The sequence below is a fragment of the Arthrobacter oryzae genome, from assembly GCF_003634095.1.
Lineage (GTDB): Bacteria > Actinomycetota > Actinomycetes > Actinomycetales > Micrococcaceae > Arthrobacter > Arthrobacter oryzae.
Genome location: NZ_RBIR01000009.1, coordinates 1 through 55,720, shown reverse-complemented (window position 1 = coordinate 55,720; position 55,720 = coordinate 1). Strand labels below are relative to the sequence as shown.

Genomic DNA, 55,720 nt, shown 5'->3' with positions numbered 1-55,720 from the left:
CCGCCTACAAAGGCCAGACCATCACCCTCTGGTTCAACACCCACCTCGACGGAGCCTCACCGGCAGATGACACCTGGATGTACCTCGACGACGCCACCCTCACCAACAGCTGATGAATATTCCGCCGGGACTGTGCAATTAACGATGTGTCCGGCTCGACACACCAGATGAGTAAGTCAACTTGATTCAGGACCACTGAGACTGGGCGATTCAGGACGTCCGTTTAATGGTGGATCCACCGTTATTCAGACACTCCCGCATCGACGGAAGATGGCAACGATCTAGGGGCTGCCCAATTCGCGTGCAATCGTCTGTACGGGGGGGCAGGTCAGTAGCCGATTCCCCAGTTATTGGTATGCCCGAGACCGTCCTTTTTGTGTCTGATGGGACGGGTTGCCCTTCGCGAATCCTTGAGGCTTAGAATCTCCCCTATGGGGGACGAGTGCTTCCTCGTGATTGTTTATTTTTTTGGGGGGCGAGTTGGGGTTCCGTTACCGCAAGTCGAAGAGTTTCGGGCCTGTGAGAATCACGGCGTCGAAGCGCGGGGTGAGTGCGAGCTTTGGGGCAGGCCCGTTCCGGGTTACGAAGTCCACGACCGGCCGCACCACGAGCACAGTCAGGGTCCCTGGAACGGGCGCCTCGTACGTGACCACCCGCTCTGGGCGCCGGTCGACACAGAGGCCTGCTACCCTGGGGTCCCAACCGGCTCGCCCGCAGGTTGCGCGTCAGACCATCGGCGACGAGACATGGCGGAAACTCCTCGCTGCCGATGGGACAGCCCCGGCGTCGGAGTTCCAGCGTAACTTCGTCCGTGCGGCCGTCGCACGAGGAACGGGCAAGCGCCCGAGCCTGATGCACCTGACTTTGGGACAGTCGGCGCGCGTCCTGGAGTATGTGGGTTAGAGCCCGGCTAAGCTGAACGCCGGCGGTCGTGGCGTGCCGAGCTTAGAGAAGGCCGGGACGTTTGCCAAGTGGACCATGTTCGGGGTGCTGCTGCTGATTGTGACGGTATCCTCACCTACCGGATTCCTGCTGGCGGCGGGGATTGTCGGGCTGATGTTCCTGTTGCGGAAGCGACGCCGTGACCGGCAGGCCTGGGAGGACGAGGCTTGGGCGGTGGGTCCAGTCAGCGGCGTGCAAGGAACCGCGGTTCACGATGTCCAGATGAAGGCCCCGGCGGATCACACCGCCCCAAAGCGGGTCGCATCTGAGGCTCAGGCGCCAATTTCGCCAGTCACTCGCCCCTTTTCCTTAAGCCTGGGGCTGTATCGCGTGTCGCTCGGCCGGTCGGATTGGCCGAACGTCGAAGTCGTGGGCGAGCACGCGTACAGACAGGCGATCAAAGCCGCGCTGCGTGGCGGTTACTACGGCTCGCATCTGGGCATACGACGGCGGCGATCGGCTCCAAGCCCGAGTCACAGTCGCACTGCCTGATCCGGAGTTGATCGCGCCGCTCAACGAAGCCCCGGCGGGCGCCACCACTCTTGTACCGTGGGGTTCGGCGATTCAAGTCCTCAAGGAGGAGGACCATTTCGACATTCTTTTCAACTACGTGCCACCGGGAGGGGTCGGTCTCCTGATCGTCAGTCTGCACAAGGCGATCCGCACACTTAAGCACGGTGCCGAGCGTCCCTTTGTCGAAGTCCGGCTTGAAGGTGAACGCGTCGGTGAGCTTAGCAACGTCACCTCGGTGCATCTGCTGCCGCTTCTCGAGCACACCGAAACCATCGGGGAAACAGCCCTCGCTTACGCAAAAATCACGGGCTCAGCCCTCGCTGCCCAGCTCGTACTGCGGGCCGCCAAGGCCTCCGAGATCAGCAACGACTGGCTATCCGGCGGTCCGCACCCGGCCCCAAAGATACTTCCATGGGCCACGGAATATGAGGTCCCGCCCGCTTACGCGACATAGGAGACACCCCGGACAGCTCCGATCAAATTGACCGGGCCAAGACGACTGGTGAGAAAATGTCAGTCGCTGCCCGCGGGCGTTCCTGTGAATTCCACAGCTTTACCTGTGAATAGTTCTCTGCTTCTTGCGCCCAAGTGGTTGCCCGGGGCAATCTGTTGCTCAAATGGTGAATAGGTCGCGGACGGCGAGACCGCCGGTCAAGACCGCTGTATCTCGCCATTATTGTGAGGCACAAGCCCGCGGATCGGGAGGGCACACAGAAATGAAACGGGCAGAATCCAGACCGGCCAGGCTACGCGCCATCGGAATATACTCGCTGATTGCCCTGATCGTCGTCGTTGGACTAGCGCTGATTCTCAGGTCCCGTTCGACCCTCACACCTGATTCGGCCCCGACGCCGCCTATCCCGGGGACCGGTGCGCCGACACCGACCTCGGGAGCGTCAGGGCTTCCTGCGAATAATCCAACAGTGTCCGGGCGCGCGACCTACCAGCAGGTCCCGAATCAGGTCCTGTTTGCACTTGATAGCGCCGGCAAACCCAATATCTCTGGGGACCTGACGAACATCGCGCAGGGCGACACGGGCGATTGCTATTTCCTGGCAGCGCTGATGACGGTGGCCGCCCGATCGCCTGAAACCGTATTGAAAATGGTTCACGATAACGGCAACGGCACTTACACGATCTCATTCCACAGCAGATACGACGGCGTACCCAACCCCGTGACGGTGACCGTCAACGGTGACCTTCCGTACGACCGCGACAAACCGCTCGAAAACGGAATAGAAAATATCGACGGCAAAAACGTTTCATGGGCTGCGATTATCGAGAAGGGGTGGGCGGCGGCAAACGGTAACAGCTATGACGGCATCGAAGGCACCGACCTCAGCAACGCCCAGGACCACGATGTGCATAATGGGCTCTATGCCATCACCGGCGAGGCTGGCATCGACCGGAACCCCGGCGGTCCCATGACGGACGTGAGCTTTGCTCAGATCGCGGAGGATTTCGCGAATGGCCTCATTACATTGGGGACCTCGAATTCCGACGGCCAGTTGGAGTCCGACCATTCCTACGCGTTGCTGGGCGTGAATTCCTCCGACCAAAGCGTCATCGTAGGGGATCCGCTGGGCGGCCAAAAGACGCTGTCGTTTGACACCTTCCAGTCCACTAATATCAACCAATACATCGCGATACCGGCTTTTCCCTAACCCCGCACGGTCGGCCTCGCACCTGTAGCGGTGAGGCGGAGCAGCTGCAAGTCGTCCATGGTCGGTCTCCGGAAGCCGTCCACGGCTCGCGGTCTACGCCTGCCCGGCTGGGAATACGTCGGCGGGGCCCGCTCATGTTCCCGTCATGTGCGCCTGATAGTCTCCGCGCATGATCACCATTCTTCAGGCCGCGATTCTCGGTCTCATTCAGGGCGTCACCGAACTCTTTCCCATCTCCAGCCTGGGCCACAGCGTCATTTTGCCGGCGTTGTTCGGTTGGGGGCTGGACCAGAACAACCCGGCCTTTTTGACCTTCCTCATCGCCACCCATCTTGCGACGGCGATCGTCCTGTTCGTTTTCTTCCTCAAAGACTGGATTGAGATCTTCAAAGGCCTTGGCCGGTCCGTCCGGGACCGGAGGATCTCCGCCGGTGACACGTACGCGAAGCTTGGCTGGCTGCTTATCGCCGGAACGATTCCAGCCGGGGTCCTGGGACTGGTCCTTGAAAAGCCCATCAGGAGCCTTTTCGCGTCTCCGCTGCTTGCCGCCGGGTTCCTGGTGGTGAACGGTCTGGTGCTTTTCGCCGCCGAGGCACTCCGCCGGCGCAAGGCAACGCCCGCGCCGGTATCCGCCCCGGCCGCCGCAAGGCACGGTTCCGGGCTCGGCTCTTCCGCCCAGGAACTGGCCACACCGGACCCGCATGTCACCGCATCCGTCGAGAGCGCTGACATGGCTGACTCCCGCCTGGCCGGGCTGTCATGGAAACAGGCGTTCGGTATCGGCTCCGCCCAGGCCGCGGCCCTGCTGCCGGGGATTTCCAGGTCCGGCTCCTCGATGGTCGGCGGGCTGCTCTCCGGGTTGTCTCATGAGCACGCCGCGCGGTTCAGCTTCCTGCTCGCCACCCCCATCATCGGTGCCGCGGCGGTCCTGAAACTTCCGGAGGTGTTCAACCCCTCCATGGCAGATGAACGGGGAGCGTTTCTGGTCGGGGCCGTGTGTGCCGCAGCGGCAGCGTGGTTCTCGACGAAATTCCTCCTCCGGTTCTTCGAAACCAAAAGCTTGACCCCGTTCGCCGCCTACAGCGTTATTGGCGGAGGCATCTACTTCACCGCACTCCTGCTGATGGGCTGACACGCCCAGCCAACTGCGTGGTGCCGTTATGCGGGGCAGAGGGCAAGACATGGACCGCCGAGGGCCGATGAGGGCTCATCGCGAGATGCTGGGGCAGCACCGGGGCCTTATGGAACGCTGTCCTGATGCAACGCCATGTTCAGGTAACTGTAGGGACCGCGGGGCACAATTGCGGGATGACAAATTCCCGACAGCAGGACATTTCACGAACCGGCGGCTCGTCTGCCGTTTTGGAGCCGGGCGCCCAGGCCCGGAGACTGGCTCCCGCACGCCGGGCCGGGGCCAAGGTCCCGGAAATCACGGCTTGGTTCTGGGCGGCCAAGGTACTGACGACCGGGATGGGCGAGACGACGTCGGACTTCATGGTCCATCACATGGACCCAGCCGTGGCTTTAGGCCTGGGCGGGTGCGGCCTGGCCGCTTCCCTTGTTCTGCAGTTCGGGATCCGCCGTTACGTCCCTTGGGTCTACTGGCTGGCAGTGGTTATGGTCAGTGTCTTCGGGACCATGGCTGCCGATGCGGTGCACGTCGTGCTTGGCGTGCCATATCTGTTGTCGGCGGTGTTCTTCCTCATCGCCCTGTCGGTCGTTTTCCTCCTCTGGTATCGGTCCGAGAGGACCCTGTCGATCCACAGTGTGGACACGCGGCGCCGCGAAACTTTCTACTGGACCGTCGTGCTGGCAACGTTTGCCCTTGGCACGGCGACGGGCGACCTGACCGCTTACAGCCTGGACCTCGGATATCTTGCCTCGGGCGTCGTGTTCGCCGCGGTGATCGCGGGGGCGGGCCTCTGGTACTGGCGTGGTGGGCTTGCGGCGATACCTTCGTTCTGGTTCGTGTACATCCTCACCCGGCCGCTCGGGGCATCCTTCGCCGACTGGACAGCCGCTTCCTCCGAGCGGGGCGGTCTCGGCTGGGGGACCGGGCCGGTCAGCCTTGGCCTCGCCGCGGGCATGGCAGCCCTGGTCACCTACCTGTCAATCGCGGGTAAGAGGAACGCTCCCCGCCACTTCAGCTAAAAGAATGCACACAGCCCGTCCCGGAGGCCGAAGAGCGCCGGGGCCGGGCCGTCCCTCGAATACTGCCGACACGGCGGTGGACGGACGGGATATCCGGGGCACGGGGTCAGGGTTTGTTGGTGAGAACGTCGGTGCCGAAGGGTTTCAGGTTGGGGGCCCCGGCGTAGCCGAGGCGGGGCAGGGAGAAGGTGTCCTCGATGCTGGCGAGCAGGCTGTAGTGGTTGTAGGGGGTGTTCGAGGTAGTTCCGGCTTTCGTGAAGGGCGAGAGCACAAGGGCGCCGACCTTTCCGCCGGCCGTGCCCCCTGGCAGCAGCCCGTCGGGTCCGGTGGTGCCGCCCTCGGATTCGTCGAAAGTGATGACGAGCATGCCGTCCTGTTTGTAGGCAGGGGAGTCCAGGATCGTGGGGACCTGCTGGCGGAGCCACGCATCGGCGCTGGTCAGTCCGCCCGGGCTGCCGTCCACGCAGGGACTGTCGTGACCGTCGTTGCAGAGGTTGGGGGTGAGGTAGGACAGGTTCGGCGTCGTGTCGACGGACTTCAGGTCCTCGGCCAGATGGGAGAAGGCCACCACGTTGCGCTGGCACTCCGGGGAGGAGGTGATCGACTCGAAGTACACGAAGGGATTGTGGCGGGTGGCGTACTGGTCGCCCGCCGCGGCGCTCTGGTGGTCGTCCTCGGCCCCGAGCTGGGGGTGCTGGCAGGGAGTCTGCATGTCCTCCATGTAGCCCTTCCAGCTCTTCCCGGCAGCGCTGAGCTGACCCGCAACGGTGGGAACCGAGCCCGGATAGACACAGCCGTCCCCCTGCACCTGGCCCGGCGTGGCGGTCCCGGTCTGCTCGAACGGGGTGTAGGTCGGGCAGTCGTCCCGGGTCGAGGCGTTCGATGCCTGGCCGGATATCTGGGCCAGGTAGTTCGGGTTCGAATTGTGGGCAATGCCGTAGTACTCAGAGAGCAAGACTCCCTGTGCGCGCAGGGTCTTGGACAGGTACTGCGCTTCCGAGTCGGCGCCCCAGACCTTGTAATAGCCCTTGTTCTCGAGATTGATCACGAACACATGTCCCGGGACCCCAGCGGCCGTCTTGGTCCCGGTGGAGGGGGCGGGAGCGGGCGACTGGCAACCGGCCGTCGAAATGGCGAGGGCTGCGGCAAGAATGAACCACGGGGCCCGGCTCGTGCGCTTCCGGGAACGTGCTGGGGTGGGATTCCGGCGCATCATTTCCGGCTTTCTCTCGAAACGGACCGGGCAGTCAGCGGTGAGCGGCCGCCGGGACGGGAACACCCGGGCCGGTTAGCGGTACGATCCCGACGGGTCTACTCCCGGCTTAGATACCACCTGGTTCCAGAACTGTTCCACAGCGGACGCGGGATTGCCATGAAGAAACCTTGGGAATTCCTTGTGAAGTCACCCCGCGCAACGCTCAGCGTATCCGCTGTCCCCATCGATTCGAGATCAATGCTCTGTCGCCTGCCAACGCCGGAAGGCTCCCGCGGGAGCGCTCCGGCGTTGGCCGGGAGGGCGGGTCAGCGCTGGGGCAGGGCTTGGGTTCCCTCGATCTGCACTGCCTGGAGTTTGTGCGGGTTCAGGCCGAGGGTCTTGAGGATTGTCGGGGCGATCTGTGTGGTTTCGACGGCGCGGGTCACGGTGCGCGCCTTCTGATCGTTGCCGCCGGAGATGACGAGGGGCACGTTCCGGTCGTCGGTGGAGGCGCCGCCGTGTTCGGCGATTTTGGACTTGCCGCCGGTATAGACGACGCCGGTCTGTGCGATGCCCAGGATGTCGGGGTAACGTGCGTCGCCGCTCTTGGTGCCGAAGTAGCCGGCGACCTCGCTGCCTGCGTAGATCTTGCTGAGCCCCGAGGTTGGGAGAGTTCTGGGGGCACTGTTGATGTCGCTACCGGCGGCCGGGTGGGCTGCGAGGTAGTCCTTGGCGAACTGCGAGGCGGCCTGGGAATGGTCGGCGAGCCAGAGTTGCATGATGTCGTCGTCGGTCGAGAACGTCACCAGGTCCGCGGAACCCGGGCGGGCGGCCTTCCAGGCGGCATTGAGCCCGTCGATGATCGCGCCGTCGGGAACCCTGGTGAGTTGGTTCGGATCCATCGGTGACTGCCCGTGCTTCGCCGAGAGGATGACGGTCGTGTCCTTGGCGTGCCCGGATGCGGACAACGCCGATTCCAGCGTCCCGACGGAGGTGTCGATGTAGTCCAGGGCTTTGCTCAGCAGGGGTCCCGGCACAGCGCCGCCCGGGAGATAGCCTCCGGGGAGGCCGTCCGACGTCGGGAGCTTCTGGGCGGTGGAGACGGACTGGAAGTTCATGCCGAAGATGGCCGGCACGGCCGCGGCCCGGGTGCCGGAGTGGTCCTTCCCGCCGATTTCGTTCAGGACCGCCTGGACCTTGTAGCCGTCATATTGCTGGGTTGCGGCGTTGTCCTTTGTCCAGTCACCGGTGTACGGGGCGGGTGCCTGGCTGTTGATCTCGGGCGTGAAGAGATCATCCACGCCCTTGCCGGAGGGACCGTTGAGGATTTCATACGCGGGGTGCTTGTCCGCCCACGCGGTACTCAGACCCGCGCTCTTGGCGACTTCGAAGACCGTATTGACCTTCAGATACTGGTGCGGGTAAACGGGCTTGCAGGTGGCTGGGTCCACGGGCAGAGCAGCCGGATTGAGCAGGGACCCGGGCTGGCCGGTCATGGTCATGATGCCCGAGGGCAGCCCGGTCACGCCCTGTCCGGCGTCAAGCGCGTTCGGGTCCTTGTCCGCGGCCTCGGTCAGTGCCACCTCGGTCCCGGGGACCGTGTTTTTGCAGTCGGTGGTGCCGGCGGGAAGGAGCGCCCGGTTGAAGGTGTCGTCGTAGTAGATTCCGGTCGTTCCGGGGTTGCCGCCGGTGAATTGCCCGACCATGCCAGGGAAGGAATCGGAAGGCACGGGAGTTTGTGCGTGGGTGTAGCTTGTGCCGTGCTTCACCAGCGCGGCCAGCGCCGATTGCGGATGAGCCGCGACATACCAGTCGAGGTCCTTTTGATGGAGGCCGTCCACGGACAACACCAGGACGTGTTTGGTGTCCGTGCCGTCCGGGCGATCCCGCTGGCCGGAACGGTGATCCTGGGCACCGCGGTTCTCGTGCCCGCCGGCGTCGGCCATGGAGGGTGCTACGGCCGTACCGGCCAGCAGAGCGGCCCCTAGGAGAGCGGCAGCGGTTACGGCTGTGGTTCTTGCTGAAGTCATGGGATGAGACCTTTCGGCGCAACTGCGCCCGCGTTGGGATTCGTCCCCCCGATTCTTGGCCATGGGGCAGGCAGTGCGAGCGAATATGTGGCTTTCGTGGAGAGGGTTCGCGAATCGTTCACGGGCCGGTCGCCGAATTCAAAGGAACTTCCCAGATTCCCGGCTAGCACTGTCCCTTCGCCGGGACCCGGGGGCCGTGCAACCTCGTTGAGCCGTCAACCGCCATTTGAGACTTCTCCCTACACCGTTGTCCGGCCGTGGCCGTAGTGGCCGAGGGCGGCTGCCAGTAATTTCTAGTCGCTTATTTAAAGGATCACAGTCTGCTCACAGCGGCCCGACAGAGCGTCGACAGCGAAGGCTTTGAGGATAGGGACATGGCTTCGAAGTTCTCGAGGTGAACAAGGTTTGGGTTCCCGCGAGCTCCCGTTCGTAACAACAGATGAATGCTGACCTTAGGGATTGTTCGCCGCAATAGGCGGAGGGGCAACTTGGACAGCAACGACGAGATCAGGATGAATGATGAACGAACACGAGTTTCGCGCCCACAACCCAGGACCCGGGGCGGAGGCGGTCGTTGCCCGCCCGGCAGGAGCCATAGCGCCAGCCGGCGTAACTGGCCCGAAGCCCCGCAGGCGCGTTGGCACCGGAGTATTTGTTGCGTGCCTCCTGGGTGCGGGCGCCTTGGGCGGGGCCGGCGCTGCAGGGCTGATGTCGATGTGGAACACGTCGGCCGCGGCATCCGGCACCCTTCAAACAACCCACTACACGCCCGTGGTCATCAACAATCCCGACAGCGTCAACCCGGTGACGGCGGCTGCGCAGAAGGCCTCGCCCAGTGTGGTGACGATCGGCGCCAGCTCCGGCACCGCCGGCGGCACCGGGTCCGGGATCGTTTTGGATGCTTCCGGCCATATTCTGACCAACACTCATGTGGTCACCCTGGACGGACAGGCCGCAAACGCGGCCATCGAAGTTCGGACGAGCGACGGCAAGGTCTATCCGGGGACAATTACCGGAACTGATCCTCTCTCCGACCTGGCCATCGTCCAGATCACGGCCCCGGGACTGGTCCCTGCCTCTCTCGGCGACTCCGGCAACGTCAAAGTCGGCGACACCGCCATTGCCATCGGAGCACCGCTGGGATTGAGCGGGACTGTTACGGACGGCATCGTCTCGGCGGCGAACCGTACTATTGAAACCTCGTCCTCGGCCGCATCCGGCTCGCAGGCAGGGTCAGCCAGCGACGCGCAGGGATCCATCAGTATCAACGTCATCCAAACAGATGCGGCTATCAACCCGGGAAACTCCGGAGGCCCTCTGCTGAACGCGAACGGTGAGGTCATCGGCGTCAACGTGGCCATCGCGTCGGCCGGAGCCACGTCCTCCTCCTCAGCCCAGTCTGGGAACATCGGCGTCGGCTTCTCCATTCCGGTTAATGATGCGAAACGCGTCGCCCGGGAACTCATCGCCTCGGGCGCGGCCACACACGGGCAACTGGGCCTCTCGGTCCAGGACAAGGCGTCGGGAACCTCGGAGTTCACGGCCGGTGCAGAGGTCGCCGCGGTGACACCGGACTCGGCGGCGGACAGGGCCGGTTTGAAATCCGGAGATGTCATCACCAACCTGGGCAGCCGCAGTGTGACGGATTCTTCCGAGCTCACTGCCGCCGCGCGGGAACAGGCAGCCGGCGCCACCGTCAAAGTCAGCTTCATCCGCGCAGGCCAGGTGCACAGCACCGACATCACACTCGGCGCGGCCACCACCGGTTGAGCGGGCAGCCCGCGGAGGGTCGTCCATTGGAACTGGAACCAGCGGTGCGGGGAACCTGTCCTCAGGGCAGTGTTTTCTAGATCCAGTCGCGTTTCTTGAAGGCCAGGTACAAGAACAGTGATCCGCCGGCCATCAGCGCGCTGGAGAGCCAGAGGCCGTAGTCGCTCTGGAAGCCGAAGAACGGCACGTTTTGCCCGAAGAAGCCTGTGACGGCGGTGGGTACGGCGATGATCGCGGCCCAGCTGGTGACCTTTTTCATGACCAGGTTCATCTGGTTCCCCTGGATGCTGATGTGGGTTTCCAGGATGGTGGTCACCAGGTCACGGAGTGATTCGGTCCACTCCGCGGCGCGCAGCACGTGGTCGTATACGTCTTGGAGGAAGGGCTGCATCGCCGGGCTGCAGCCGACCAGATCATCCCGGCGCAGAAGAGTGTTGAGGACTTCTCGCATGGGCAGCACCACGCGGCGGAGCCGGACCAGGTTCTTGCGCAGTTCGAAGGTCTTCCGTTGCAGGTCGTGGTCGGGGGAGTGGTCATCGAACAGGGATTCTTCGAGCGCGTCGATGTAGCCGTCGAGTTCCTGGACGGCGTCGAAGTGTCCGTCGACGATCAGGTCCAGCAGGCCCCAGAAGAGGAAGGGAACCCCGTGGACGGTCAGGTCAGTCTCGGCGTCCCAGTGTGCCATCAGTTTGTCGGTGTCGAAGTCGGGCCCGTGGACGGTGACGAGGGCGTTTCGGGTCACGAATGCGGAGATCTCGGCGACGGCCAGTTCACCGGTGCCGGGCCGCAGGTGGGCTTCGTAGGCCGAGAGGAACAGGTGGTTCGGGTAGCGGTCCAGTTTGGGCCGCTGGAAGTCGTGGACGGCGTCCTCGACGGCGAGCCGGTGCAGCCCGTACACCGTCTCGACGCCGAGAAGGTCATCCGCGGTCGGATCCGTGAAGTCGATCCAGAGCACGACGTCGTCCTGGCGGGCCAGGGCCTCGATCTCGTGGGCGCCGACGTCGTCGCGTTCGAGTTTGCCTTCGCGGTACATCCTGATGAACACCATCCGGCCCATGGTACGGGAGCTATCTCCGGGCTTGCCTGGGGTGCACCATGCGGGGGCGATAAAACTCTTCAGGGCGGGCGTCCATGCGCCCCGGGGCGGTCAGGCCGGCCGGGAGCGGGCCCGTTGCGTCGGGGCGGCGGGCGGCATCGCTGATGCGCAGAAGCAGGGCAACGATGATCCAGTTTGCCAGCAGGGAGGATCCTCCTGCGGAGAGGAATGGGGTCGTTAGGCCGGTGAGCGGGATAAGGCGGGTGACGCCGCCCATGATGATGAAGCATTGCAAGGCCATGGCGAAGGACAGGCCGCAGGCGAGCAGTTTCCCGAACGGGTCCCGAGTCCCGAGGGCGGCCCGGAACCCGCGCGTGAAGAGCAGCAGGTACATCGCCACAATGGCGAATAAACCGACTAAGCCCAGTTCTTCCCCGAGGGAGGCAATGATCATGTCGCTGTTGGCGAACGGCACCAGGTCCGGGCGGCCGAGGCCGAGTCCGTTTCCGAGCAGCCCGCCGTCGGCCATCCCGAACAGGCCCTCGACTATCTGGGCGCTTCCGCCGGGGAATCGGACGAAGACCTTCGGGTCAAAGGCGTTGACCCAGGCGTCGATGCGGAGACGGACATGGGGGAAGATGGTGGCCGTGGCGTATCCGCCGAAGGCCATGAGGACCAGTCCCAGCAGCATCCAGCTGGCCCGGCTGGTCGCGACGTAGATCATGACCATGAACAGGCCGAAAAAGAGGATGGACATGCCCAGGTCGTGCTGGAAGATGAGCACGCCGACGCTGACGGCCCACGCGGTCACCATCGGACCCATGTCCTTGACGCGGGGGAGTTGCAGGGGCCCGATTTTCCTGCCCGCCAGCAGGATCAGGTCCCGGTTGTCGGACAGATATCCGGCGAAGAAGACAGCCAACGTGATTTTGACGATTTCTCCGGGCTGGAACTGCAGGGGGCCCAGCCGGATCCAGACGCTGGCACCGTTGATGTCCCCGGCGGAAATGCCCGGGACCAGCGGCAGCATGAGCAGCACGGCGCTGATGGCCAGGGAAATGAACGTGTATCGGCGCAGTACGCGGTGATCCGTCAGGAACCACAGGACGGCGGCGGCGATCAGGACGGACACAGCCGTCCACTTGAGCTGGTTGCCTCCCGCGTCCGTCCCGGTGGCCGCATCCAGGCTGTGGATCATGGCGATGCCGATGCCGTTCAAGGACACGACGATGGGAAGGATGACGGGGTCCGCGTAGCTTGCCCGCATCCTCAACACCACATGGAACACCACAGCCAGGCCGGTCAGAGCTCCAGCCTGGGACCAGAACCCGCCCCCCAGAACCTCATGCCTGTCCAGGCTCACCATCGCGCTGGCGCCCAGCCCGAGGGCCAAGGCCAGCAGCAGCAGGAGTGCCTCGAGATTCCGGCGCGGCTTCACGACGTCATGCTGCTGCCTCATGTACGGCCTCTTTCCGGGCGGGAACGCTCGTCGGGCCCCGGTGGCCCGGCGGTTAGCCGGACGGAAGGAGCCGGGCTGGCGGCCAGGTTTTCGGATCGCGGCAGCAGGCGTCGGGCAGTCGCTATTCTACTATTCCAGGGCCCGGCGCCGGGTTGGCCTTCCTGCCGGCGCGGACTATCCATCAGGAACAGTTGCAGGAGCAGGAGCAGGAGCAGGAGCAGGAGCAGTTGCTTTGCGCCAAAGCGTCAACCGGGGACGTCCCTGCGATACGGGCGGGACACGCTCTTGGTCGGCCGTCGCGAAGGGCCGAGGCCGTATCGTTTCTAGGTGCCAATAGTCCGCATCACGGACGGGGCCGGCACCAGCGACCGACGGAAGCACCGGAGTAGAAGATGACGACCGCAACACAGAAACCGCCGCCTCACCCGACCCTGCCGGGGCGTTCCTCCGGCCGCTTCAGAACGTGGCTGGCGGGTGAATCCGCGGACCGCCAGCGGCCGGTGATCCTGGCTGTGGTGCTCACGCTGGCCGCGATCGGTCTGGTCGAGGTCGCCTCAGCATCGTCGGTCGAGTCCATTGCATCGGGGGCCAACCCCTATGACCTGCCGCTCAAGCAGGGTATGTGGACGCTCGCCGGTGTCATCATCATGCTGGGCCTTGCCCGCCTACCTGTCCGGTATATCCGGAAGCTGGCATGGCCCATGCTTATTGCCGCCCTGATGGCTTTAGTGCTGGTCTTCACGCCGCTGGGCATGACGGTCAATGGCAACAGGAACTGGCTTAACATCGGCGGATTCACGGCTCAGCCCTCCGAATTCGCCAAACTCGCGCTCATCGTCTGGGCAGCAACCGTGCTATCCAGAAAGCAGAAACTGCTGAGCCAGTGGAAGCACGCGGTCATTCCCTTGCTGCCCGCAGGCGCCCTCATCATGGCCCTGGTGGCTCTGGGCCACGACCTGGGCACCACGATGATCATCATGCTCATCGCCGCCGCCACTCTTTTCTACGGCGGCGTTTCCATGAGAGTCATCGGAGCCGCCGCGGCGGCTTCCGCCGTCGCGGCACTGGTCCTCGCCGCAACCAGCGGGAACCGCATGGGTCGGATCTCCTCCTGGCTCGGCGCGGGGTCCACGGAAGACTCCCAAGGACTCGGCTATCAGGCCCTGAACGGCCAATACGCGCTGGCCTCGGGCGGCTGGTTCGGGACAGGGCTGGGGCAAAGCCGGGAGAAATGGAACTGGATCCCCGAGGCCCACAATGACTTCATCTTCACGATCCTGGGCGAGGAACTCGGCCTTGCCGGCACCCTGCTCGTCCTCGGGCTGTTCACTGTACTGGCCGTCGCCGTGTTCAAGACGATCACCCGGACCCGGGACATGTTCGCCCGCGTCCTGTCCTGCAGCGTCATCACCTGGATCATCGGACAGGCCGTGATCAACATCGCGATGGTCAGCGGGCTGCTCCCGGTCATCGGCGTGCCGCTGCCGTTCATCTCCTACGGGGGCTCGGCCATGGTCTCCTCGTTGGCAGGCATCGGCATGATCCTGTCCGTCACGCGCCGTGACCAGCAACCCGAAGACCCCCGGGTGCCCCGCGGCACGACGCCGCAGCCGTCTTCTCCGCAGCCGGGGCGGATCTCCTAAGGCCCGAGCCGCACCCGGCGACCAGGCACAACGAGAACCGGCTGAACTCTCCGCCTGGGCATCAGAACCCTGCCTAGAATCGGGCGATCCGTGCGGAGACGACTGTATCTTCGCTCAGATGGTAGGACGCGCAGATCCGGTGGTATCCGTCGGCGATCCGCGCCGTCGTCCCGTTCTTGGTGCTGCCGCGAATGACCAGGCATGGCGAGAGCGCCGTACCGGCCCTGACCCGGGCGAGTTCTTTGACGACGTCCGGGTCATCGGCGGGCAGCAGCGGCAGGGCCGCTGCGCGCAGAAGGTCTTTGGCCTTGAACGTTACGGTCGGCGCCTCTTCGAGTGCCTTGACTACCCTGGACACAGCTTTGGGGCCGGCGATCAGGGACAGGTAGGAGGCCGCGGCCGGATAATCATGGTGCTGCGGTTCCTTCAGCCACGTTACCGTCGGTTTGAGTGCGCCTTGTGACTTGGATGGGCCGCTTGTCTTGGCCATCGTCCCTTCCTTTCTCAACCGCGTGAGGTGAGGAGGCATGCGCCGCCGATCCAGCCATCCTACGCCTGCTCCAAACCAGGACACGGACGACCACTGTATCCAAGCCGCGCCCGTGGCCACCATTGTTGTGGCCGTACCGGATTCCCCCGGGTGCCGGCCAAGTCGGCCTGACATGGGTGCGAGGACTCTAGCCTCCCGGGTTGGCTGTTTGGCACGTTTGGTCGTTGGCAGTCTGGGCTACTACACCGCCGGCGGCCCGGGCGGGCGGTGCTGGTTTTGCGCCGGTGGTGAAGTCTTCCCCGGCATAGAGTTGGACGCCCTGGACACCGGCGTCCTGCTGGACGCTGGCAGCCGGAAGCCCGAACATCGAGGCAACGTCGGCAGCGACATCGGCGAAGCCGGGGCCGTAGTAGACCATGGTCTGAGCCCGGGGCTGCGCCTGGATCAGAGCGAGTTTGGTGAAGCCGGCCCCGGTCATGAGTGCGCCGATCTCGTTGCCTCTGCCGGGCACGTTAGTGCCGTCGGCGACGGTGACGGGCTGGAGTGATTTGTCATAGTCCGGCGTGGCGGCCACCGCTGTGGGCGCGTCAGTGGACGGGGCCGCCGGGTCGGTGGCGGGAGACGGCTGGCTGAGGTCGGCGCTGCGCTGGAGCCTGGCGAACAAGTTGCCGGCCGCCGGTTCGTCGAGGCCTAGCCGGTTGGGATCCGACGCAGCAGGCACGGTCGGAACGGTGATGAAGTTGACCTTGGCTGGGTCGATGTTCTTGAGCCGGTCGGCCAGGGTAAGCATCGTCGGAACCGAGGCGAGGCCTCCATCGACCGTCAGGTTCTTGGTCACCGTGTCGGCGATGGCCAATACTTTCTGAGGGTTGCCCAGCGTCCCGTCGGCCTTGAGCTTTCGGGTGAGGGAGGCCAAGAAAGACTGTTGGGCCTTGATTCGGCCCAAGTCTCCGCCGTCGGCGAAGGCGTGGCGGGTCCGGAGGAAGGCCAGGGCCTGATCACCCTGGACCTGGGAGGTCCCTTTGGGGAGGCGGAGTCCGGATTCGGGGTCGACGACGGCGGCACTGACGCAAACGTCGACGCCGCCGACGGTGTTGGAGAGTTCCTTCACAGCGTTGAAGTCAGCCATCATGAAGTGGTCCACTTCCATGCCGGTGAGCCTGTTTACGGTGTCCACGGCACAGCCGATCCCGGCGTCGGCCATGGCGCTGTTGATCATCACGTTTTGCCGCGGGTCGTGTTGCTGGTGCGTGGCGGCGTCCTTGCAGGCAGGGACGTCGACCAGGAGATCTCGCGGGAAGCTGATGACGTTGACATGGTTGTTGTCGGCGGAGATATCAAGCAGCATCATCACATCGGACTGCCCATACCCCGAGGACTGGTCCGGGGTGCCGTATTGTCCGTTCTTCCCGCTCCTGGTGTCACTGCCCAGGACGAGGATCTGGAGGCGGTCCTTGCTGTCGTCGACCGGCCCTTCGGTCCGGGGTCCGCCGGCCCCGAGGGCAGATGTGGTGATGTTCGTTTGGAGGCGCCAGACCCAGTAGCCGCCGAAAGCCAGGCAGCCCAGCAGCAGCGCAGCGACGGTGATCCCGGTGATCTTCACCCAGCGGGGCCGCTGCCGGCGTCGCTGGCGTTGGGGGATGTGGGCGCTGTCGACTAGGGTGCCCTGGCCAGGGTAGGAAACGGGCGCGCCGGATTCCGGGCGGGTTTTATCGTGACGACCAAGCAATGCTGCTACCTCTCCGCGGACCTTCGGACCCGCCCATGATACGGACAGCTGCTGGGAGCCCCAGCCGAGGCCTCCGTGCTGAGCCCCGGCCCGCATAAGACGTGCGTCGGACATCGCGGATATCCCGGGCTGTCTGGGACTTCGCTGAGAGCGGCCGCGACACACCTCGCGGGGACAGATCGCACTGGGCCACAATGCCATGATCGTGCGATGAGCATTTCTACTTTCAGCGCCCCCGTCTACCGTTCCGGCGTGCGGCTGGCCGCAATGGTCGTTGTCGGGTTGGGCGTCGCGCTTGCCGTCGGGAATTTCGGGTCCTGGGCCTATGCCCCTGCCTTGGGATGGGCGGCCGCATCGCTGACTTACCTGATCTGGGTGTGGTCCGTGATCGGACGCCTGGACGCCACCGGCACTGCCGCCCACGCCCGTGCACGCGGGGAGGACCCGGGCCGCGTCATCTCGGACGTCTTGGTGCTGGCGGCCACGGCAGCGAGCTTCGGCGGTGTCGCTTTGATCCTGTTGGAGGCAGGTTCCGTTCAAGGCGGTCTCAAGGCGGCCATCATTGCCATGGCTCTGGGCAGCATCACACTCTCCTGGCTCTTGGTGCAGACGCTCTTCACACTCCGGTACGCCACCATCTACTACCGGGAAAACGACGGAGTGGACTTCAACGAAAAGAAACCGCCCCGCTACGCAGACTTCGCCTACCTCGCCTTCACCATCGGCATGACCTTCCAGGTCTCGGACACCGACCTCACCACCGACGCCATCCGGTACACAGCCCTCCGCCAGGCGCTGCTCTCCTACGTCCTCGGCGCCATCGTCCTGGCCACCGTCATCAACCTCGTCTCCGGCCTCATCCACTGACCCAAGCCTGTAACCGCCGGAACCGGACAATCGCGGCCGCGGCTAAGGTTCCGACGTGTCCCACCCGGCCCGGTTGAAGGTCCGTGCCGGGCCGGCCTCATGGGAAGCTTGGACGGCCGTACGATGGGTTTATGCTTCGGTATGGATGCTGAAAAATTCTTCATCCTGCTTCTTATCGGCGTTTTCGTCCTGGGGCCGGAGCGGATTCCCGGGTACGCCGCGCAGCTGGGGCGGATCGTGAAGGAAGTCCGGCGGATGGCCGCCGGCGCCCAGGAACAACTCCGGGAGGAACTCGGCCCGGACTTCGATAGCCTGAACTGGAACAAACTGGATCCGCGGCAGTATGATCACCGCCGGATCATCCTGGACGCCCTCAACGAGGACGCCGCCGGGCCGGACTCGGGCACTCCCGTGACGAAACCGGTGACCCTCTCGGCCCCGGCGCCACGGTTGGTCGAGCACCTCGCGCCCGGACAGCTGGCACCATTCGATTCCGAAGCGACATGAATCAGCGCCTATTCCCGGGCCACACCCGGCTCCTCTGACACGTGACGTTTCCTCCGCGGGGCATCCGGCTGCGGCCGAGCCCGGGGGAGTAGCTCCTTGCCTCAAATAAGATCAACGGACCGCCCGTCGACCCGCGGCCGTTTTACGGATGCTCCCGCCGGCGGGCGTCTCCGAACCGCAGCCGCCGTTCCGTCACCAATCCCTAGGGGACTCGTCGTTCATGTTTAGCAGCCCGGTTATCGTTATTGTCCTGGTCAGTGTTTTTTCCGTGCTCATGCTTATCAGCGCCGTCCGGGTGGTCAGGGCGCGGTCATGGGCCGCCCGGCTGAACGACCTGCTGATTGGGCTGGCGGGCGGGGTGTTGGCGTTGGCGGTTCTCAGCGGGTTCCGGGGCCGGGTTGGCGTTTTTCCTGCGGTGCCGCTGCTGGCTCTGGCGGGGGCCTGGTTCCTGTTCCGGGCCGCCTTCCGGGGCCGGCGGATATTCCGGGGAACGGACCGGGGCCGTGCAGCGGCCCTGTATTCGGCTGTGCTGATCGGTATTGGGACCTGGTCCGTGGTTTCAGGGTCCCGCGCCGGGGGCGCAGGGCAGGACCATCCTGGCCAAGAACTGGGTGGCATCATTGTCCACCTGACAGGCGCCATCGCCCTGGTCCTGGCCGGCGCAGGGTGGTTGCTGGCGACCTTCGCAACCCCGGCCGAAACTGGCATGACGCCCGTTTCCCGGACCCGCGGTCTCCAGGAAGCCCTCCTTGCAGTCGGCCTGGCCGTCTTCTTTTACGCTGCTTCCTAGGTTCGGGCCGCACTTCCGGGGCCGGCCGGGGCGTCACGCCTGACCGGATCACCCCGGTGGAGTCGCTTCCGCCCGGCATAACACCGCTCAGCCGACGGTCAGTGGTTGTCTTGTCTGGCTCGAGTAGCATGGGGGCGGACCCGACCGGACGGGAACCGTCCTGAGGCGGACCGGAGGGCCGTTCACATAACAGAAAACCAAGGTCTCATGTTCATACGTCTCGGGCGGCGCGTGTCCGCCGCCGTCACTGTGGTTGCCCTCTGCTTTTTCTCGTCGCCCGCGGGTGCGGCCAACGCCTCCACCTACAACGATCCCTATGCCAAACAAGTAGTGGATCTGATGAACTCACAGCGTGCGGCGGCAGGGCTGCCCGCTCTTCGGTGGAATCAGGCCGTTTCAAACATCTCCCAGGACTGGTCAAACCATCTTGCTACCGCCACCAACAGCCCGGCCTTCAGCTTCGCAACGATTCACCGGCCGGACGCGGGCGCCAACGAGATACCGGCCGGCGCGGACTGGTACCGCGAAATCATCGGGTTCAATTTCGCCCCTGCCGATGTCGTTGACTGGTGGGCCGGCTCTTCGGCCCACCGGGATGCAATGCTCTCCGGGTGTGCCACGGACGTAGGCATCGGCTACACCGTTCCCACGAGCGGGCCCTACGCCGGGTTCCATCTGGTGGTCTCCAACCTGGCCGGATATCCGGACCCGGGAGCAGTTCCGGTGCGAAACGGCGCGATTCTCTCTGTCTGGGTGGCGCAGGGATGTGCCGCAGGGCGCTTGGGGGCGCCGGTTGCGCTGGAGGGTCCTGCGGCCAACGGAGGGGTTTCCCAGAGCTTCCAGCACGGCACAGTGTATTGGTCGCCTACGTCCGGTGCCCACACGGTCTGGGGCGGCATACGGGGGGAGTGGGGGAGTCAGGGCTTTGAGGCCGGCCGGATGGGTTACCCCACCTCCGATGAGATCCCCGCGGCCAACGGCGGGGTCTACCAGAACTTCATGTACGGGACGATCTATTGGTCGCCCGCGACAGGTGCGCACACGGTCTGGGGCGGCATACGGGGGGAGTGGGGGAGTCAGGGCTTTGAGGCCGGCCGGATGGGTTACCCCACCACCGATGAGATCCCTGCGGCCAACGGCGGAATTCGCCAGGCCTTCCAGTATGGGGCTCTTTACTGGTCGCCAGCCTCCGGCGCGCACATTTCATGGGGCGGCATTCGTGCCGCCTGGGGCGCCCAGGGTTATGAAGCCGGACCCCTCGGGTACCCCGTAACGGACGAATACACCCTCGGCCCTGGCATTGTCGGCCAGGACTACCAGGGAGGCCGCATAACTTGGTCCGCCGCAACCGGCACCAAGGTGACGCTGCGAAGCTAACGGCCGCGGGCGTGAACCCCGAAGTACCGACCGACACAGATGAGTCTTGCGAGGTGATAGGCGCCGGCCGCGAAATTGGCGTAGTAGGCCTTAGGAAAAGTAGCTGCGAGTACGGATTGGGGCCACGCCGCGCTGGTCCAGTCCGACTCGGGCTTGGCGCACGACCCGGCCACTAACCTTGGCGTCCTCATCCAACGGTAGCCAGTTGTGTCGATGCACGCGCGACCGGCAGACAATGCTGTCTCCAGCCCCGGCTCTGGCCTGGAGCGGACCGCCGGGCGGCGCTCGTGTATTGACCGGACCAGCATTGTTGGCGGTATTTCATCGAATACCTACGTATTATGTGGTCACGGCTTTGAATGGATGTGGGACGTGGAGCTTAGGGAGCGGTCCGGGAATTACGCCTTTGGGTATGGGTTATTAGTGCACCTGAATCGTGCCCTCAGCCGCGGGGGGTGTGTCTGGTGAACGGGTTCGTCGACAGGATTCTGAGTGTCGATCCGGTCCTGGCACTGGTGTTGGTGGGTCTGCTCGTTTTCGCCGAGGACGCCTTGTTTGTCGGGTTCGTCATCCCGGGCGAAACGGCAGCGGTCCTGGGCGGCGTGGTGGCCAGCCGTGGTCATGTGGAACTCTGGGTAGTGGTGGTTCTGGTGGTGCTGGCCGCCATTGTCGGCGACACGGTCGGCTACGAAGTGGGCAAACACTTCGGTCCGCGGGTCTTGAACATGAAAGTCTTGGAAAAGCGCCGTGGCCGGCTGGAACAGGCGCAGGAATTTCTGCGTAACAGGGGAGGATCGGCGGTGTTCCTGGGCCGGTTTACCGCGTTTTTTAGGGCAGTCATGCCGGCGCTGGCCGGCACCTCGCGGATGCACTATCCCAGGTTCTTGTTCTTTAACGCCGCCGGCGGCCTGGTCTGGGGCACGGGGTTCGTCCTGCTTGGGTTTTTGGCCGGTAATTCCTACGATGCCGTCGCCCGGACGGCCGGTCGAGACCTCACCGCGCTCGTGTTGGGAGTCGCGGTCGTCGGGTTGATCATCTGGCGGGTACGCAAAGCACGCCGTGAAGCCCGTGCGTTGACCGGTTCCGCGCCGGAGGCGGACCAATGACCGTCGGCGGGCACTGTTTCGCTCTCTTGTTATCCGGCTTCCACCCCCAACCCGGCCCTTAGGATCCTGCGGAGGAGGGCCTCTGTGAGCCCCCGCGGTTGTTCAGCAGGCGTCTCACTTTCGCCTTATTGGCCGGCTCGACCTCCCGGGCCGGGACAGATGCTGGCTGGGCCCCACGATCACCTGCGCATCCAGGACAGGGTCGATGATTCCAAGCGGAGCCCGACATGATCATGTTGACGCAGTTTCCGCTATCAGCGAGCTCTTAAAGCGATCGAAGGTGCCGAGGCAGGGCTTGGTCGGAATCCATTGGGTCAGCGAATTCGGGGTAGGTTTTTGATCGCGCGGCCGACTAGTAGTCGAGGGCCCACGGCCCGGGGATTAGGACGCGGCTGCCAGGGGATGGTGGGGCAGGAAGCGGCGGAGGCTCATGCGTAAGGCCACGGATCCTGCGGCAAAGACGGCTCCGATCAGGGGGACCCAGGTGACCCCGAGAATGTCGACGGTGAGCCCGCCAAGGGCTGCGCCCAGGGCGATGCCGAGCTGGATGGCGACGACGGAGATGCTGGTGACGGTGTCGGGGGCCTCATGGCCAACGACGAGGACGACCTGCTGATCGAACACCGCCGCGGCGGAGTAGCCGATCCCCCAGATCCCCAGGAGGGCCACTGCCGTTGCCAGGTTGAGGGGCAGCACGCTCAGGCCCAGGAGGCCCGAAACCAGGAACATGGGTGCGGCCAGCAGTCCCACGAACAGGGCCCGCCGGGGCACGCGCCCGGCCAGGCCCACGCCGAGCAGGCCGGTGATGCCCAGAACGGCAAGGGCCGCGCCGACCATTTCCCCGAGTCCGGCGTGCTCCAGGAATGGGGCGATGTAGGTGAGCACAGCGAAGTGGGCCAGCAACATGACGGCCCAGCCGCCGATGATCAGTCCCACGCCGGGCAGGCGGATGGCCCGGGCAACGGAGAGCGGCCGCCGGCTGTCGGGGCTCACCATGGGGATGGTGAGGAAGGCAAGAACTGCCAGCAGGAGGCTCACTCCGGCCAGAATCAGGAACGCGGAGCGCCAGCCCAAGGCCTGGCCCAGCAGGGTTCCCAGCGGGGCTCCCGCCGCCAGCCCCAGGCTTGTGCCGGCAAAGACGATCGCCATGGCGCGGGGCGCCCGCGCGGGGCTGGAGATCCGGCCGACCATGGGGGCGATGGTTGCCCACAGCAGCCCGTGGGCCACCCCTGCCAGCACGCGCCCGGTGACAGCGACGGGCAGGGTGGGGCTGAGGGCGACGAGGACATTGGCGGCCGCAAAGATGCACAGTATCGCTGCGAACAGCAGCCGCCGCGGGACGCCGATTGTGAGGCTCGTGAGGGGAAGAACCGTAAGGACGATAGCGGCGGCGTAGGCCGACGTCAGGGCACCGGCCGCAGAGATGCCGGTGCCGAGGTCGGCGGCCATTCCGGTCAGCAGCCCCGAGGGGAGCAGCTCGGTGGTGACGCTGATGAAGCCGCACAGGCTGAGCACGATGAGGGGCAGCAGGGAGGAACGGCCGGTCGTCGGGCCGGCGGCAGTGGTGATCACCATGGGCTGGATCCAATCAGTTGCTGGGGCGGTGATGTGCCGGGCGCGTCGTTGCAGGCGCCGGGGCGGGGCATTGATCCCGGCGGGGTGCGCGCAGGTTGGCGGCCAAGGACGGCCGTCGGGTCTCCTCATAAACGATGGGCCGTTTTTGGGCAGCCGGATTTCGTTGGAGTCCGGTGCGTTGGGTGGGTTGTGGACGACGGCGGGAGGTTCCCGCCGTCGTCCGGTTGCGTAGGTGTCAGGCGTCCTGGTGGGCGAGGTTGCTGGAGAGTTCGCGGTGGGCGATGGCCTGGTTCTGGAGGTCTTTGGCCCGGGTCTCGAAGACTCCGACGGCGTCGGCGCCAGCGGCGAAGCGCAGCGGCGGTTCGTCCAGTTCGGCGAGTTGGATCAGGGCGTTGGCGAGCTTGGCGGGGTCCCCGCCCTGTTGCCCGTTCATACTTTGCCAGGCGGCGACGGTCTGCCGGGTGCGTTCGGCGTAGTCTTCAATCGTGGAATCCGCGTAGCGGGTGGATTCCGGGGTGAGCAGTTCGGTGCGGAAGAACCCGGGCTCCACGATCATGGTCCGGATCCCGAACGGGGCGATTTCCGGGGCCAGGGATTCCGCCCAGCCCTCGATACCGAACTTCGACGCGGCGTAGGCGGTCAGGAACTCCCCGCCTGCGATGCCGGCGGTGGAGGAGACCGTGACCACCAAGCCGGAGCGCTGGGCCCGCAACACCGGCAGCGCCGCGCGGGTGACGTTCATCGGCCCGAACATGGTGGTCTCGATCTGCGCCCGGAAGTCCTGGGGGGTGATTTCCTCGAAGAACCCGGCGTAGAAGTTGCCGGCGTTGTTGACGAGGACATCGATCCGGCCGAACCGGTCGACGGCGGCCTGCACGGCCGCTTCAGCGGCAGCGGGGTCGGTGACGTCGAGCTTCACGGCCAGCAGGTTCTCGCTCGCGCCGACGGCCCGGGTGAGCTTTTCGGGGTTGCGGCCGGTGGCGACGACAGCATGTCCGGCGGACAGGGCGGCCTTGGCGATGTCGGTGCCCATGCCGCGGCCGGCGCCGGTGATGAACCAGACCTTCTTGGCGGTGACGTTTTCATTCTGTTCAGTCATGTGTTGGTTCTGTCTTTCTTGAATTGCGGGCCCCGGGCTGCTCGTGGGAGCGCGTTTCGGGGACGGAGGATCCACCGGCAGGACCGCCGGTGGTGGAAGTTGCGGGCGGCGATGCCGCCCAACTGGCGAGGAACGCCAGCGCGTTCGCGGACGCGGAGTCCGGCTCCGCGGTGAAGGTGAACAGGGTCTGGCCCTCATCGCCGGGAAGGTGAAGCGTCTCGAACTGCAGGGACAAGTCCCCGGCCACGGGGTGGTGGAAGCGCTTGGTCCCTGTGGTGTGGATCCGCACGTCGTGTCCTGCCCACAGCGCGGCGAACAGCCCGCTGCGCGTGGTCAGTTCCCCGACCAGCTCGTTCAGTTCCCGGTCGTGCGGATTCCTGCCCGATTCCGAGCGCAGCATCGCGACCGTGGTGGCAGCGATAGCCGGCCAATCGGGGTAGAAGTCCCCGGCGCCCGGATCCAGGAAGAGGTACCGTGCCTGGTTCGGCAGCCTGCCCGGAATGCTCTGCCCGGACGCTCCGGCGAAGTTGAACACCGGCCCGTACAGCCCCCGTGCCAGGAGGTTGGCGGCCAGCACGTCCGAACGGCCGTTCTGCACCAGGGCCACCACGCCGGTCATGCCGTCCAGCAGACGCAGCACCCCGGGACGGACCCGCTGCTGCGCCGGCCGGCGCGGAGTGCGGCGCGACGGCGCGTTCGCCGTCCGCGCCAGATCCATCAGGTGGGTCCGCTCCGCCTCGTCCAGCTGAAGGGCAGAAGCCACCGCCTCCAGGACCGAGTCCGAGACGCCGCGGATGCTGCCGCGTTCCAGCCGCGTGTAGTAGTCCGTGCTCACGCCGGCGAGCTGTGCCACTTCCTCACGGCGCAGGCCCGGCACACGGCGCAACTCCCCGTAGCTGGGGATCCCGGCCTGCCCCGGGCTGATCTTCGCGCGGCGCGAGATCAGGAACTCACGGATGTCGTTGTTTCTGTCCACGGCCTCCACGCTACGCAGCCAACGCGGCCGGTGGCAGTGTCTGTCAGACACCCCCACTGCCGCGGCCCGGCCCCTCGCGTGCCCAACCGCCCGCCGGGCCGACGAGCTCGGTTCCCTGCTCCCTGGCCTGCGCCAGGAACTGTTGCGCCAACTCTTGCTGATCCACTTCAGTCGCCACGTGATCCATGGTTCCGCTCATGATCAGTCCTCCCCGCCAGGCAACGCCCGGCGTGTCAGGCCAGCCCCGGATCCACCGTTATTCAGACACTCCCCATTTCAGGGATTTCACCCGAAGCGGATGAGGTCCATACCGGGCTTGACGCCAACAATGGTCGTACCCTCTACCGGTGGGGCTGGGGGATAGGCCGTCCTGGGAATGAGAACGCATGTTTGAGAGCAGGAAAGGCAAATGAGTTTCTGGGACGACTTTTGGGATTTCTTCCGGTGGTTCTTCCCGGCGTCTATATTATTTGCCTACCTGTTTGGTGTTTTTGCAATCATCGGTCAACTTTTTCGCGATCAAGGACTGAACGGCTGGTGGAAGGCGGTCTGGGTCCTATTCCTAAGCTTCCAGCCCGTCGTGACCCTGTCGAGGCTGGAACCCTCAGCGCTGAAGAATATGAAGCAATCAAGAACCGAGTGCTGGTTCGACGGCGTTCGCGGCATCGACACATGTTTAGGCAACAGTGCGCGGATTCTTCCAGGACGCTGAAACGTTCGCGTTGCTCCTGCTGGCGGCGCACATTTTAATCGTGGCCGTAGCGGCTGTCTTGGTGTCGGTGAATCGCCGTCCATCCTCCGCTATTGCCTGGGTGCTCGCCATAATTTTCATCCCGATTCTTGGTGCCGTCGCGTTTTTCTTTGTCGGTTACTCGAAACTGCCCAAGGCGCGCCGCGACAAACAGCGCGAAGTCAACAATCTGGTCCTGGCCCGGGCTGAGGGCAGCCCGCTGATTAGCCGCGGTCTTGACTGGCCGGAGTGGCTGCATTCGGCGGTGGTGTTGAACAGCAACCTTGGGGCGCTCCCTATGGTCGCGGGCAACAGTGCGACCCTGTTGGGCGACTACAACGGCACTTTCGATGCCATGATCGCTGAGATTGATGCGGCCACCAGTTATGTGCATGTGGAGTTTTACATCCTGGTGCTGGACGCAACGACGGCGCCGTATTTTCAAGCGTTGGCCCGGGCAAGATCACGCGGCGTTGACGTCCGGGTCCTGTCCGATCATCTCGCCGGCCTGAAGTTCCCGGGACGGAAAGAAACCCTGGCCTTCCTCCAGAAGATAGGGGCGGAATATCGCCCCATGCTGCCGGTGCGGCCGTGGCGTGGCGAATGGCAGCGGCCGGACCTGCGCAATCACCGGAAGATCCTCGTCGTCGATGGCCGCGTGGGATTCACCGGGTCCCAGAACGTCATCGACGCGAGCTACGACACCCCGGCAAACCTGAAGCGCGGGCTCCAGTGGCACGAGCTGATGATGCGCGTTGAGGGACCTGTTGTCCGGGAGCTGGATGCCGTCTTCGCGACGGACTGGTACAGCGAAGCGGGGGTGATACTGCCACTGGATTCAAGCCTCATGGGCGTCAGCGAACACTCCGCGCTTGTTGACGCACAGGTCCTGCCCAGCGGTCCCAGCTTCGACAACGACAACAATTTGAAGCTCTACGCCACACTTATTCACAAAGCTGAGCGTCGCGTCAGCATCACCAGCCCCTACTTTGTGCCGGACGAGTCCATCCTGATGGCTATTGTCACGGCAGCCGCGCGGGGGCTCAGCGTCGAACTTTTTGTTTCCGAGGTCGGAGACCAAAGCATGGTCTACCATGCGCAGCGTTCCTACTACGAGGCACTGCTCCGCGCCGGCGTCAGGATCTACCTATACCGGGCGCCCAAGGTGCTGCACTCCAAGCACTTCACCATCGACGAGGAGGTTGCGGTGATTGGGTCCAGCAACATGGATGTCCGTTCTTTCAGCCTCAACATGGAGGTCTCCGTACTTGTGCACGGCCGCGGTTTTGTCGAAGCAATTCGCGGGATCGAAGACGGGTACCGCGCAGAAAGCCGTGAGCTGCAGCTCGAGGACTGGATCCGGCGGCCCGTGGCCCAAAAAGTATTCGACAACCTGGCACGCCTGACCGCCTCCCTCCAATAACCGGAAACAACTCACCAGAGTCAGTCAACGGGATGGGTTGACCAGGGATGCCCCGCGCATGAAAATGCGAACCATGAGTGATCATCGCAGTCTTACCGAGCCGGCTCCGTTCACCGCAGATGACTTCGCCGCGCGGTTGCGGCGAGCTGCCCACGCCGCCCAGGATGCCGGGCTCGACGGTATCCTGGTTACTCCCGGACCGGACCTGCTGTACTTCACGGGGTATGCACCCGTGGCCATCACCGAACGCATCACCATGCTCGTGATCCCCGTCGACGCGGAGCCCGCCATGATCGTTCCGAGGCTCGAGAGGCCCGACGCGGAAGCGGCCGGCGGCGCCTCGATTCTGAGGATCACTGACTGGACCGACGGGAGCGACCCCTACACGGAATCTGCGACGCTGATGGCCGATGCCGGGCGTTATGCCGTCTCTGACTCGGCCTGGGCCATGCACCTCCTGGGGCTGCAGGATCGGCTGCCGAAGTCGGCCTACGTCTCGATGACGACCGCCCTGCCGATGCTCCGGGCGATTAAGGATGACGACGAGATCGAGCGGCTGGCGGCTGCCGGCGCGGCCGCAGACCAGGCGTATGAGGAGATCGTCAACGTGCGGTTCGCTGGGCGCAGCGAGACCGACGTCGGTTCTGATCTCGCGGACCTGCTTCGCCAATTCGGTCATTCGCAGGTGGACTTCACGGTCGTCGGTTCGGGTCCGAACGGCGCCAACCCTCACCACGAGATCGGCCCGCGGATCATCGAGGACGGCGACATGGTGGTGCTTGACTTCGGCGGCCTTAAACACGGATACGGATCAGACACGACGCGGACGGTGCACGTCGGCGAACCCACCCCCGAGGAACGCGAGGTTCATGACGTCGTCAGACGCGCACAGCAGGCCGGGTTCGAGGCTGTGCGGCCCGGCGTCGAGTGCCAGGAGATCGATCGTGTGTCCCGGGCGGTGATCACTGAAGCCGGCTACGGCGACTACTTCATTCACCGTGTCGGTCACGGAATCGGACTGACGACTCACGAGCCGCCGTACATGGTCGAGGGCGAAACCCAGATCCTCCACCCCGGCATGTGCTTCTCGATCGAACCCGGAATCTACCTGCCGGGCAGGTTCGGTGTGCGGATCGAGGACATTGTGACGGTCGTTCCCGACGGCGGACGGCGACTCAATCAGACCTCGCACGAGATGCGAATCGTCCACTAGTTAGCCGACGTGGTCCACGACCTGGCATGGACCGGAACGAGATCGCTCTTGGGAGTCCTCAGGAGCGGTCTCGCATTGGCCAGGCTCAGCGCTAGGCAGAACCCATGCACCATCGATCCCGCCGGCAGGCGCGACGTGGTCGATGCTGCCGGCTGGGTTGTTCCAATCCGGCCATTTAGGCATGGAAGTCCGCGGCGGTCACACGGCGTGGCTGGTTTATGCGAGTCTGATCAGCGCGGCGGTGGTGGTCCACCGGGACGGGCGGCGCGGCTAGCCGGACACGGTTGCGTAGTGCTGGAGGAAGAGGGCCAGGGACTCGGCCAGGGCGCTGATTTCGCCCGGATCGACGCTCTCGTTCGGTGCGTGGATGAGCGCGAGTGGTTCCTCGACGCCCAGCAGGATGATCTCCGCGTCCGGGTACGTGTCAGCGAACACGTTGCAAAGCGGGATCGACCCGCCTTGCCCCAGGGTTGTCATCGGCCGTCCGTAGGCCTCGGACATCGCTGCGCTCATGGCTTCAAACGCCGGACCGCCGACTGCTGCTTCGAAAGGTGACCCGATAGCCTCCAGGTCCACGGTGACGCGGACTTTCCAAGGTGCGGCGGCGTTGAGATGGTTGACCAACGCCCTGTGGGCGTCTGCGGCCGCCATGCCGGGCGGGACGCGCAGGTTAAGGCGAGCGGACGCGCGCGGCACGATAGCCGCCGTCGAACCTGTCACCGGCGGGCAGTCGATGCCGAGCACGGTGAGCGCCGGACGTGCCCAGAGCATGTCGGACACGCTGCCGTCGCCCAGAAGCGCGACTCCCTCGAGCACTCCGGCATCGGATCGGAACTGTTCGGGCGGATAGGGCGCGCCGGTCCAGGTCTGGGTGTTGTCCAGCCCGGTGATTGTGGTGTTGCCTTGTTGGTCGCGCAGTGATGCCAGCATCGAGATCAACGCGGCGAGCGCATCTGGGGCTGCACCGCCGAACATGCCGGAGTGGAGTTCCGATGCCATGGCCTCTACGCTCACGACAACGTTGACCATCCCACGCAGGGTCACGGTCGCCGCGGGGTGTCCCACGGCGGCATTGCCGGTGTCGCAGACCAGGATGGTGTCGGCACGGAGCAGCCCGGGGTGGCTCGCCACGAATGCCTCGAGGCCGCCTGTGCCCTGTTCCTCCGAGCCTTCGACTACCAGCTTCAGGTTCACGGGCACGTCGTTGCCGAGCGCTCTCAATGCGAGCAGATGGGCGAGGATGTTGCCCTTGCAGTCGGCGGCGCCGCGTCCGTACCAGCGGCCGTCTACCTCGGTGAGTTCGAAGGGCGGCGTGCGCCATGCGGCATCATCGAGGGGTGGCTGCACGTCGTAGTGCGCGTAGAGGAGCACCGTGGGCGCATCCGGATCCGGGCCAGGTCGCGAGCCGACCACCGCGTCGGAGCCGTCCGGCGTCCGTTCGAGGTGGACATCTGAAAACCCGAGCCCGGCAAATTTATCGAGCACCCACTGCGCCGCTCTGGCGCATTCCTCAGTGGGAAACTGCCGGGGGTCTGCCACCGACCGGATGGCCACGAACTCGGCCAGCTCCTCCCGTGCCGGACGCATCAGATCGGTGATGCGGGCGCGCAGGTCCACGGCTCACGCACCACCCGTCTGGTATGTCTTGAGGTTGCCGATGAACTGCTGGAACTCAGCGAGCTGGTCCGGGCAGTAGACCTTGATAATCGCGAGTTCGCCTACCGCAACCTTGGCGTTCGCGATCACCGGCCTGTTCCCCGGCCCGGGTGTCCCGTTCGTCAACTGGCTCAGGAAGGTGGCCCGGCTCAGCGCGTTGTTCGGGTTCGCGCAGACCGCGCCGCCGTCGTCGCCAAGCACCCGGGCTATCTGCTCGCGCGAGGGGGCCGTCCCACCGGCTGCATTGATCGTCGCTATCAGTTGGTCGGCCTTCGCCAGCGACTGCTGCGTCTCCCTCGCCTGCCTGAATGTCAGCAGCGCGACAACGGCGAACACCACGAGCAAGACCATGGCAACGATGTAGATGAACGAGCGGCTGCGCTTGGTTGAGGACTCAGTCTGCGTGCTCATGACTTCGGGACCTCCGTCTGCGTTTGTTGGTCGGGCAGCTTCCAGGAGGGCTTGCGGAACCTATAGAAGAGGAACGGCACGAGCAGGCCGAGCCCCAGTGCGCCGCCGCCGACGATCAGGAAATAGACGAGCGGATCGCCGTTGCCGAACTGCGACGGCGGGACGAACCCGACAAGGAGGGCGGCCAGGGAGGCGGCGAATCCGACGCCGCACAGCGTCACCAGCATCGGCGCCCGGAAGCCACGCGGGTGCTCCGGGTCGTTGCGGCGGAGCCGGACCGCGGCCACGAACATCAGCAGGTACATGATCAGGTAAACCTGGGTGGTGATCACCGAGAAGATCCAGTACGTGCTCGAGACATCCGGGATGAGCGCGTAGCCGAGCGCGATCACGGTGGTGACGAGCCCCTGGACGACCAGGAGGTTCTGCTGGATGCCGTTCTTATTCAGCTTTTGCAGGAACGGCGGGAGGTAGCCTTCCTCACGCGAGATCAGCAGCAGGCCCTTGGACGGACCGGCCAGCCACGTCAGCATGCCGCCGAGGGAGGCAGCAACCAGCATGATGCCGAGGATCGGCGTGAGGCCCTGCATGTTGAAGGACGCGAGCACCGCGTCGAAGGCCTGCATGACACCCGCTGTGAGGGAGAGCTCGTCGGCCGGGACGATCCAGCTGATCGCCAGCGCCGGCAGGATGAAGATCAGCAGCACGAGTCCCATGGCCAGGAACATCGACTTCGGGTACTCCTTGGCCGGATTCTTCAGCGAGGACACGTGCACCGCATTCATCTCCATGCCGCTGTAGGACAGGAAGTTGTTCACGATCAGCACAAGGCTGGCCAGCCCGGCCCATTCGGGCAAGAAGTTGGCCGCGGTCATCGGAGCCGCCGACGGATTACCCTGGCCGAGGAAGACCACACCCAGGATGACGAGCAGGGCGCCCGGGATCAAGGTGCCGATGATCAGGCCACCGCTGGCCAGGCCCGCCACACCCTTCGTGCCGCGGGACGAGACATAAACGCCGGCCCAATAGAACACCACGATCACCAAGGCCGTCCACACACCGTTGCTGGCCAGCGCCGGGTTGAAGACATAGGCGAGCGTGCTCGCGACGAACCCTAGCAGGGTTGGATAGTAGAAAATCGTCATTGCGAACTGGCACCACACCGCCAGAAAGCCCATCGGCTTGGAAATTCCCGACGCTACCCAGTTGTAGATGCCGCCCTTCCACCCGGACGCCAGCTCGGCGGACACGAGGGAGGTGGGCAGCAGGAAGACAATCGCGGGAACCACGTAGAGGAAGACTGAAGCGAGGCCATAGACGGCCATGGTCGGGGCCGCGCGGAGGCTGGCCACCGAACTTGTGGTCATCAGCGCCAGGGCCACCCAGGAGATCCATACGGCCGGAGGCGCCTTCGGCCGGGTCACTGCCTGCTCGCTCACGGGCGCCACATCCCGGGGTGCCCCATGGTCTGCGCCACGGGCCAAGCGGAACTAAACCGCCTGGGGTGAATAATCGACGGTTTGAACATGCCCCTGCCCCCTTCACACACAGTGCTCGGTGCCTACAGATTGGACCTCAGAAATCGCCGGGACTAGTCCCCATCTCCTCTTTACGCCAAGTCGCCGGGGTGCTACTTTGCGCGGCTTCGCGTGCGTTTCCACAGCAGATCGGTGATCAGGGCCAGGGCCAGGATGACCACCAGCGCTGCCGCGGTAGCGGGTTCGTTGACGAGCGTGGTTGTGCAGAACACCACGAACGTCCCCAGCGTCGCGATCAGGGCAATGATCAGCACGAACAGCAGGGCGCCGGTCTCCCGGTACACCTTGAAGTGGGCCAGGGTGACGGCCGAGAAAATGAGCAGTGCAACCGCACTTCCAAGCGACGCAATGCTGTTCAAGTTGAACAGCACCACCATCCCCGCCGCGAGGCCGGCCATGACCAGCAGCCCGACCGGCACCTGCCGGCGCCCGAGGGAACGGCCGAACACCGGCGGAAACTGGCCCACCGACGCCAGGTGCCGGGTCATCCCCACGGAGGGATAGAGGCTGGCGTTCACCGCCCCGGAAGTAGAGAGCAGTGCGGTGATCACCATAAGCACGTACCCAAATTGGCCCAGTGTGGGTTTGGCGGCCTCGGCCAGCGCCGTGGCGCCGTAAGCGACGACCTGGTCGGCGGTCAGGGTCCCGAAGACGCCCAGCGAAACCGCAACGTACACCGTGGTGGCGATCGCCAGCGCCAGGTACATTGCGCGGGGCAGTTGACGGGACGGGTCAGGCAGATCCTTCGCGGTGAAGGTGATGACGCCGAACCCGAGGAAGGCAAAGAACGTCAACGCCACGCTCGCGACGATCTCTCGAACCCCGGGGTAGCCAGCGGGGTCCAGGAGCGTCGGGTTCCAGTTCACGATCGTGACTATCGCGAACAGGGACAGGATGGCGAGCACCACCTTCACGATCAGGGACTGGACCTTTGCCACCGCCGTGGAACCGACAGCGTTCAGGAAGGTCATGACAGCGATGAGCGCGACGGCGAACACCTTGGCCCAGCCGGGGTCGCGACCGGTCAGCACCGCGCTGGCGTACCCGCCAAAGGACGACGCCACCATTGCCCCGACGATCGCGCCGGTCACATAGAACAGCCAGGAAACGATCCCGGTGACGTGCCCCTCTCCGAACCCGCGGGCCAGGTAGGCGAGCATGCCCCCGCCGGAAGGGTACGTGGCGCCCAACTTCGCGAACGAGTAGCCCTGAAGACCTGCGATGCCGCCGGCGACCAGAAATGACACCCATACAGCGGATCCGGCAACGGCGCCAGCCGCTCCGAGTAGCGCGAAGATTCCCGCGCCAACCATCGAACCTACCCCGATGAAGGCCGCTTGAATGACGGTCATCTGCTTCTTCGGCACCGCAATCGACACGGCGCACCTCCCCGTCGTCGGACCTCCACAGGCGGCCTCGCGAGTGGCCTCGCTTGGAGGCTACCACTGCGCCTCCGGTCTGCGGAACGGTCAATGGGCTGGCCGCAGCGCCGGAGGCACGGATCACCTTCCCGGGACGCGCCACGAGTGAACAGCGGTTGCGGCTCCCACCTTCGACCCCGAGGAGTTCCTGGACTGAAGTGGCCAGCGTTGCCCTGCAATGCCGGGCTTCAGGGCCCGTTCCCGGCGGTGTAGTAATTGTGCACGTCGTGGAAGGTCAGCTTGGGAGGCCCCGCGAAACCGGCCTGTCGGCTGAGGGGCATAATCTTTTCCTGAGCGAAGGCATCGAACTGCTCGCGGCTCTCCCAGACATCGGTCACTTGCAGCCCCTTGTCCGTCATCGTGGCCCAATGGGAAATGGATCCGACAGGGCCCGGTCCACCCGGAGTGAGTCCCATTAGCCTGTTGATCTCGTCGTACTGCTCAAGAGTCGTTCCGTCGAACTCCAAGATGACTGCAACCGCCATGACATGCTCCCCGCGGGCGTGCAGGCTCGCAAAGGACGGCCTGCGAACGGATGAATACGCCCCTGTCTACGCCTGGCTCGCCAGGTACGTCAACAGGTCGAACATACGCAGCGATGCGGACCGGCGGCGCTCCGTGCCGTGCCGTCGCTACGGAGCGCTGGGCCTCAACATACCTGGGACCTCATGCGGCGCCGGATCCGTACGGGCGTGTGATCGCCTCGAGGAGATGCCCGTCGGGATCCGCGAAGTAGACGCCACGTCCGCCGTCGTTGTGGTTGATCTGCTGCGGGCGGGACCGCCCCGGGTCTGCCCAGTAGGGGATGCCCTGGCCCTGGATCCTTGCGAAGATGCCGTCGAATTCCTCCTCGCTGACCAGGAAGGCGTAGTGCTGCGGGGAGATGGGCCGGTCCGTCGTGGCGAAATCGAGGGCCACTCCGTGGTCGAGGGGCACGGTCATGAAAGACCACATGGCTTGGGGTTTCGGTAGTCCGAGCACGTGGGCGAGGAACTCCGCCGAACGGCGCTTGTCCTTTGCGTAGACGATGGTGTGGTTGAAAGTGACGGTCATTGTGACCTCCTCGGGTGTTTTGTCTGCGGCCGTCTGCGTCCAGCGCACTTCAGCTTGAACCGCTGCTCGATTCCAAATTGACGCCTACGCACAACGGACGTTCAGGTCATATGGTCGAAGTCTCCTCGTGCCCAAGTAGCGTGTCTCTGGGCGGAATCGTGCAAGATGGCCTTGGCGCCGGACGCGATGACGTTGTTGAAGTTGCCATAGATCCGGTCGAACTTGAGCTGCTCCAGCTGCGCGGCGACTCGCAACGCCACTGCGCCGGACAGCGGCAAATGATTCGGGTAGCTGCGCATGAAGGCGATGGAGCGACGGTCCGGATTTGGATAAACACTGTCACCGGTGAGCAGTACGCCTCTGCCGTCCGCTCCTGCAGCCCAGTGCACCACCGCGCTGCCCGGGAAGTGCCCCCCGGTCTGGTGGAGTGTCAACCCTTCGGCGACCGTTCGACTGCCGGACCAGTATTCGATCATCGGATCATCCCGCCCCAGCCACTGCCGGTCTGCGTCCGCCACAAGTACAGGGACACCACCGAGCTGATGCGACCATTCAACCTGAACACCAAACATGTGTGGATGGCTAGCGGTGATCGCCAGGACCGGGCCTCGCTCGAGCACTGCCTTTACGGCGCTGTAATCGACATATCCGACCGGATCCCACAGCAACGAACCCTCGGGTGTCACCACAAGTTGAGCGGTCTGGCCGATCCCGACCTTCGGCTCTGTCTGGATCCCGATAAGTCCCGGCTCGTTCTCCTTCAACACTGTCCGCTGGCCCTTCTGCGTCAGTCCGTCCAGTGAGAGCCACTGTTGTCCGGCCTCGGGCACATACTGCCGCTCGTCGGCGCAGATCGGGCAGACCTCCGGGGTAGGTTCGTCGCGTTCGACAGCGCAGCTCGCGCAGATCAGCATTGTCTGCCCCTTCTAAGCGTCATGTGTCCTGCTTCCCGCCTTCTTCACCTTCGGCCGCAGGCTGACGTGCCCAGACTATGGCACGCGAAAGTCTCCTCGGAAGAGAGATCCTCGCGGAGCCTATTGAATTGGCGGGCCGCCGTTCTCCGTGGCCGGGCGGACAGGCGGGAAGCCGGCGCTCCGGATTTCGGCGCGCGAAGGGCCGCTGATGCGGCGGCCGTCCACCGGGGCTGACAGGCGGGCTGTCATCGGCGTTTGGTCAGCCAGGTAGGCCGGTCAGGGTTCTGGACGCAGAATCGCCTGTGGCCTAGCCCCCACGCCGGCGTCCCCTTGATTTCACCCGTCTGGCCTGCGCTGTCTGGACGACCCAGGTGCCGGGCGCCGCCGCGTGCCGTCCTTTAGGTAAGCATGCTGTCTGTTGTTCACCCCACCTCTACGGAGCGTTTACCTGGGGCTGGCACAGTCCGTCGCGGGGGTTACCGGAAACACAAGGCATTAGGAGCAGCTCATGGCAGGTTTGGACCGCCGTCGTTTTCTTCAGCTTTCGGCCGCCGGCGCCGCCGGCACCGCGATCTCTCAGATGCTGGGACAGAGCATCGCCCGGGCCGCGGAGATTCCGGCCAACCGGGCCACGGGCTCGATCAATGACGTTGAGCATGTTGTGATCTTCATGCAGGAGAACAGAGCGTTCGACCATTACTTCGGCACGCTCCAGGGCGTGCGCGGGTTCTCGGACCCGCACCCCGCGGTTTTGCCGTCGGGCAAGGACGCGTTCCACCAGGCCAACGCCACACGCGAGGTCACGCCGTTCCACCCGACGGCGCCGAACCTGGGCATGCAGTTCATGGAGGATCTGGACCACTCGTGGAAGCTGACCCATGAAGCCTTTAACAACGGCAAATACGATAAGTGGCTGCCGGAGAAGACCGACGCGACGATGGCGTTTTACGGCCGCCAGGACATCCCGTTCCACTTCGCCCTTGCCGACGCGTTCACGGTCTGCGATCAGTACCACTGCTCGGTCCTTGGCCCGACGGACCCGAACCGCTACTTCATGTTCGCCGGCGGGGACGACCCTGACCGCAAAGGCGGAGGCCCTGACCTGTGGAACGATGAGAAAGGATACTGGTGGAGCACGTACCCGGAGGAGCTTGAAAAGGCCGGCGTGAGCTGGAAGGTCTACCAGGACATCGGGGAGGGCCTCGACCCGGCGCACTATGAGGGCTGGACTAGCGACCCGTACATCGGCAACTACGGGGACAACTCGCTGCTGTACTTCAAGCAATACCAGGACGCCAAGCCCGGAAGCCCGCTGTACGAGAAGGCGCGCACCGGGACGAACGCCAAAGCCGGCGATGACCTCTTCCGGGTCCTCCGCGAGGACGTGAAAGCCGGCTCGCTTCCGCAGGTGTCCTATATCGTGGCGCCCGAGGCCTACACGGAGCACTCGAACTGGCCGCCGAACTTCGGCGCCTGGTACGCGGCCAACGTCCTGGACATCCTTACCTCCAGCCCGGAGGTGTGGAGCAAGACGGCGGTGCTGTTCATGTATGACGAGAACGACGGCTTCTTCGATCACATCGTCCCGCCGCACCCGAACACCCCGCAGATTCCGGGCGCGTCCACGGTCTCGACGGCCGGCGAGTGGTACGACGGCACCCCGACCTTCTATGGCAGCAAGGACGTTCCGGGACATTTCGGTCTGGGTGTCCGCGTGCCGATGATCGTGGCCTCGCCGTGGAGCATGGGCGGCTGGGTCTGCTCCGAGACATTCGACCACACCTCGATCATCCGGTTCCTGGAGGCCCGCTTCGGCGTCGCCTCGCCGAACATCACGCCGTGGCGCCGCGCGGTCAGCGGCGACCTCACCAGCGCGTTCGACTTCGCCGCAGCCGGCGGGGCCGCGCCGGCGATGCCCGATACCTCGGCGTACAAGCCGGCTGACAATAACCGTCATCCGAGCTACGTTCCGACGCCCCCGGCGACGAACACTGTGCCCGGCCAGGAGAAGGGCACGCGTCCGTCCCGCCCGCTAGGCTACGCCCTCGACGTCGAGACGAGGATCGACGGCGGCAAGCTCGCCGCCCACTGGGCGAACCGGGGCACGCTTGGCTCGCACGTGCAGGTCCGCTCCAACCTGCTGCCGGCCGCTCCGTACTCCTACACCATTGGGGCGGCGGCATCACTTGATGCGTCGTGGGCGCTTGGTGCCGAGTACGACGTGCACATGCACGGACCGGCCGGCTGGTACCGGCACCTCGCGGGCACGACGGCGGCTGCGGACCTTCGCGTTACCGTCACCGCCGACGCTAGAGCCCCGCATGCGCAGTTCCGGATCGAGAACAGCGGCCCGGCGGGCGCGGCCCTGAGCCTCAAGGACGCCTACGGCGCCGGTACCCAGACGCTCTCGCTCACCCCGGGCCAGAGCAAGACCGTCATCATCCCCACCCAAGGCGGCTGGTACGACCTGACCATCACCTCCGCCGCGGACCCAAAGCTCGTCCGCGTCCTCGCCGGCCGGCTCGAGAACGGCCGGCAGCTCACCAGCGACCCCCAGCTCGGCCGGTAACCGCACCGTGGGCGCGAGGGCCGATGGCGCCGTCGTCGCCCCTGGCACCAACTCCGTCTTACTTTGCTGCACCACCCGTAAACAGGCGCCCCGTCCGGGGCGCAACCCGAAAGGATTATCCAATGCTTAGCATGCTGAAGAGCCGGAGGGCAGGCGCGGCAGCGCTTGCTGCCACCGTAGCGTTCACTGGGCTCGCTGCCGCGGGTGCGGCTGCACCCGCGGATGCGCAAACAACGTCGGGCACTGCCGCCCAGGCCAGCGGACAGGGCAAGAACGGCCCCGACCACGTGTTCGTCATCATGATGGAAAACCACGGCTATGACCAGGTCATCGGCAACACCTCCGACGCTCCCTACATCAATGCACTCGCCCGGCGCTACAACACGGCGACGAACTACCACGGCGTCACGCACCCGAGCCTGCCCAACTACCTGGCCACCATTTCGGGAAGCTCCCAGGGCATCTGGGATGACTGCAAAGCCGGTTCAGACGTTAAGTGTGCCCCCGAAGAGTTTGTCCCCGGCTCCAGCGACCCGGGAGCCACCGGGAGCCTCACCCCGGCGCAGGTCGCCAGTGCCTCGTCCACTCCGCACATGTTCTCCGGCAAGACCATTGTTGATCAGCTTGAGAACAAGGGCCTGAGCTGGAAGGCGTACATGGAGAGCCTTCCAAGCGCCGGCTCCCAGGTCGAATACGCGCCCTCGATCGGCTCCTCGACTGTCAAGCTGTATGCGCAGAAGCACAACCCGTTCATGTACTTCTCGAACATCAACTACCCGGGCAGTCCGCGCCTGCAGAACATCGTGCCCCAGGAGAACAACCTCAAGGCCGACCTGACCAGCGGCAAGGTGCCGAACTTCGTCTGGATCAGCCCGAACCAGTGCCACGACATGCATGGGGTCTCCGCCTCGGGGGCTGCTGCCGTTGGGACGCCAGAGTGCGGTTACCCGGCATCCGGCCTGGACCACGGGGCGATCCAGCTCGGCGACAACTATGTCAAGCAGACGGTCCAGCAGATCATGGACTCACCGACGTGGAAGACGACCAAGTCCAGCATTGTCCTTGCCTGGGATGAGAACGACTACTCCGGGTCCACTGGCGGCCCGGGCAGCCCGGTGGGGCAGAACGGCGCCGTCCTCGGTGGCGGGCACGCCCCCACGATCGTGATCAACTCAGCGGACGGCCCGCACAAGACGACGAACCAGCTCGCAGACCACTACACCCTGCTCTCCACCATCGAGCACATGTGGCACCTCGGCTGCCTGGCCAACACCTGCTCACCCACCACATCGGGCACCTTTGAGGAACTCTTCCACCCGTAACCCTCAGAGGGGTGGGGTTCGTTCCGTCGAGAACGGATCGGCGGGCGTGCTCTGGGCGTTACCACCGTGCGGGCTGTCGGCTATGTGGCGGACTCGAGCCAGGCGTTGACGGCGTCCCGTGCGGCGGCGGGCTGCTCGTGGAACAGGAAGTGGCCGGCACCCTCGATGACGGTGTACCGGGCGGCGGGCAATGCGGCTGCCATTTCTTCGGCAGCGCTGATGGGGATGAGGCGGTCGCGGGCGCCGTGGATGATCGCCGTTGGGCAAGCGATGGACGGCAGTATTGAGCGGAGATCGTCTCGCTGGACAATTGCCTGTTGCTGTCGGAGAAAGGCGTCTGCGCCGACGGGGGTGGTCATGGAGCGCCAGGTGGCCAGGAGGGCGTCGTCGGATTCGTTGTCTGGTGCGACGACGCCAGGGAAGGCGGCGTCGACGAGAGCGTCGAAATGCCCGTTTTCGACGAGCGCGGACTGGCGCGTCCGCGATTGGATCTGTTCCGTGGTGTCGGCTCGGGCGGAGGTGCTGACGAGTGCGAGAGCGGTGACGCGGTCGGGTGCTTGCCGGATGACTTCGAGGGCGACGTACCCTCCCATGCTTGTTCCGAGAACGGCGATGTCGCCGGCGTTCTCGCGGAGGATCCGGTCGGCCATGGCCGCGATGGTGTCATCGTGGCGGGTGTCGGCCAAAGTGACCTGCCCGCGCGTCCAGACGGTATCGAGCACGGGGGCATAAGCGAGCGGAGAGCAGAGCAGAGGCGGTATCAGGACAATCTTCACGGTCTCAGTCTTGCTGCACCCACCGACATTAACCTAAAGACGCAGGCGCTCGGGCTCAAGCTAAGCAACCGGAGCAGACCAGCCTCGAATCGACAGCAAATAAGAGCATCCCGGGATGATTCAACCCGGTTGCGGTGCCTGTTGACGACGCTTTCCGCTCGGACCTAGCATGGCGTTGCCGGTCTGTGAAGCTCGTGGTCAGAAACGGAGGGGAGCTGAAGATGGCAGCTCCGGTGATCACCGAATTCGGCGGAGTCCGGGCTTGCTGACGCGAGCGCTGGTCCGCGGTCTGGCTTGGGACGTCGGGCTACCGCTGGCTGCCTACTACCTCCTGCATTTCGCCGGCGCCACGGACTGGGCCGCGCTGCTGGCGGCGACGGGAGCCGCTGCCTGCCGGCTGTTGTGGACCGCGTTCAAGGCACATTCCCTTAACCCTTTTGCCCTGCTGATGGCCATCGTCTTCGGACTCGGCCTGGGCCTGTCTTTCCTTACCGGTGACCCGCGGTTTCTTCTGCTTAAGGACTCGGCCATCACGGGCGGCATCGGTGTTTCTTTCCTGGTTTTGGCCGCTCTGGGACATCCCCTGACTTTGGACGCAGCCAAGACCTGGAGTCCGGAGCGGGCCGGGGAGATGGACCTGGAATTCCACGGCAACCCGGCGGTGCACCGCTGGCACCTGAAGGTTTCTGCCGTTTGGGGTGCGGCACTGATTGCTGAAGCCAGTACGCGGGCCGTCCTGGTCTATCTGTTGCCTATTGACGTCATGGTGGGGGTTTCGGCCGCCTTGGCAGTGATGGTTTTCGCCGCCCTCATTGCCTGGACTGTCCGGGACCGGAGACGACGCCAAGCAGCGTGGTCTTCCTGACGGCTCTCGATGAGCCGCGAAGAGACTCGTAAGGTTCGCAAGTGGGCCGCGGAGAACGGGTACAACCCGCCTATTCTTGGCGGCTGAAGACAGTTTCTCCATCCACCCAGGTCGATTCGATCGGGACGTCAATGAGGTCGTCGGCGGAAACCAGAAGGGGGTCGTCGGCCCATATCGCGAGATCGGCCTTGTTTCCGGGCCGGATGGTTCCCTGGTCACTGTCTCCCTGGGCTTCGGCGGCCCAGACCGAGAAGCCCTTGAGCGCTTCGAGCGCCGTCAGCCTTTGTGACGGTTCGAAGACAGGAGCATCGGTCCGGCCTGGGATGCGGCGCAGGCGTGCCCATGCCATGCCGATGCGCGCGTCGTACTGGGCCACCGGCCAGTCCGAGCCCAGTGCAACGGGAGCGCCCGAATCGATGACGTCACGGATCCTCCAGGCCAGTTTCGATCGCTCGGCCCCCAGACGACTGGACCAAGAATCGGTTCCGTCCGCCTTTCGCCACTGCATGTGCAAGGGCTGCATCGACGCGGTGATTCCTGCCGTGGAAAGACGTGCGAGATCCCTGTCCGCAAGGCACTCCAGGTGCTCGATGCGGTGCGGGGCGCCGCGCCGGGATTGAACGCCGGCCGAGACGTATGCGTCGATCGCAGCGCCGATGGCCCGATCGCCGATGGCGTGCGTTGCGATTTGAAATCCTGCCTCGCTATATTGTTTGACGGTTGAGGCGTAGTCAGCCGGATCGGGCCAGAATGATTTCAGTCCGCCGCCCAACGTGTCCGGTTCATAGAGCCAGCCGGTTCCCGTATCTATAACACCGTCAAGGAAGAGTTTCACGAGCCCACCGCGCCAGCGGCGACCTCGACGGTCCTTCGACAAGAGGTAGGACCGGGCTTCTTCAGCAGACAGGCCGGGTCTGTGCTCAAATGCGGAAACCAGTCTGACGGACAGGCCTGCTCCCGTGCTATCGATCTTGTCGATGAAATCAAGCGACGCAAGGTCACCATCCATGATCGTCCCTGAGGTAATGCCGGTCCTCGATAGGCAGGAGATCAGCTCCCGGGCCCTCTCAACGGCCTGCGCCGCAGAAAGAGCCGGCGCGACGGCTCCCACCAATTCGTAGGCAGTGGCTTCCCGCAATTCCCCGGTGGGGTTCCCGGCGTCGTCGACAACTATCTCCGAAGTGTCGCAAAACCGGCGCCCACCTGTGATGCCGCTCATTCGCAGAGCTTCCTTGCTCGCCAGTGCGGTGTGAAGATCAAAGAGGAGGATGTACGCCGGTAGGCCGTAGACCGACTCCTCAATCAGGTCAGCGGATATTCGCCTGCCTTCAAAGACGCCGTAATCAAGGTTCCATCCCCGGACCCACCCCTCCGCGTCCTCTGAAAGGACTCGATTTGCTTCGGTGCGCAGGGCTGCCAGGAAACCGTCGTAGGTTGACACGGAGCCGAAATCGATGCCGACCGTGATTCCCGAACCCTGGATGGGGTGGAGGTGTCCGTCGACGAGTCCCGGCGTTATGGTTTGGCCCTTGGCATCGTGCACCTGGGTGCGTGGGCCCCGGTGCTCGCCAAGAAGGTGCTTGCCGCCGGCGGCGAGAATCCTGCCGTTCGCGATGACTATTGTGCTGACAGATGGCTGGCGTGGATCGAGGGTGTGCACCTTGGCATTGACGATGACCGTGTCCGCGGTTCTGAGGTGATTTGGCATCAGACTTCCTGTGATCTTGAATGTTGGGCATGCGCCCAAAGTGTTCGGCAGCGGTGGTCGCACGGCTTTCACGGCCGCCGATGGGCTGACGGGTGCGGATGGGATCGTGGTGCCGACGGCTGGTGCTGGTCACGGAGTGCGTACCTCCGGGACCGGAGGTACGCACTCGTGGGGGCAAGGGCGTGGAAGGAAGCGGTCAGGCCGTTGAGGCGCTGAGCTGGTTCACACGTGAATCGTCCGGGTCCGGGGTGCTCCACGCCGGGGGGTGGAAGTGTGCGCCGCCGTACATCGGGTAGCGCAGGATTCCTTCCTGGTCGTGGAGCTGAGCCCAGGGCCGGTTGATGCCGTGGGTTCCGTAGCGGCGGACCTGGGTGACCCGGTCGAGATCCAGGACTCCGTAGAGGATTTCCTCGCCTCCTCTGGCGTGCTGCATGATGGTGCCCTCCGGGTCCACAATGACGCTCTCCCCAACCGCTGATGGGTCAGCGCCGTTGACGTTGACGACGTAGATCTGGTTGGCGAAGGCGTTGGCCCGTGACATCACGATTTCCATTTCCCTGTCCCGGGTCGTGGTGAGGGTGGGCTGGATGATGACTTCCGCTCCGAGCCATGCCAGCTGCCGGGCGACCTCGGGAAAGCTTCCATCGAAACAGATGGCGAGGCCTACGCGTCCCCGGCCGGGGATGTCGAAGGTCACGAACGAGTCGCCCGGCGTGGTCGTTTCGAACGGGCGCCAGGGAAAGAGCTTCCGGTACCGGGCCACGATTTCGCCGTCGGGGGAGACTGCGATTGCCGTGTTGTAGGTGTTGCCGTCCTCGGTTTCCAGCAAGGAGCCGGGTACCAGCCAGACCCCCAGGCGGCGCGCCAGGTCCGCGATCCGGTCGGTGAGCGCGCTGGGGATGGGGCCTGCGGAGCGGGTTTCGCCCTCAGAGTCCGGGAGCAGGAATTCCCCGGGTGCCGCAAGCAGCAGTTCGGGCGCGACGATGATGTCCACCTCGGGGCCGAGCTCTTTGGCGGTCTCGGCTTGGGCGGCGAAGCGTTCCCAGGTTGCTTCGACGTCGTAGGGCACGGGCTTCGTTTGGATTGCTGCAATGGATAGGACGCGCATTTATGCCTCGGTTTCGCTGCTCAGGATGGATTGCAGTTCGCTGCGGGTGGAAAACGTTCCCCGGGGAATTGTTTGCCCGGTGAAGTATGGCCCGAACCTGGGCCGGATGATCGCTATGACCAGGACGCCCAGGGCGAGGGCGCCGATGCCGATCCAGAACACGGTTCCGATGCCCAGCCAGGAAAGCCCGGCATAGTCGGGGGACAACATGTCGACGGCGCTGTACACAAACGCTCCCGTCATCAGGAGGGCGCCCAGGCCCGGGAGGATGCCCTTGACGACAAGGTCAGAGGGGGAGGTGCGCATCTGGGGAGCGAAGTACACGACGCAGGCCAGCGCCGTCGCGGCGTAATAGGCGGCGATCATGAGGCCAACGGAGAGAATGGCCAGGCCGATGAAGTCGGCACTGATCGCAGTCAGGACGACCGTCACGGCAATGCTCAGGAGCGCCCACCAGACAATTGACGTGGTTGGTGTCCCCCTGGAGGAATGCATCTTCGTGGTGGCGGCGGGCAGCGCGCCGTACGTGCCCATGCTGAGCCAGGACCGGGGGTTGCTAATCGCGACGGTCATCAGGGCCGCCAATGCCGAGATGCCGACGGCGAGGATGATGACCTGCCCGAAGAGGCCGCCGGTGGCTTGGGGGCCGAGCACGGACAGGACATCCGAGACGGTTGCGGGATCCGTGATGCCGGCGGTCCCGGCAAATCCGACGGCGGCCGTCGCGGTGACAACGTAGAAGAACAGCAGAATCACGGTGGTGATGACGACGGCGCGCCCGGGTGTCCCCTTGCGGTCGGTCGTTTCCTCATTGACCGCTATCAGCGCGTCCCAGCCCCAGTAGATGAACAGGCACAGGATGACCCCATGAACCAGACCGGAGAGATCGCCGGAGGCGAAGGGGTTGAACCAGTCCAGCCGTGGCTGCTCAGCACCCGCCGCCGCGGACCCGGAGGCCATGGCGGAAAAGGCCCCGACGCAGAATCCGCCCAGAGCGACCAGCTGCAAGGCGATCAGCGCGTATTGAAGCCACGCGGAGAGTTCGATTCCGCGGGCCGCCACGACGCCGCTCAGGGCGATCAGCCCGCACGCGATGGCCGCGACAATGACCGGCTGGGATGCGGCCCAACCAAGCCCGAAAAAGGTCAGAAGATACGTCGTGGCAACCTGCGCCAGGGCCGCGCTGGAGATGAACGTGGCAATTTGGGGGACCCAGCCACCGAAGAACCAGCCCGACCACGGGCCAAAGACCCGGGAGATCCACACGAAAACCCCGCCGCAGTCTGGCATTTCCCGATTGAGGTCCCGGAATGCGAAGGCCGTGAACAGGATAGGCACGAAGCCCAGAAGGAACGCGGCGGGAGTGCTCGACCCGACCGCCAGGACAACGAAGCCCAGCGTAACGGCCAGGCTGTACGCCGGGGCTACCGCGGCAAGGCCCAGCGCCACAGTCGGGCCGATGCCGATCGATCCGGCCTTCAATCCCTTGCTCGCGGTGACAGCCGGAAGGGAGGGGGGTGGAACTGTGGGGGGCGGAAGGGGATGTGACATCGGGACTCCTCATCGAATCAAAGTTATTTGAATCACATTCAAATTTGAATGCCATTCAATACGGGTCTAGACTCGTTGTCAATAGGCATCGGGCCGGGGGAGGAGTGGCAATGGCAGAGCTCAGCAAGAGGGAAGTGCGCCGGAGGGGGATTGCCGCGGCGGCACAGGCCGTCGCCGCCCGCGACGGTGCGGAAGCTGCGACGCTGCGGGCGATTGCGGCGGAGGCAGGCATGGCCCCAAATGCCGTGCTGTACTACTACGGAAGTCTTGCCGAAATTACCGCGGCAGCCGTCGAAGCCTCATCCGCCAGATTCCTCGCACGGCTCGCGGAGGCAGCGGACCCCGCCATGAGCCCGACGGTCCGGCTCGCGGCAGTCATCAGCGCGGGCACCACGGCAGGACTGGAGGACGACACTTTCCGGATTCTATACGAGTACTGGACCCATTCGATCAGGGACGCGGAGCACCGACGGATCCAAGCGGAACTCATCCGCACCCAGCAAGCGACGTACGAAAAAATCATTGCCGACGGACTGCAGACCGGTGAGTTCCTTCCCGTCCTTGAACCGGCGATGATTGCGCGGACCCTGGTGGCCCAGGAGGACGGCCTGGTCATGGACGTTCTCGCCGGCACCGCCAGCAGCGAGGACGTGCTTGACCTGGTTGCCAGTCTCGCCTCGGCCCTTCTGGGCCTCAGCCGCGACACCCTCCTGGATCACATCGGAAGCCTCACCTTGTCCCATCCCGGCCAATAGCGGCCGGATCGTTCGCGGGCACAAGCTAGCTCCCGTCCTGCGCGAGTGCCCCGGTTCATCAGGTGGCGAACCCGTCCGCGATGTCCAGTACGGCGTCCAGGATGGCCAGCCCTGTCTGGGTGTCTTCGACGCTGGTGTTGCATGGCGGGACGACGTGGATGCGGTTGAAGTTCGCGAACGGGAGCAGGCCACGGGATTTGCAGGCCGCCACGAGCTGGTTCATTTCCGGGCTTGAGCCGCCGTAGGGTGCCAGGGGTTCGCGGGTCTGACGGTTTTTAACCAGTTCGATGGCCCAGAAGACCCCTGTCCCGCGCACCTCGCCCACGGACACGTGGTTGTCGGCGAATCCGCGGAGCGCAGGACCGATCACGGTCTCTCCGAGGAGGGCCGCATGTTGGACGATTTGTTCGCTCTCCATCGCGTTGATGGTGGCCACGGCGGCCGCAGTCGCGAGCGGATGGCCGGAGTAGGTCAGGCCGCCAGGGTAGACACGCTTTCCGAACGTAGCCGCGATTTCTGGGCTGATGGCGACGCCGCCCAGCGGAACATAGCCGGAATTAACACCCTTGGCGAAGGTGAGCAGGTCCGGGATGACATCGAAGTGCTCGCTGGCGAACCACTTGCCGGTCCGGCCGAAGCCGGACATGACCTCGTCAGCGATGAAGATGATGCCGTGTCTGGTGCAAAGATCCCGCACGCCCTGGAGGTACCCGGGCGGGGGCAGGTAGATCCCAGCGGTCCCGGGAATCGATTCGAGGATCAGCGCCGCGATGGTGGAGGGTCCCTCGAAGCTGATCAGCTGCTCCAGGTGCTCAAGCGCCCGGTGGCTTTCTTCGTCCTGTGTCGTGGCGTGGAAGGCGGTGCGGTACAGATAGGGAGGGAAGAAGTGGATAGTTCCCGTGCTGGCGTTGTCGCTGGGCCAGCGGCGCGGATCCCCGGTGAGGTTCACGGCGAGCTGGGTGCCGCCATGGTACGAGCGGTAGGCCGAGAGGACCTTGTGTCGGCCGGTGTGGAGCCGGGCCATGCGGACGGCGTGCTCATTGGCGTCGGCCCCGCCGTTGGTGAAGAAGATCTTGTCCAGCTCGCCGGGGGTGCGCCCGGCGATCAGGCGCGCGGCTTCGGAGCGGGCGTCATTGACGTAACTAGGGGCGATGGTGCACAGTTTCGTGGCTTGGGCGGCGATCGCGGACACGACGGCGGGGTGCTGGTGGCCGATGTTGGTGTTGACGAGCTGCGAGGAGAAGTCAAGGTATTTGTTGCCGTCACCGTCCCACACGTGGGAGCCCGAAGCCGCGGAGACGACCATGGGGTCGATGAGGTCCTGCGCGGACCAGGAATGGAAGACGTGCCGGCGGTCCAGCTCGTACGCGCGGCGTGCGGCGTCTGGGGTGTCCTCGACCGGCCGGATGCTGCTGTCAATCGTGGAGGTCATGGCGGTTGCCTTTCATCGGTGCCGGTTAGGCGTTCTGCGGGAAGCCAAGGTTGATGCCGCGGTGGCTCGGATCCAGCCAGCGGGAAGTCACGGCCTTGCCCCGGGTGAAGAATGCGACCCCTTCGGTGCCGTGGGCGTGCGTGTCGCCGAAGAGCGAGTTCTTCCAGCCGCCGAAGGAGTAGTAGGCCATTGGGACCGGGACCGGGACGTTGATGCCCACCATGCCAACCTCCACTTCGTTCTCGAAGCGGCGGGCGGCGCCGCCGTCGTTGGTGAAGATTGCGGTGCCGTTGCCGTAAGGGTTGGAATTGATCGTCTCAAGAGCCTTGTCATAGCTGTCCACGCGGACCACGGAGAGGACCGGGCCGAAGATCTCGTCGGTGTAGATGGACATGTCGGTGGTGACGTTGTCGAAGAGGGTGGGGCCAACGAAGAAGCCCTCGCCTTCGGCATCGGCGGCAATGTTGCGGCCGTCGACGACGAGCGTGGCGCCGGCCGACTCGCCGGCATCGATGTAGCCGGCCACTTTGTCCCGATGCTGGGCCGTGACGAGCGGTCCCATGTCGCAGCCGCGCAGACCGTCGCCGGTGCGGAGCGAGGCCGCTCGTTCGGCGATCTTGCCGACCAGTTCGTCCGCGATGTCGCCCACGGCGAGGAGCGCGGAGATGGCCATGCAACGTTCACCTGCGGAGCCGAAACCGGCGTTGACGGCGGCGTCCGCGGCAAGGTCGAGATCGGCGTCGGGCAGCACGATCATGTGGTTCTTGGCGCCTCCGAGGGCCTGGACGCGCTTGCCGTTGGCGGTGGCGGTCTCATAGACGTACTTGGCGATCGGCGTGGAGCCCACGAACGAGACGGCCTTGATGTCCGGGTGGGTCAGCAGGGCATCGACGGCTACCTTGTCGCCGTGCAGGACATTGAAGACGCCGTCCGGCAGCCCGGCTTCCTTCCAGAGTTCGGCCATCCAGTTGATGGCAGTGGGATCCTTTTCGCTGGGCTTGATGACGACGGTGTTCCCGGCGGCAATGGCCAGGGGGAAGAACCACATGGGCACCATGGCCGGGAAGTTGAACGGGCTGATGATCGCGACCGGTCCGAGTGCCTGGCGGACGGAATGAACGTCCACGTTGGTGGAGGCGTTGGCGGTGTAGCTGCCCTTGAGCAGGTGCGGGATGCCGCAGGCAAACTCCACGACCTCCTGGCCCCGGGTCACTTCCCCGAGGGCGTCATCCAGGACCTTGCCGTGCTCGGAGGTGATGATGGCCGCGAGCTCGCCTTTGCGGGTATTGAGCAGCTCGCGAAAGGCGAAAAGGACCTGCGTACGACGTGCCAGAGAGGTGTCCCTCCAGGCCGGGAAGGCGGCCTTGGCCGCGGCTACCGCGGCGTTACTTTCGGCGACGCTGGCCAGCGCAACCCGGCCGGTCACTTTTCCGGTGGCCGGGTTCGTGACGGGGGCCGTGCGGTCTCCGGCGGGGACGCAGGTGCCATTGATCCAGTGTTCGATGGTGTTCAAGGATTCTCCTCAGTGCGGTTGCTGTGCTGCGCCACGCCGTCTGCGGCGTGCTGTGTGTCCAGTCTGTCCGCGGCTGCGCAGCACCATAAGGGGCGGCATGTAAAGAAATAGGCTGTTTGGATTACACTCTGTAAATGCTGCCAACGGTGCGAACCATCCTCGACCTCCCCGTTATTCGTGCTGCGGGCGCCAGTGTCCTGGGTGGTTCAGCCGGTTTGGACGCGCCTGTGCGCTGGGTCCATGTCAGTGAAGTCCTCGATGTTTCCGGCTTGCTGGCCGGCGGCGAGCTGGTGCTCACCACCGGCCTTGAGCTGGAAAAGGAACCCGGCCTCACGGCGTCGTTCATCAGATCACTGGAGGAAGCCGCAGCCGCCGCGCTGATCGTCGAACTTTTCGGAAACAGGGAACGCAGTTTGGCTGCCCTGCGGGCTGCGGCCAAGGGGGCCTCGCTTCCGGTGATTGTCCTCGAGCGGCGGGTGCGGTTCGTGGAGATCACGGAGATCGCCCACCGAATGATCGTGGCGGAGCAGCTCGAACGCGTGGAGCGCGCCAGGGATGTCCATGAGGCTTTCACGGTCCTGAGCCTGGAAAGCGCGGGGAGCCAGCAGGTGGTGGAGCAGGCGGCGATGATGATCGACGCCCCGGTTGTTCTGGAGGACCTCTCCCATCTGGTCCTCAGCTACTCCGCCCGGCAGCTGGACACCGTCGAACTCCTGGAAGACTGGGAGCGCAGGTCCCGGACAACGCCATCGCCGGCCTCGACGGCGCGGACCGGACCGGAGCAATGGCTTCAGACCCCGGTGGGCGTGCGGAGAAATCTGTGGGGTCGGCTGATTGTGCCGGTGCCGATCAACGACGACGAGACGGCGGCAATGGTTCTGGAGCGCGCTGCACAGACCCTTGCCATTAACCGGCTCGCGGATCGGGACCGGCTGGAAGTGAGCCAGCGGGCCCAGGCAGGTCTGCTCAACGCCCTGCGCCAGCCCCGCGGAATGAGCGACGCCGAAGCCCTGGCGCGCGCCGCATCCCTGGGGCTGAAGCGGTCGCCGCTCTACGTGCCCGTGGTGTTCCGGACCACCCCAGCCCAGCAAGCCGGCGCGCACGACGCAACACTTCCGGCCGGCGATCCGCTCGCCGGCCAGCTGGAGGAGCGGGAACTTCTGGAGCTCCTGGCCCGCACGCTCAAAACAAGCTCCGGCACCGCCTTGACGGGTAGCATCCGCTCGGGTTCGATCGGCATGATTCTCGGCCTGCCGGCACGCGCGCTCCAGGACGCAGTGCTTCAGCACCTTGCTGTGGTTGTTGCCGAGCGGGCGCATCCGTCCGGGGACGCGGGGGCCGGGGCGGCGTCGCGCTGGACCATCGGCGTCGGCCGCCCCGCCAGTTCCCTCCTAGAGGCCGCCGCGGGCATCGACGAAGCGGCTCACGTCGCCGAGACGGCGGCTACCCTGCGCGAGGGCAGAAAATCGTTCTACCGGGCCACCGATGTCCGGCTCCGGGGACTCCTGGCCCTGCTTCGTCACGATCCGCGTGTCCAGCAGTTCGTCGAATCGGAGCTGGCCTCCCTCCTCACCGCGGAAGCCCGGGGCCAGGTGGGCCAACTGGAACTGCTCGGGAAGTATCTGGAATCCGGGGGCAACAAGGCGGCGATGGCCCGTAGCGGCTACCTGAGCCGTCCTACGCTCTACGCGCGGCTTGCCAAACTGGAAGAACTGCTCGCAGTGGATCTGGACGACGCCGAATCCAGGACATCCCTACACGTCGCACTCTTGCTGCACCGCCTGCGGGGCCTCTAGCAGCGGATCTTCATGCAGCCGGGAGTTCTGTGCGACCTGACCGCCAAGCCCCGCCAGCTGCTCACCGAGGCGGGCATGGCGGCCTCCAGAGCCAGAAAGAACCGTTGCCCACATCTGGTACGGCCCCCGGCGGGAATTTTCGGTCCGGGCCGGCGTTAGGTCTGAGTATGAAAGCAATCGTGTACCGTGCCACCGGCGATCCGTCTGTTCTCGAGCTCGTCGACCGCGAAATCCGCCACCCGGGACCCGGGGAGGTGCGCGTGCGGATTGTGGTTTCCGCGGTGAACCCCACCGACTGGAAATCGCGCCGCGGCGCCAAACCGGGCGAGCCTTTGCCCTTCGCGGAAGTCGTGCCGAACCAGGACGGCGCAGGAGTGGTGGACGCCGTCGGACCCGGCGTCGAACACCTCCACGTCGGTGACAGGGTCTGGCTGGCCTTGGCCGCCTACCAGCGCGCCGACGGCGGGACAGCCCAGGAGTTCGCCGTCCTGCCGGCCGAGCGGGTCTTCCCGCTGCCGGAGAACGCCGGGTTCGACGTCGGCGCAAGCCTGGGCGTTCCCGCGATCACCGCCCACCGGGCCCTGACCATCGCCGAGGACGGCCCGCGGCGCCTGCACCCGGGAAGCCTGGACGGCAAGGTAGTTCTCGTCGCTGGAGGGGCCGGCGCCGTGGGCCATGCGGCGATCCAGCTCGCCAAGTGGGCTGGCGCTACTGTGATCACTACCGTGAGCGGACCGGCGAAGGCTGCGCTGGTGACGGCCGCCGGCGCCGATCACGTCATCAATTACCGGGAAACCCAGGCGGCCGCGGAGATCCGCCGGATCGCTCCCGAGGGCGTCGACCAGATCGTGGAGGTCGCACCCGCGCAGAACGCGGAACTCGACCTGGCTGTGATTCGCAACCGCGGCTCCGTCGCGGTCTACGCGAACAACGGCGGCGATCAGATGACCCTGGACGTGCGCAGGCATTTCAGCCTCAACATCCGCTACCAGTTCGTGCTGCTCTACACCGTTGGCATGGCAGCGGTGCAAGCCGCCGCCGAGGACATCAACGCGGCCATCGCCGACGGCGCCCTTCCGGTGGGGGAAGCCGCAGGCCTGCCCCTGCATCGCTTCGACCTGGCAGGCACCGCTGCGGCCCACGCGGCGGTGGAAGAGAGCGTCGTCGGCAAGGTGCTGATCGATGTGTCAGCGGACTAGTCCGTGAGAAAGCCGCTGCCAGGGATGCCATCCTGGCCGGTGGAAAGCGTCGACAGGTGCGGCGCGGCTCGGCTCGGCGAGGGGGAGGGGTGAGGACCTTTGACCCTCGATTTTGACCAGAGCGAAGGTCCATATTGTGTCCATAGAGCCGCCGAATGGGTGAAGGCGCGGCAAAGGGCGACATCTAAGGGGCGTCGTGAAGCGTTTGGTGCTTTGCTGCGACGGGACTTGGTCCTTCCCCGACCAGAGCGATGGCGACAGCCCGTGCCCTTCTAATGTTTCAAAGTTCGCGCGTGGTGTCGCTGACGAGGGCGACGACGGCGTGGAGCAGCGCCTTTTCTACCATCGCGGCGTCGGCACAGGGCGCTGGGACCGGATTCTGGGCGGAGCCTTCGGCTTCGGACTCTCCCGCGGAGTCCAAGATGTCTACCGGTTCATTGTCGAGAACTATGATCCGGGCGACGAGCTCTATTTCGTCGGCTTCAGCAGAGGTGCGTTCACCGCACGCAGCGCTGCGGGATTCGTGCGCAATGCAGGGGTCCTGCGACGAGAGTTCGTCGACCTCATCGGCCGTGCTTACGAGTTTTACAGGAATCGCTCCAGCAGGACGAGGCCGAGCTCAATCGAGGCGCAATTCTTTCGCCGGTCGTACTCCTACGGCGAGGTTGACATCCACTGCATCGCGGTCTGGGACACAGTCGGTACCCTCGGCATCCCACTCAATGGGCTGCGCTGGGTCAACGTCTTCAACCGCCGCTACGCGTTCCATGACGTGGAGCTCTCGGGGAGGGTCAAATATGCGTTCCACGCCCTGGCCATCGACGAGCAGCGCCGTCCGTTCTCACCCACGCTGTGGACGCAACAGGCTGACGCCGTCGGCATGCAGACGCTGAAGCAAGTGTGGTTCGCCGGAACGCACTCCGATGTAGGCGGGGGCTGGCCCGACGCTGCCTTGGCAGACGTGCCCCTGATGTGGATCGTCGAACAGGTTAAGTCGGCTGGCCTCGGGTTCACCCCGGACGACTTCCTGCCCAAGGCGCCGCCCAATGCCCCCAAGCCTGTCATCCTCACGGCTCCGGACCCCCTCGGTAAGCTTCACGATTCCAGAACGCTATCTTGGCGGCTGATTCCCGCCGCTCCGCGAACGCTGGGCCAGGTGGATCCAGTTCACGAGGCCGTCTCCCGGGCTGCCCTCAGCCGATTCACGTGGGACCCGAAGCAGCTCGACGGGGGTGAGAGGCTCGACAAGATGTACCAGCCTGACAACCTGAGAACGTACCTGGCCGGCAAACACAACGTCGACGGCTTCGAGTCCTCTCCGTCCAATCCCTCGCCGGACAAGTTCTCCTGATCCCCAGACAGTTTTGAGGTCCAGGACCGGGATCCGGGAACGCCAAAGGCTTCCGGGACTCTGCTGAGGCCCGTCCGCTTCAGCGTCAGTCGTCGGCTTCGTGGCGGCCAGTGGACGCCGTTTCCCAGCTGTATTCAATCCACACGGAATAGTTTTCATTGGAATTCCTCCTCAGCGGATTTCCACGTCTCCCGGTTAGCCTGTGATCGCCGCATTATCAGCTGGATTTCCGGCGTCTGGTGCGGGCTCCGTTGGGAAGCACGCCAGTGCCGTTTCATGGGCCGATTCCAGAGCCTCCCGCACGGGAAGTGCGCGATGTTCTTTGGACAGGATTTCCACGCCCCAAGGACCGTTGAATCCAATGGATTTCAGTGTCTTGATGAATCCGGTGACATCCTGGTCGCCTTGTCCGCAGAGGCGGCGATTGTCGCGGGTGTCTTCGAAGAGGGAACCCCTGATGTCCGCATCCGCGTCGTTGAGTTCCACTCCGAAAATCTGGCCTGCGTCGAGGCTGCCGGCCAACTCGTCCAGGGTGGTTCCGGCACGGAAGACGTGCCAGTAGTCAACGACCAGGCCGCATCCGGTCATGTTTACTTTTCGCATGAGGTCCGCCGCTGCCGGCACTGTTCCGACCATCGAAAATGGCATCGGTTCCAGGGCGATGCGCGTCCCCCGAAGCGCGGCTTCGGCCGTCAGGCGTCGGAGGGGATCGACCAGGAAGTCGAGCTCATCCAGGGGCTTGCCCATGGCAGTTCCTACCTTTATGAACTTTGCCCCGAGTGTCTCGGCGGCCTCCAGGAGGAGGTCGAACTGGGGCCGCCACTCGTGGGAGAGGCTCTCGTCCCACCAGCCGGTGAGGAGCTCCACTTCAACGTGGCGGAGGCCGGCGTCGTCGATGAGGCTCCGCAGGGCCGGAAAGCCCAGGGTTGAGCGCACGGCGGCCAGATCGTCATGGGCGAGCCCGAAGCCTGACCATCCGGTTGAGGCTATGGCTTCGACGCGATCGGCAATGGGCACGGGACTGGTCTCGGGGACCTGCAACGGCGCCACGGCGCCGGCGCTGGTCCAGCAGGACGCGACAAGTTCCGGAGCATGGGTGTCGGTCATTGTTCTCCTTTGAAGCAAATCCGGGACTGCCGCCGGAAGCGGTCAGTGTCTTCTAAGAATGAAACCACACTTCGTTGGAACGTTCCATTGACATTTGGAATATTCCCGATCTAGAGTTGGAACGTTCCACCGTGAGAGGTGGATCACAGTCGTTCACAAACAGATGGCCTCCGTTTTCCCTCCCTGCCGCGGCATGGGGCAGAAGCGTACCGAAGGCCGAAATGGCGCGAATCAAAGGAGATTTCACGTGGCAAAGTTCACTTGGCGGCGGGGCGTAACGGCGCTCGCCGTCGTCCCGCTTCTGGCGCTGGCGGCATGTTCAAGCAGTGGGGGCAAGCCCGCAGACACGGCAAGTGCCGGCGGGGGAGGCGGCCAGGTTGCCAGCACGCCCCGGATCAAGGTAGCGCTCATCACCCACGCCGAGGCTGGCGACACGTTCTGGGACATTGTCCGCAAGGGCGCGGAGGCGGCAGCCGCGAAGGACAACGTCGAGGTTCTCTATACGAGTGATGCCGAAGCCGGCCGCCAGGCCCAGCTGGTGCAGCAGGCCATCGACCAGAAGGTTGACGGCATCGCCGTAACCATCGCCAACCCGGGCGCCATGAAGGACGTCCTGAAGAAGGCCACCGACGCCGGCATCCCGGTTGTGAGCTTCAACGCCGGTGGGGACGTTTCCGCGCAGATGGGGGCGTTTACCCACTTCGGCTCCAACGAGACCTTGGCCGGCGAAGCGGTCGGTGCCAAGTTGGCCGGGGAGGGTTACAAGCACCCCATCTGCGTGATCATGTCACAGGGACAGGTGCAACTCGAACAGCGGTGCGCCGGCGTGAAGACGATGGTGCCCGGCACTGAGATTCTCTATGTCAACGGGGCCGATATGACGGCAGTGCAGTCCACTACGACGGCGAAGCTTCAGGCGTCCAAGGATGCTGACGTGATCATCGGGTTGGGCGCTCCTTTCACCTTGACCATTCTCAAAGCCGTGGCAGATGCCGGCAGCCCGATCAAGGTGGCCAGCTTCGACCTGAACCCTGCGCTGGCGCAGGCAATCAACGATGGCAAGGTCCTGTTCACGGTGGACCAGCAGCCGTGGCTGCAGGGGTACTTGTCCGTTGACGCGATCTGGCAGAACAAGCTTGGTGGTTTCAAGGTCGGCGGCGGCCAGCCCGTCCTGACGGGACCCGCGATCGTCGACAAGTCCAACATTTCCGACGTGCTCAAGTACGTCCAGCAGGGTATCCGCTAACAGCCCGCTGGCAGGGCCGGCCCCGCGCCGGCCCTGCAGCAAGGAGACTTATTATGACCATCACCCAGACAAAGACACAGTCGCCGGCGCCCGATGAGCGCGTCGCCAAGCGTAGTCCGTTCCAGAAACTGCTCGGACGTCCCG

46 protein-coding genes are annotated in these 55,720 nt (G+C 64.9%); 23 read left to right on the top strand and 23 right to left on the bottom strand.

What is annotated here, in order from left to right:
* Positions 1-456: 456 nt before the first annotated feature.
* The 5 genes from C8D78_RS20145 to C8D78_RS16550 all read left to right on the top strand — a co-directional run bounded on the left by C8D78_RS20145 (position 457) and on the right by C8D78_RS16550 (position 5,270).
* Positions 457-903, top strand: coding sequence for a DUF4236 domain-containing protein (locus C8D78_RS20145; RefSeq protein WP_425266715.1), 447 nt, complete (start codon positions 457-459; stop codon positions 901-903).
* 451 nt (positions 904-1,354) lie between these two features.
* Positions 1,355-1,909 carry a hypothetical protein gene (locus C8D78_RS16565; RefSeq protein WP_208641989.1) on the top strand — a complete coding sequence of 185 codons (555 nt, stop codon included), beginning with the start codon at positions 1,355-1,357 and terminating at the stop codon, positions 1,907-1,909.
* Positions 1,910-2,378: 469 nt separating this feature from the next.
* Positions 2,379-3,119 (top strand): C2 family cysteine protease, encoded by a 741-nt coding sequence (locus C8D78_RS16560; protein WP_167467935.1) that lies wholly within the window; start codon positions 2,379-2,381, stop codon positions 3,117-3,119.
* 169 nt (positions 3,120-3,288) lie between these two features.
* Complete coding sequence (locus C8D78_RS16555) at positions 3,289-4,251, top strand: undecaprenyl-diphosphate phosphatase (protein WP_120954966.1); 963 nt, start codon at positions 3,289-3,291, stop codon at positions 4,249-4,251.
* 176 nt (positions 4,252-4,427) lie between these two features.
* Positions 4,428-5,270 carry a COG4705 family protein gene (locus C8D78_RS16550; protein WP_120955065.1) on the top strand — a complete coding sequence of 281 codons (843 nt, stop codon included), beginning with the start codon at positions 4,428-4,430 and terminating at the stop codon, positions 5,268-5,270.
* 106 nt (positions 5,271-5,376) lie between these two features.
* Here the strand turns inward: C8D78_RS16550 and C8D78_RS16545 are convergent, their stop codons facing one another.
* A complete protein-coding gene (locus C8D78_RS16545; RefSeq protein WP_244208448.1) occupies positions 5,377-6,486 on the bottom strand; it encodes an alkaline phosphatase family protein in 1,110 nt (369 codons plus the stop codon).
* Between the two features lie 305 nt (positions 6,487-6,791).
* Positions 6,792-8,495 carry an alkaline phosphatase family protein gene (locus tag C8D78_RS16540; protein WP_208641988.1) on the bottom strand — a complete coding sequence of 568 codons (1,704 nt, stop codon included), beginning with the start codon at positions 8,493-8,495 and terminating at the stop codon, positions 6,792-6,794.
* Between the two features lie 708 nt (positions 8,496-9,203).
* Here C8D78_RS16540 and C8D78_RS16535 point away from each other — a divergent pair.
* Positions 9,204-10,265 carry a S1C family serine protease gene (locus C8D78_RS16535; protein ID WP_341867126.1) on the top strand — a complete coding sequence of 354 codons (1,062 nt, stop codon included), beginning with the start codon at positions 9,204-9,206 and terminating at the stop codon, positions 10,263-10,265.
* A 76-nt stretch (positions 10,266-10,341) separates the two neighbouring features.
* On the opposite strand, the gene C8D78_RS16530 is transcribed toward C8D78_RS16535, so the two are convergent.
* Positions 10,342-11,313 (bottom strand): magnesium transporter CorA family protein, encoded by a 972-nt coding sequence (locus tag C8D78_RS16530; RefSeq protein ID WP_120955063.1) that lies wholly within the window; start codon positions 11,311-11,313, stop codon positions 10,342-10,344.
* A 19-nt stretch (positions 11,314-11,332) separates the two neighbouring features.
* Positions 11,333-12,760 carry an FtsW/RodA/SpoVE family cell cycle protein gene (locus tag C8D78_RS16525; RefSeq protein WP_120954963.1) on the bottom strand — a complete coding sequence of 476 codons (1,428 nt, stop codon included), beginning with the start codon at positions 12,758-12,760 and terminating at the stop codon, positions 11,333-11,335.
* A gap of 392 nt (positions 12,761-13,152) precedes the next feature.
* Between C8D78_RS16525 and ftsW the strand changes: the two genes are divergently transcribed.
* Positions 13,153-14,403, top strand: coding sequence for a putative lipid II flippase FtsW (gene ftsW, locus C8D78_RS16520; RefSeq protein WP_120954962.1), 1,251 nt, complete (start codon positions 13,153-13,155; stop codon positions 14,401-14,403).
* A 73-nt stretch (positions 14,404-14,476) separates the two neighbouring features.
* On the opposite strand, the gene C8D78_RS16515 is transcribed toward ftsW, so the two are convergent.
* Positions 14,477-14,893, bottom strand: a complete 417-nt coding sequence (locus tag C8D78_RS16515) for a hypothetical protein (protein ID WP_244208447.1) — start codon at positions 14,891-14,893, stop codon at positions 14,477-14,479.
* A 187-nt stretch (positions 14,894-15,080) separates the two neighbouring features.
* Entirely contained in the window at positions 15,081-16,622 is a 1,542-nt protein-coding gene (locus C8D78_RS16510; protein ID WP_425266714.1) for an LCP family protein, read from the bottom strand.
* Between the two features lie 210 nt (positions 16,623-16,832).
* Here C8D78_RS16510 and C8D78_RS16505 point away from each other — a divergent pair, with 210 nt between their 5' ends.
* The 5 genes from C8D78_RS16505 (at position 16,833) to C8D78_RS16485 (ending at position 21,269) form a co-directional block, all read left to right on the top strand.
* Positions 16,833-17,489 carry a DUF1345 domain-containing protein gene (locus C8D78_RS16505; protein WP_120954960.1) on the top strand — a complete coding sequence of 219 codons (657 nt, stop codon included), beginning with the start codon at positions 16,833-16,835 and terminating at the stop codon, positions 17,487-17,489.
* A gap of 141 nt (positions 17,490-17,630) precedes the next feature.
* On the top strand, positions 17,631-17,996 hold the full coding sequence (locus tag C8D78_RS16500; RefSeq protein WP_244208446.1) for a twin-arginine translocase TatA/TatE family subunit: 366 nt from the start codon (positions 17,631-17,633) through the stop codon (positions 17,994-17,996).
* A 220-nt stretch (positions 17,997-18,216) separates the two neighbouring features.
* Positions 18,217-18,786 (top strand): hypothetical protein, encoded by a 570-nt coding sequence (locus C8D78_RS16495; protein ID WP_147429620.1) that lies wholly within the window; start codon positions 18,217-18,219, stop codon positions 18,784-18,786.
* Positions 18,787-18,993: 207 nt separating this feature from the next.
* A complete protein-coding gene (locus C8D78_RS16490) occupies positions 18,994-20,163 on the top strand; it encodes a CAP domain-containing protein (RefSeq protein WP_120954957.1) in 1,170 nt (389 codons plus the stop codon).
* A gap of 464 nt (positions 20,164-20,627) precedes the next feature.
* On the top strand, positions 20,628-21,269 hold the full coding sequence (locus C8D78_RS16485) for a DedA family protein (RefSeq protein WP_120954956.1): 642 nt from the start codon (positions 20,628-20,630) through the stop codon (positions 21,267-21,269).
* Positions 21,270-21,650: 381 nt separating this feature from the next.
* On the opposite strand, the gene C8D78_RS16480 is transcribed toward C8D78_RS16485, so the two are convergent.
* The 3 genes from C8D78_RS16480 to C8D78_RS16470 form a co-directional block, all read right to left on the bottom strand.
* On the bottom strand, positions 21,651-22,844 hold the full coding sequence (locus C8D78_RS16480) for an MFS transporter (protein ID WP_167467934.1): 1,194 nt from the start codon (positions 22,842-22,844) through the stop codon (positions 21,651-21,653).
* A gap of 235 nt (positions 22,845-23,079) precedes the next feature.
* Complete coding sequence (locus C8D78_RS16475) at positions 23,080-23,943, bottom strand: SDR family oxidoreductase (protein WP_120954954.1); 864 nt, start codon at positions 23,941-23,943, stop codon at positions 23,080-23,082.
* Positions 23,936-24,919, bottom strand: coding sequence for a helix-turn-helix transcriptional regulator (locus C8D78_RS16470; protein WP_244208445.1), 984 nt, complete (start codon positions 24,917-24,919; stop codon positions 23,936-23,938). The genes C8D78_RS16475 and C8D78_RS16470 overlap by 8 nt, the downstream gene beginning before the upstream one ends.
* Positions 24,920-25,328: 409 nt before the next feature.
* On the opposite strand from C8D78_RS16470, the gene C8D78_RS16465 reads away from it, so the two are divergent.
* From C8D78_RS16465 to C8D78_RS16455, 3 genes are all read left to right on the top strand, one after another.
* A complete protein-coding gene (locus C8D78_RS16465; protein ID WP_120954952.1) occupies positions 25,329-25,631 on the top strand; it encodes a hypothetical protein in 303 nt (100 codons plus the stop codon).
* A complete protein-coding gene (cls, locus tag C8D78_RS16460; RefSeq protein ID WP_120954951.1) occupies positions 25,606-27,072 on the top strand; it encodes a cardiolipin synthase in 1,467 nt (488 codons plus the stop codon). Before C8D78_RS16465 ends, cls begins: the two co-directional genes overlap by 26 nt.
* A gap of 73 nt (positions 27,073-27,145) precedes the next feature.
* Positions 27,146-28,285, top strand: a complete 1,140-nt coding sequence (locus tag C8D78_RS16455; RefSeq protein WP_120954950.1) for an aminopeptidase P family protein — start codon at positions 27,146-27,148, stop codon at positions 28,283-28,285.
* Positions 28,286-28,555: 270 nt separating this feature from the next.
* On the opposite strand, the gene C8D78_RS16450 is transcribed toward C8D78_RS16455, so the two are convergent.
* The 7 genes from C8D78_RS16450 to C8D78_RS16420 form a co-directional block, all read right to left on the bottom strand.
* Positions 28,556-29,902, bottom strand: coding sequence for a dipeptidase (locus tag C8D78_RS16450; protein WP_120954949.1), 1,347 nt, complete (start codon positions 29,900-29,902; stop codon positions 28,556-28,558).
* Between the two features lie 3 nt (positions 29,903-29,905).
* Positions 29,906-30,352, bottom strand: a complete 447-nt coding sequence (locus C8D78_RS16445; RefSeq protein ID WP_120954948.1) for a hypothetical protein — start codon at positions 30,350-30,352, stop codon at positions 29,906-29,908.
* The gene (gene gadC, locus C8D78_RS16440) at positions 30,349-31,791 is read right to left on the bottom strand and encodes a glutamate/gamma-aminobutyrate antiporter GadC (RefSeq protein WP_120954947.1); all 1,443 of its coding nucleotides are present in this window, start codon (positions 31,789-31,791) and stop codon (positions 30,349-30,351) included. The genes C8D78_RS16445 and gadC overlap by 4 nt, the downstream gene beginning before the upstream one ends.
* Before the next feature lie 191 nt (positions 31,792-31,982).
* Complete coding sequence (locus tag C8D78_RS16435; RefSeq protein WP_120955061.1) at positions 31,983-33,242, bottom strand: APC family permease; 1,260 nt, start codon at positions 33,240-33,242, stop codon at positions 31,983-31,985.
* A gap of 257 nt (positions 33,243-33,499) precedes the next feature.
* Positions 33,500-33,796, bottom strand: coding sequence for a hypothetical protein (locus C8D78_RS16430; RefSeq protein ID WP_120954946.1), 297 nt, complete (start codon positions 33,794-33,796; stop codon positions 33,500-33,502).
* A 181-nt stretch (positions 33,797-33,977) separates the two neighbouring features.
* Positions 33,978-34,364: a VOC family protein gene (locus C8D78_RS16425; RefSeq protein ID WP_120955060.1), complete on the bottom strand. Its 387-nt coding sequence runs from the start codon at positions 34,362-34,364 to the stop codon at positions 33,978-33,980.
* A 101-nt stretch (positions 34,365-34,465) separates the two neighbouring features.
* Complete coding sequence (locus C8D78_RS16420) at positions 34,466-35,278, bottom strand: MBL fold metallo-hydrolase (RefSeq protein ID WP_120954945.1); 813 nt, start codon at positions 35,276-35,278, stop codon at positions 34,466-34,468.
* A gap of 508 nt (positions 35,279-35,786) precedes the next feature.
* On the opposite strand from C8D78_RS16420, the gene C8D78_RS16415 reads away from it, so the two are divergent.
* Together C8D78_RS16415 and C8D78_RS16410 are read left to right on the top strand one after the other, a co-directional pair.
* A complete protein-coding gene (locus C8D78_RS16415; protein WP_120954944.1) occupies positions 35,787-37,847 on the top strand; it encodes a phosphocholine-specific phospholipase C in 2,061 nt (686 codons plus the stop codon).
* A 122-nt stretch (positions 37,848-37,969) separates the two neighbouring features.
* The gene (locus C8D78_RS16410; protein ID WP_208641987.1) at positions 37,970-39,169 is read left to right on the top strand and encodes an alkaline phosphatase family protein; all 1,200 of its coding nucleotides are present in this window, start codon (positions 37,970-37,972) and stop codon (positions 39,167-39,169) included.
* Positions 39,170-39,249: 80 nt separating this feature from the next.
* On the opposite strand, the gene C8D78_RS16405 is transcribed toward C8D78_RS16410, so the two are convergent.
* The gene (locus C8D78_RS16405) at positions 39,250-39,945 is read right to left on the bottom strand and encodes an alpha/beta fold hydrolase (protein WP_120954942.1); all 696 of its coding nucleotides are present in this window, start codon (positions 39,943-39,945) and stop codon (positions 39,250-39,252) included.
* A gap of 262 nt (positions 39,946-40,207) precedes the next feature.
* Between C8D78_RS16405 and C8D78_RS16400 the strand changes: the two genes are divergently transcribed.
* Positions 40,208-40,810: a VC0807 family protein gene (locus C8D78_RS16400; protein WP_120954941.1), complete on the top strand. Its 603-nt coding sequence runs from the start codon at positions 40,208-40,210 to the stop codon at positions 40,808-40,810.
* Between the two features lie 70 nt (positions 40,811-40,880).
* Here the strand turns inward: C8D78_RS16400 and C8D78_RS16395 are convergent, their stop codons facing one another.
* From C8D78_RS16395 to C8D78_RS16385, 3 genes are all read right to left on the bottom strand, one after another.
* Positions 40,881-42,518: an amidohydrolase gene (locus tag C8D78_RS16395; RefSeq protein WP_120954940.1), complete on the bottom strand. Its 1,638-nt coding sequence runs from the start codon at positions 42,516-42,518 to the stop codon at positions 40,881-40,883.
* Positions 42,519-42,714: 196 nt separating this feature from the next.
* Entirely contained in the window at positions 42,715-43,626 is a 912-nt protein-coding gene (locus tag C8D78_RS16390; protein WP_120954939.1) for a carbon-nitrogen hydrolase family protein, read from the bottom strand.
* Positions 43,627-45,177, bottom strand: coding sequence for an APC family permease (locus tag C8D78_RS16385; RefSeq protein ID WP_120954938.1), 1,551 nt, complete (start codon positions 45,175-45,177; stop codon positions 43,627-43,629).
* A gap of 110 nt (positions 45,178-45,287) precedes the next feature.
* Between C8D78_RS16385 and C8D78_RS16380 the strand changes: the two genes are divergently transcribed.
* Entirely contained in the window at positions 45,288-45,932 is a 645-nt protein-coding gene (locus C8D78_RS16380; RefSeq protein WP_120954937.1) for a TetR/AcrR family transcriptional regulator, read from the top strand.
* A 58-nt stretch (positions 45,933-45,990) separates the two neighbouring features.
* On the opposite strand, the gene C8D78_RS16375 is transcribed toward C8D78_RS16380, so the two are convergent.
* Both C8D78_RS16375 and C8D78_RS16370 read right to left on the bottom strand, forming a co-directional pair.
* A complete protein-coding gene (locus tag C8D78_RS16375) occupies positions 45,991-47,364 on the bottom strand; it encodes an aspartate aminotransferase family protein (protein WP_120954936.1) in 1,374 nt (457 codons plus the stop codon).
* A gap of 25 nt (positions 47,365-47,389) precedes the next feature.
* Positions 47,390-48,877 (bottom strand): CoA-acylating methylmalonate-semialdehyde dehydrogenase, encoded by a 1,488-nt coding sequence (locus C8D78_RS16370; RefSeq protein ID WP_120954935.1) that lies wholly within the window; start codon positions 48,875-48,877, stop codon positions 47,390-47,392.
* Positions 48,878-49,011: 134 nt separating this feature from the next.
* On the opposite strand from C8D78_RS16370, the gene C8D78_RS16365 reads away from it, so the two are divergent.
* The 3 genes from C8D78_RS16365 to C8D78_RS16355 all read left to right on the top strand — a co-directional run bounded on the left by C8D78_RS16365 (position 49,012) and on the right by C8D78_RS16355 (position 53,223).
* Entirely contained in the window at positions 49,012-50,673 is a 1,662-nt protein-coding gene (locus tag C8D78_RS16365) for a PucR family transcriptional regulator (RefSeq protein WP_120954934.1), read from the top strand.
* 167 nt (positions 50,674-50,840) lie between these two features.
* Complete coding sequence (locus C8D78_RS16360) at positions 50,841-51,872, top strand: NADPH:quinone reductase (protein WP_120954933.1); 1,032 nt, start codon at positions 50,841-50,843, stop codon at positions 51,870-51,872.
* Positions 51,873-52,068: 196 nt separating this feature from the next.
* On the top strand, positions 52,069-53,223 hold the full coding sequence (locus C8D78_RS16355; protein ID WP_120954932.1) for a DUF2235 domain-containing protein: 1,155 nt from the start codon (positions 52,069-52,071) through the stop codon (positions 53,221-53,223).
* Between the two features lie 195 nt (positions 53,224-53,418).
* Here C8D78_RS16355 and C8D78_RS16350 read toward each other — a convergent pair whose 3' ends face one another.
* Positions 53,419-54,330 carry a sugar phosphate isomerase/epimerase family protein gene (locus C8D78_RS16350; RefSeq protein ID WP_120954931.1) on the bottom strand — a complete coding sequence of 304 codons (912 nt, stop codon included), beginning with the start codon at positions 54,328-54,330 and terminating at the stop codon, positions 53,419-53,421.
* Between the two features lie 247 nt (positions 54,331-54,577).
* Between C8D78_RS16350 and C8D78_RS16345 the strand changes: the two genes are divergently transcribed.
* Entirely contained in the window at positions 54,578-55,576 is a 999-nt protein-coding gene (locus tag C8D78_RS16345) for a substrate-binding domain-containing protein (RefSeq protein ID WP_244208444.1), read from the top strand.
* Positions 55,577-55,720 lie beyond the last annotated feature (144 nt).

What these genes read in the sequence shown, in the direction of transcription:
- C8D78_RS16555 (WP_120954966.1), top strand. Translation starts at nt 3,289, where the DNA reads ATGATCACCATTCTTCAGGCCGCGATTCTCGGTCTCATTCAGGGCGTC.
- C8D78_RS16550 (WP_120955065.1), top strand. Translation starts at nt 4,428, where the DNA reads ATGACAAATTCCCGACAGCAGGACATTTCACGAACCGGCGGCTCGTCT.
- C8D78_RS16545 (WP_244208448.1), bottom strand. Translation starts at nt 6,486, where the DNA reads ATGATGCGCCGGAATCCCACCCCAGCACGTTCCCGGAAGCGCACGAGC.
- C8D78_RS16540 (WP_208641988.1), bottom strand. Translation starts at nt 8,495, where the DNA reads ATGACTTCAGCAAGAACCACAGCCGTAACCGCTGCCGCTCTCCTAGGG.
- C8D78_RS16535 (WP_341867126.1), top strand. Translation starts at nt 9,204, where the DNA reads ATGTCGATGTGGAACACGTCGGCCGCGGCATCCGGCACCCTTCAAACA.
- C8D78_RS16530 (WP_120955063.1), bottom strand. Translation starts at nt 11,313, where the DNA reads ATGGTGTTCATCAGGATGTACCGCGAAGGCAAACTCGAACGCGACGAC.
- C8D78_RS16525 (WP_120954963.1), bottom strand. Translation starts at nt 12,760, where the DNA reads ATGAGGCAGCAGCATGACGTCGTGAAGCCGCGCCGGAATCTCGAGGCA.
- ftsW (WP_120954962.1), top strand. Translation starts at nt 13,153, where the DNA reads ATGACGACCGCAACACAGAAACCGCCGCCTCACCCGACCCTGCCGGGG.
- C8D78_RS16515 (WP_244208447.1), bottom strand. Translation starts at nt 14,893, where the DNA reads ATGGCCAAGACAAGCGGCCCATCCAAGTCACAAGGCGCACTCAAACCG.
- C8D78_RS16505 (WP_120954960.1), top strand. Translation starts at nt 16,833, where the DNA reads ATGAGCATTTCTACTTTCAGCGCCCCCGTCTACCGTTCCGGCGTGCGG.
- C8D78_RS16500 (WP_244208446.1), top strand. Translation starts at nt 17,631, where the DNA reads ATGGATGCTGAAAAATTCTTCATCCTGCTTCTTATCGGCGTTTTCGTC.
- C8D78_RS16495 (WP_147429620.1), top strand. Translation starts at nt 18,217, where the DNA reads ATGTTTAGCAGCCCGGTTATCGTTATTGTCCTGGTCAGTGTTTTTTCC.
- C8D78_RS16490 (WP_120954957.1), top strand. Translation starts at nt 18,994, where the DNA reads ATGTTCATACGTCTCGGGCGGCGCGTGTCCGCCGCCGTCACTGTGGTT.
- C8D78_RS16480 (WP_167467934.1), bottom strand. Translation starts at nt 22,844, where the DNA reads ATGGTGATCACCACTGCCGCCGGCCCGACGACCGGCCGTTCCTCCCTG.
- C8D78_RS16475 (WP_120954954.1), bottom strand. Translation starts at nt 23,943, where the DNA reads ATGACTGAACAGAATGAAAACGTCACCGCCAAGAAGGTCTGGTTCATC.
- C8D78_RS16465 (WP_120954952.1), top strand. Translation starts at nt 25,329, where the DNA reads ATGAGTTTCTGGGACGACTTTTGGGATTTCTTCCGGTGGTTCTTCCCG.
- C8D78_RS16455 (WP_120954950.1), top strand. Translation starts at nt 27,146, where the DNA reads ATGAGTGATCATCGCAGTCTTACCGAGCCGGCTCCGTTCACCGCAGAT.
- C8D78_RS16445 (WP_120954948.1), bottom strand. Translation starts at nt 30,352, where the DNA reads ATGAGCACGCAGACTGAGTCCTCAACCAAGCGCAGCCGCTCGTTCATC.
- C8D78_RS16435 (WP_120955061.1), bottom strand. Translation starts at nt 33,242, where the DNA reads ATGACCGTCATTCAAGCGGCCTTCATCGGGGTAGGTTCGATGGTTGGC.
- C8D78_RS16430 (WP_120954946.1), bottom strand. Translation starts at nt 33,796, where the DNA reads ATGGCGGTTGCAGTCATCTTGGAGTTCGACGGAACGACTCTTGAGCAG.
- C8D78_RS16425 (WP_120955060.1), bottom strand. Translation starts at nt 34,364, where the DNA reads ATGACCGTCACTTTCAACCACACCATCGTCTACGCAAAGGACAAGCGC.
- C8D78_RS16420 (WP_120954945.1), bottom strand. Translation starts at nt 35,278, where the DNA reads ATGCTGATCTGCGCGAGCTGCGCTGTCGAACGCGACGAACCTACCCCG.
- C8D78_RS16415 (WP_120954944.1), top strand. Translation starts at nt 35,787, where the DNA reads ATGGCAGGTTTGGACCGCCGTCGTTTTCTTCAGCTTTCGGCCGCCGGC.
- C8D78_RS16410 (WP_208641987.1), top strand. Translation starts at nt 37,970, where the DNA reads ATGCTTAGCATGCTGAAGAGCCGGAGGGCAGGCGCGGCAGCGCTTGCT.
- C8D78_RS16395 (WP_120954940.1), bottom strand. Translation starts at nt 42,518, where the DNA reads ATGCCAAATCACCTCAGAACCGCGGACACGGTCATCGTCAATGCCAAG.
- C8D78_RS16390 (WP_120954939.1), bottom strand. Translation starts at nt 43,626, where the DNA reads ATGCGCGTCCTATCCATTGCAGCAATCCAAACGAAGCCCGTGCCCTAC.
- C8D78_RS16385 (WP_120954938.1), bottom strand. Translation starts at nt 45,177, where the DNA reads ATGTCACATCCCCTTCCGCCCCCCACAGTTCCACCCCCCTCCCTTCCG.
- C8D78_RS16380 (WP_120954937.1), top strand. Translation starts at nt 45,288, where the DNA reads ATGGCAGAGCTCAGCAAGAGGGAAGTGCGCCGGAGGGGGATTGCCGCG.
- C8D78_RS16375 (WP_120954936.1), bottom strand. Translation starts at nt 47,364, where the DNA reads ATGACCTCCACGATTGACAGCAGCATCCGGCCGGTCGAGGACACCCCA.
- C8D78_RS16365 (WP_120954934.1), top strand. Translation starts at nt 49,012, where the DNA reads ATGCTGCCAACGGTGCGAACCATCCTCGACCTCCCCGTTATTCGTGCT.
- C8D78_RS16360 (WP_120954933.1), top strand. Translation starts at nt 50,841, where the DNA reads ATGAAAGCAATCGTGTACCGTGCCACCGGCGATCCGTCTGTTCTCGAG.
- C8D78_RS16350 (WP_120954931.1), bottom strand. Translation starts at nt 54,330, where the DNA reads ATGACCGACACCCATGCTCCGGAACTTGTCGCGTCCTGCTGGACCAGC.